Source organism: Pseudomonas sp. MAG002Y (assembly GCF_019400845.1).
Classification (GTDB): Bacteria; Pseudomonadota; Gammaproteobacteria; order Pseudomonadales; family Pseudomonadaceae; genus Chryseomonas; species Chryseomonas luteola.
Genome location: NZ_WOEJ01000028.1, coordinates 1 through 40,881 on the forward strand (window position 1 = coordinate 1; position 40,881 = coordinate 40,881).

The window sequence follows — 40,881 nt, forward strand, 5'->3', positions numbered from 1 at the left end:
TTAATCCCTACGCAGCGCTAGACTCCACGACGATTCTCGCCGCCTGCTCTGCATCCATGCCCATGCTCCATGCCTGCCGCAACCTGAACAGCTGAGCCTCTACGATGGCTGAAGCATCCGAATGGCTTGCATCCAGTGCAGTTGCGACCTGCTCAACAACAGCTTCTTCCCACTCAAAATATTCACTCACGCTGATGTCCTCGTGGCATATGGAAGGATTGGCAGGACTCGCTCGGATCATTCACCGCCGCCACCACCGCCACCGTCTCCACAGGAACTACCTGAATCACTGATGCCCCCGGTACAGGTAGGCCCCGTATCGGTATTGGTCAGTATCGCCAGCGTAGCGAGGGTCGTGAGATCGGCACCGCTGCTGTTTGAGGAGCTACCTGATTGAGAGGCATAGCTGCTGGCGCGGGAGGCGCTCCTGTGCTGACGCGTTGCAGGGCGAGCTGAGACCTTTTGAGTCGCAGGCTCCTTTTCCGTGATCAGCTGTGTGACGAGCCAACCCAGCGCCAGCAACAGGCTGACCATCAGAAGAACAATCATCGGATTGATGGAGGCGTATAGGCCCAGCATGTGGCCCAGACACCAGGTCACGCTTAGGGCGGCGATGTAGAGGATGACGAGCTGCTTCGTATTCATGGGGGAGATCCTGAAAGTGGAAGACACTTTTACTCTCTCACGGGAATCCGGTTATGCAAGGGCGCGAAGCGCAGCAGAAAGAGCACTAGAGCACATGGGACAGGTAGAGGCGCCTGTTACAATTAGCAGGATGAGTCAGAGACTTATTCTGACGCTTGATAAGGATGAGAGGTTATTGAGGCATCATGGCCGCAAGACCTTGAAGATGGTTGATTAAGGATGAGTACGTAATATGTGTAGTTCTAAAACTCTGCTCAAGGGCCTGTCTCTGACAGTCGTGTTCGCGTTCATGGCAGGCTGTAAGGACCATGACTACTCCAAGTACGTAGGTACATGGAAAACAGTTAATGACGATGTGGCAAAAACACTAGTCTTGAGAGAGGAAGGCGACAAGCTACGTGCTATAGAACATCTGGATGCATATGCCCCAGGTCAGGGCTGGGATGTGGACATATACCTGTCTGGGAGTGTCAGATTTTTTGTGTGCGGACCGGTAGCGGCCTGCTGTCAGGCAGGCCCTGATTTTCACCATGTTGGCCTAATGAACCGATCTCCGTACAGAATCGCAAACTGATTCATCGCGCTTTTCCAATCATGGGCCGGTTTTCCCCAGTTGGCTGTTATGTTGCGCAGTCCCAGCCATATCAGTTTGGTCGCTGCGTCATCGTTCGGGAAATGCCCGCGAGTCTTGATGACCTTGCGTAGCTGGGCATTGATGCTCTCGATGGCGTTGGTGGTGTAGATCACCTTCCGAATGGCGGGCGGGAAAACAAAGAATGGAATTACGCGATCCCAAGCCCGCCTCCAAGCCGCCACCACGGTTGGATATTTCTCACCCCAGGGCCCGTTCTCGAACTCATCGAGTGCCTGCTCAGCCGCTTCGGCGTTGATGGCCTGGTAGATCGGCTTGAGCTCCTTGGCCAGTGCCCGCCGCTTGTCCCAGGCCGCGAAGTCCAGGCTGTTGCGGATCAGATGCACGATGCACGTCTGCAGCGTCGTCTCTGGAAACACCGCACTGAGAGCCTCTGGCATACCTTTGAGGCCATCGGTCACGGCAATCAGCACGTCTTCGACACCTCGCGTCTTGAGGTCGTTGAACACCTTCATCCAGAACTTCGCACCCTCGGTGTTCTCAATCCAGATGCCCAAGATATCGCGGGTCCCGTCGGGTAGAACGCCCAGCGCCAGGTAAATGGCCTTGTTGCGCACCAAGCCTTCTTCGCGGATTTTCACCCGCAGCGCATCAAAGAAAATGACCGGGTACATCGGCTCCAAGGGCCGCTGTTGCCACGCGCCAATTTCGTCCATGACCTCGTCGGTGACAGAGCTGATGAAGTCGGGTGAGACCTCTGTTCCATATTGCTCGGACAGAAAAGCCCGGATTTCTCTGACCGTCATTCCACGGGCGTACATGGCGATGATCTTGTCATCGAAACCGGTGTACCGCCGCTCATGCTTGGGGATCAGAATGGGCGCAAAACTGCCGTCTCGATCACGGGGAATGTCCAGCCGTAGCGGGCCATCACCGGTCAAAACCGTCTTGCCACTCTTGCCGTTACGCTGGTTGGACTCATCCTCTGGGCGCTGCGCGCCCGGCGGATAGCCCAGGTGGTGGCCAAGCTCGGCATGCAGAGCACGCTCGATCAAGGCCTTTTTAAATGCCGCAGAGGCATCCTCGATAGCTTCTGCAGTCATCAGGCCCTCACCGAACTGCTCCAGCAGCTCTTTGGGGATCTTGGGCAGGTCACGCAGGGGTTTCTTCTTGGTTGGCATACATGCACCTCTTACTCATGTTATGCCCGAACACAAAATTTCTGACACCCTCACCTGTCTGCCCAGACCGATGACGTGCTGGTCGAAACCAGCGACGGAGAGATAATTCCCAAGCTGGAAATGCAGAAGGACGGCACATTGCTAAGTCACTTTAGGTCATTTGACGCCATCTTTAAGAAAGTAGACTGACTTCAGTGCAGTCGCCGCTATCACGAAGGGCCTTTTCTATTGGCCCTTCTGATCAGGACATCTGCATGGCAGGGCTCGTCCAGGCGACACCAACAGGCCAGAACCTTGCCACGCAGCTCCGTTATATCAAGTGCCCCAATGGCCAGCTGCTGATCCAGATACGCTGAAAACAGCGCTATGGCCTGTTCACGACCATGCTCGGCAACACTAAAGAGGTTTCCCCACTTGCCCGGTCTGGCAACACTTACAGCACCCTCCGGCAAGCGCCAGCCCTTGGTACGGTGTAACTGAATGCGCGCAGGCAAGTCATTCATGATTACTTTCCAGTAGCTCCAATTGAACGCCAGTACCCAGCGCATAATGCTCGGCGCAGTAGTGGAGGTTATCGCCGACTTCCTGAGCACAATAGTCGCACAGCGGCCGATCACAGGTTTTAGTACGCGTGCCAACCACGTAATCGCACAGGTTTGTCCCGACGTCTCCACATTCAGCGCAGTGTGGGCCGAGCTTTCCGCAGATATGCCCAACAGGTTTACGCTGCTTGTCGTATAGCGTGTAGCATGGCATAGCTAGTTTTCCCTGATAGCATTGGCTTCTAGTAGCACTGCCACTTGAGGTGTCAGACTGTGGCCTCAGAGATTCTGTCGATGTCGCTCTGTCCGATAACAGCCAACGTAGTCCAAAGTAGCTGGAAAGGGTCACTGGTGATCCTGGTAGCCGAACATTAGCTTGGGCAATGTTTTCAACTGAGAACGCCGTCTGCCCCTGACATTGCGACGCTAAGCGCCCTCAAATTGACCCCATCCAAGGTCGTCAGAACAATGCACGGCGCATACAAGATTAAGAGGTCACTTTGAACAAGCTTAAACGACTCGCAACCCTGTTCGGCGTCTGGCTGCTGCTGTTGGTGCCGGTCCAGATAATTTTGGATCCGTTGGGCCTTGGGGCGCCATATCCGCTGACGTATGCCAAAGCCTATAGCCCGCTAGTCTTCGTCGCGTCCAAGCTTGGCTATGCCTTGGGCTCTCCAGTCACGTGGCTTATCGCAGCGATTCTATCTGCTGCCATCGTTCAAAAAATGGCCGACCGGTCGGTCGCTCAAAAGAACGAGCCTTCTAACTAGCGTTAGGATCGTAGAGCCATGACTCGTCTCCTCGATTATCAAACTTCACCTACAAAACAAGGATACCCAGCGTGGGTTTCATATAGATTTTTCGGCAATTAGCGCAACACAAGTATTGCTACAAAATCCGTTGATTCCTATCGAACCTAACATCCAAATCCTGTGATGCAAGTGGCTACCCACGCGGCAACGGCACTAACGTTTCGGTGTCTATCCTGTATACAGACACATCCGCATCTCTACGTCGTAAGGAAACACCATGCACAAGGACAGGGAAACGTTAATCGCCATGCTCGACGCCCAGGTACAGCATGAAACCCGCTGGCTCCGACGCATTCCCCTCATGATTGGAATACTGGCCGCTGCAGTAGCCTGCTTTGGCTACTTCATGTCGTATTGGACGATCATGGTTGTGGCGCTTTTCATCCTTACCATCGGCGTAACTGCACAGGCTGTACTCTGGTTTGGACTGTGGGATTTGAAGAAGCGTCAATAAATTCGGATGTACACTTTATACATTCTCAATCCGCGAAAATAGCTGCTTGTTCGTAGCCATATTTCTTGGCCTGAGTGGACTTGCATCAGCGGATTTGTAGGGCAAGGTGGAGTTATCGGACACGGCCAGGAGCCCACGATGACCGCCTTCCAACCTACACAAGACGCCTTTGCCTTCCCTCAAAGTGAGGTAGCAATCCAGCTGCCCGAGCGCTCACTGGAGCAGAAGATCGAAGGGGCTGTGCAGGCCATCACCGTGTTGATCGAGCAAGGCTGGCATCCAGTCGTGGCATGGAGTGGCGGCAAGGACTCCAGCGTCACGCTGAACCTTACCCTGACCGCGTTGATCCGGCTCAAGGAGGCTGGCGCCACCCTCCCGACCCTGCACGTCTGCCACAGCGACACGCTGGTCGAGAACCCCGTGATCAAGGCCTTCAACCGCTCACAAGTCTCGCAGATCCGCGCCTACGCCAAGGCCCAGGGCATCGCCGTCAAGGTCTGGCTGGCCACGCCCAGTCTGAGCAACGACTATCTGGTCTCCGTAATTGGCGGCCGCACCATCCTGTCCGTCGGCAACAACACAAAGTGCCAACAAATGTTGACTGCTCCCCGCCCTGAAGGACGGGGATTCCCAATTCACTGCGAACAGGACACAGGTACTTGACCTGTGCCGCTTACATTCGCTCCAAGGGCTAACACGGCCAGCCCGGCCGCTTTGATATTAAGGGCGGCATTCACGTCGCGGTCATGCTCTGCCTTGCATTGAGGGCAAACCCAAGAGCGGACACTAAGCGGCATCGAGTCCATCACAAACCCACAGCCAGAACAACGCTTTGAGCTGGGAAACCAGCGGTCTATGGCGACCACTTGCCTGCCTGCCCAGGCGCTCTTGTATTGCAGCTGACGGACCAGTTCACCCCAACCCGCGTCGGCGATGGCTTTGCTCAGCCTGGGGTTTCTCATCATGTTTTTTACCGCAAGATTTTCGACACAGACCACTTGGTTTTCGTTGATTAGTCTGCGTGACAGCTTGTGTAAGCCGTCGAGTCGGCAATCAGTGATCCTGGCGTGAATCCTCGCAACCTTCTGGCGTGCCTTGGCTCGATTGGCAGAGCCAAGCTTTTTACGACTCAGCCGGCGTTGTGCCAATGCCAGCCGGGAGGCGTATTTGGCTGTATGGCGAGCATTTCTAGTGTGCACGCCGTCGGAGGTGACAAACAAGTCCTTAAGGCCCATATCGATGCCGACCATTTTCGGCGTGACGGGCAAGGCGTGTGGCTCAAATTCACACAGGCACGAGACGAAGTATCGCCCGGTGGCATCTCTGGAAACCGTCACGGTAGAAGGAGCAGACGGCAGGGCACGACTCCAGCGGATATTCAGAGGCTCGCTGCTTTTCGCCAGAAACAGCTCGCCGTCCCGGTACTTGAACGCCGAGGCCGTAAACTCTGCCGATTGATGGATTCGCTTTTTCCTGAAGGTGGGGTACCTGGCCCGTCCTTCAAAAAAGTTCTTGAGCGCCACCTGTTGATGCCTTAGACACTGCTGCAACGGGACGCATGAAACCTCATTTAGGAAGGCTAACTCAGGTTGTTTTTTAAGTGCGCTCAATTGCGCGCTAGCCGCACAGTAACCGATCCTCCGCTGTTTTTTCTGAAACTCTTCAGTGCGCCAGTTGAGCAAGCTGTTATAGACAAAACGCACACACCCAAAGGTTCGAGCAAGCAGTTCAGCTTGTTCAGTCGTTGGGTAGAAACGGTATTTGTAGGCGCGTTTTGCCATGATCAATTTAATACTTTCGATATACCAAAAGAGCGATGCCTGTCTGAATACACGCTGAGGTTAAATAAGCTTCGGGGGGCTTTTTCTGCCCAAGCGTCCATAGGGGTAGGGATAACGTGGGAGAAAGCTGAGCGCGCATAATTAGGCCTTTTAAAGAGTACTTAGACCTTTAGGCTCTCATGGGTCCTGCAGGATGCAAGTCAGCTGATCGGATAATTATTGAGCTTTTTCATGACTGCAAAACGCAGTACATTTGCAGTGCAATCATATGGACTGCCTCATGAAGCGCCCAAAGGATGAAACCCTATCTATTCGTACCTCGTCGGACATCAAGCAGCTGTTGCGGATGGCTGCCGAAAAAGAACACCGCTCTATCGCCTCAATGGTGGAGGTGCTGATCCTGAACTACGCGCAGAAGCATGGCTTCACGGCCGATGCGCAGCCAACGGACGGAGTGAAGAAGGGAAGCGATGGAACTCATTGATAATATCAGCCGCCTCCTTGGCGACGACCTAAAGCAGACACTCAGGCCGGGAGCGAGACTGAAGATCGCTGCATCCTGCTTTTCGATGTACGCCTTCGAGGCCCTGAAGGCGGAACTGGAAAAGATTGAGGAACTGAATTTCATCTTCACCTCACCTACTTTCGTTGCCAACGAAGTCACCGACAATATCCGCAAGGAGCGTCGGGAGTTCCACATTCCAAAGGTGGATCGTGAGCGTAGCCTGTACGGTAGCGAGTTTGAAATCCAGCTGCGCAACAAGCTGAACCAGCGCGCAATCGCCAAGGAGTGTGCAGATTGGATGCGGCGCAAGACCCGCTTCAAAAGCAACCGGACACAGGCGCCCATGCAGCAGTTTGCCTGCGTGCAGTCCTGCGCTGGCGACACGGGCGAGACCGCTTACATGCCGTTGCATGGCTTCACGGCAGTTGACCTGGGTTACCAGCAAGGCAATGCCGTGTCGAACCTTGTCAACAAGATGAATGAGCCGACCTTTGCAGCCACCTACCTCAGCTTGTTCGACCAGATCTGGAGCGACTCAGAAAAGCTGGAAGACGTGACGCAGCAAATCTGCGAGCACATCGCCTCGGTCTACCAAGAAAATTCCCCTGAAAGTATCTACTTTCTGATGCTCTACAACATCTTCAGCGAGTTCCTAGACGACATTGACGAGGACGTGCTCCCCAATGATCGGATTGGCTACCAAGATACGCTGGTCTGGCAGAAGCTCTTTAACTACCAGAAGGATGCCGCCACCGGCATCATCAACAAGCTGGAGACCTACAGCGGCTGCATCCTGGCTGACAGCGTTGGCTTGGGCAAGACCTTCACTGCGTTGGCAGTGATCAAGTATTATGAGCTGCGAAACAAGTCGGTACTGGTGCTGTGCCCTAAGAAGCTAGCCGGCAACTGGTTAACCTATAACAGCCCGCTCAAAACCAATATTTTCGCGGCAGATCGCCTCAGTTACCGTGTCCTGTGCCATACAGACTTGGGGCGCACCCGAGGTGAGTCGTTCGGCCTACCTTTGAACAATATAAATTGGGGCGGTTTCGACCTCATAGTCATCGACGAATCGCACAACTTCCGCAACAACGATGCCTACAAGGACAAGGAAACGCGTTACCAGAAGCTGATGAACAAGGTCATCAGGGAGGGCGTGAAGACCAAAGTACTGATGCTCTCGGCCACCCCGGTCAACAACCGCTTTGCCGACTTGCGCAATCAGCTGGCTTTGGCCTACGAAGGTGATTCGCAAAATCTCAGCAAGAAGCTCAAGATCAGCAAGAGCGTGGAAGAAATTTTTCGGAGCGCACAGGCAGCCTTCACCGTATGGTCGAAGCTGCGGCCGGAGGAGCGCACCGCTCGCGCCATTCTGGATTCGCTGGATTTTGACTTCTTCGAGCTGCTAGACAGTGTGACCATTGCTCGCTCCCGTAAGCATATCCAGACGTTCTACGACACGAAGGATATTGGCCAATTCCCGGAACGTCGCAAGCCGCTTTCCTTCCATTGTCCATTGACCCAGCGCTCCGACGTATTAGACTTCAACGAGATTTTCGAGCAACTGTCCCTGCTCAAGTTGTGCGTGTACACCCCGGCCGGCTACATCCTTCAAAGCCGGGTCAAGAAGTACATCGACCTGTTCAACGCGCAATCGGGTGATAAGAAGGAAAACCTCAGCCTATACGGGCGCGAGAAGGGCTTGCAGGCGCTTATGACCACAAACCTGCTCAAGCGCCTGGAAAGCTCCATCGAATCGTTCCGGCTGACATTGCAGTCCCTGCGTGAGAACCACGCCAACACGCTGGCAACCATTCGACACTTCAATGAAGTCGGCGGTATCGTCGCTAGTTCTTCCGAGGTGGCTGACCTCACCGACGTATTGGAAAACCTAGACGCAGAAGACGACGATCTGTCGATGCTGAACGGTGGCGAGATTGGCGGTAAGGTCAAGATCAGTCTGGCCGACATGGACTTGCCTTCCTGGGAGCATGACCTGAGCGTTGATCTGGAGATCATTGATGCCCTACTGGCCTCAATGAACAAGATCACTCCCGAGGACGACGCCAAACTGCAGCACCTCAAAGCACATGTGCTAGAAAAGATCGCCAATCCGATCAACCCCGGCAACAAAAAAATCATCATTTTCACGGCCTTCGCCGATACCGCTGATTACCTCTACGCCAACCTTGCGCCGAAGTTGCTGGCTCAACTGCAACTCCACAGCGCCAAGGTAACGGGAACAGGCTCGCCCAGATCTACGCTTAAGAAAAGCTACGACTTTCAGGAGCTGCTCACGCTGTTTTCGCCGCGTTCCAAGTCGAAGGCTCAGGTGCTCCCACAAGAGCCTGCTGAGATCGACCTATTGATTGGCACAGATTGCATCTCCGAAGGCCAGAACCTTCAGGATTGTGATTACCTGATTAACTATGACATCCATTGGAACCCGGTCCGCATCATCCAGCGTTTCGGGCGTGTTGACCGTATTGGCTCGTCCAACGCCAGTATCCAGCTGGTAAACTATTGGCCCGACATCTCGCTTGACGAGTACATCAACCTGAAAGAGCGAGTTGAGAGCCGGATGATGATTGCCGACGTGACAGCCACCGGCGACGACAACGTGCTTTCCGCGCAGGCTAACGACGTCACCTACCGCAAGGAACAGCTGCGCCGCCTACAGGAAGAGGTGATCGAGCTGGAAGACCTGAAAACCGGCGTGTCGATCACCGACCTGGGGCTCAACGACTTCCGAATGGACCTGCTCAACTATGTGAAGGCACATGGCGAGCCGAGCCATGTGCCTAACGGTATGCATGCCGTGGTCCCAGCCAATCCCGACTTGGGCCTAGAGCCGGGTGTGATCTTCACGTTGCGCAACCGTAACCCCGAGGTGAACGTCAACCAGCACAACCGACTACACCCATACTACCTCGTCTACATCGGGCGCAACGGTGAGGTAATCAACGATCACACCGAGGTCAAGCGCCTGCTGGATATTGTGCGCAGCGGATGCAAGGGCCAAGCTAAACCCATTTCCATGGCCTGCCAATCGTTTAACGCGGAGACAAACGACGGCAGGAACATGCAGCTGTACTCCGAGCTGCTGAGCAAGACCATTCGCTCCATGATTGAGGTGAAAGAAGAAAAGGACCTGGACAGTTTGTTCAGTGGGGGCAAGACCACAGCACTGACTAACACTATCAGCGGCCTGGATGATTTCGAACTCATCACCTTTCTTGTGATTCAGGAGGCTGGATGAGCGCATTTCCAGTCCGGCATCCGGCGTTTATCAACTACCCTAAGCAGGCCTCGTTCGGGCGTGTGCTGCCCAAGAATAAAGTTTACGAACACAGTGGGGCCAGCACCCGTCTGAAAAATCTGTTCGTGGAACAGGTCGAGCAGATCGTCTGGCAGTACAAGCTCGCACCGGAAACCATCAACCTGCCTGCGAGGGCGGCTGTCCCGGAGGTGCAGGTTTTCCGCATCGTTCTGAAAACTCAGGACCTGTCCGTCGATGTCTTGAAATGCATCGACGGCGTTGTGCAGTTTCCTGTCATCTTCGAGCTGGAGTACGAGGGAAAAACCAAAATCATAGCTGCTCACAAGCGCCCCAACGAGGCGGATGCCAGCAAATGGGTCTTCAGTAACTATTTTTCGACCCTTTGGATGCCCTCCGACAGCGAGCGCGACCATATGCCGGTAGCGCTGGATATGGCTGGACTATACGAAGCCTTACTGCAGCGGCTAATTCCACTGGCACCCCGTGCGGAGGAACGCTTCACAGCCTTAGTCGAGCGCTTAGAAAACGTAAAAGCCAAGCAGCGCGAAATCGAGAAGGTACGTGCCAAGCTGGCTAAGGAAAAGCAATTTAACCGCAAAGTAGAAATCAACGGCACTTTGCGTCAGCTGAATAACGAACTTGAGGAACTGAGCCACTGAAATCCGTGGTTCGAGAAAAGAGTATGGACAAACTGAAAATGCATTCTCCCGATCTGACGCAGGACAACATTGCTCGTATTCGTGACCTGTTTCCCGGCTGCGTGACCGAAGCCAAAGGAGAAGATGGTAGCGTAAAGCTGGCAGTGGACTTTGACCAGCTGCGCCAAGAGCTATCGGAATCAATCATAGAAGGGCCGCAGGAGCGCTATCACCTGAATTGGCCGGGTAAGCGCGAAGCACTACTGACGGCCAATGCGCCGATTGCTAAGACGCTACGTCCTTGCCGGGACGAAAGTGTGAGCTTTGACACCACAAAGAATCTATTTATAGAGGGCGACAACCTCGATGCGTTGAAGTTGCTGCAGGAAACTTACCTTGGCCAGGTTAAGTTGATTTATCTCGATCCGCCCTACAACCGAAAAAAAGGAAATAACCTTATCTATCGAGATGATTTCGTGGGAAACACTTACGAGTATCTTACGCAAAGCAATCAATCCGATGAACAGGGAAACCGCTTAATTGCTAACACAGAGGCGAACGGACGATTCCATTCTGATTGGCTTAGCATGATGTATCAGCGGCTACGTGTCGCACGAAACCTGCTATCACCAGCTGGAGTCGTTGCTATCTCCATTGATGACGCTGAAACAGCAAATGTGCTTCATCTTTGTTATGAAATATTTGGCGAATCGAACTTTCTTGGCACTCTGATCTGGAAGAACGCCACTGATAACAATCCAAGCAATATCGCCATTGAGCATGAAAGCATTCACGTTTTTGCTCGAAGTAAGAGCGACCTTGAAGGTATTTGGAAGAGCTCTGTTTCAGATATCAAAGAAGTACTAATTAAAATTGGTGATGACCTCATATCCAAATATTCGAACATTGATGACCTTCAAGCTGCTTACACTGAATGGTTTCGTCAAAACAAAGCTCAATTAGGACCTCTAGATCGCTACAAATACATTGATCTAGGCGGCGTATACACGGGCAGCCAGAGTGTGCATAACCCTGGCAAAGAAGGCTACAGATATGACGTGCTACATCCTATAACTGGTAAGCCGTGCAAAGAGCCTCTTATGGGATACCGGTTTCCCAAGGAAACAATGAATCGACTTCTGGCCGAAAAAAGAATTTTATTTGGAGAAAATGAATCCAAAATAATTGAGTTGAAGGTTTACGTATCTGAGTTCGAAGACAAACTTTCTAGCGTCTTTGAACTCGACGGAAGGACTGGTCCATACGACCTAAAGTCTCTGTTCCCAGAAGGAAAGAAAGTATTTTCCAACCCCAAACCTGTTCTGTTGATGGAGCGTCTTGTTTCTTTCATGACGGGCCCGAAGGACATTTCTCTTGATTTGTTCGCAGGATCATCCACTCTTGCGCATGCGACAATGGAAATCAACCGACGCGAGGGAAGCAATCGTCGCTTTATCTGTGTGCAACTCCCCGAGACTATTGGCCAAGAAAGTAAAGATGCGAAAGAGGCGCTCCAATTTTGTACTCAGATCGCTCTTAAACCATTCATTTCAGAGATATCAAAGGAGCGTATTCGTCGCGCAGGAGTAGCCATTCACCAGAAGAATGGTGCCGCAGGGTGGAATCAGGACATCGGATTCCGCGTCCTGAAAGTTGATACCTCCAATATGGTCGACGTGTATTACGCTCCCGATTCGCTGAATAGGAACAACCTCGATCTGTTTGTTGACAACATTAAACCGGACCGAACCCCTGAAGATCTTTTGTTCCAAGTGATGCTTGACTGGGGCGTTGATCTCGCTCTACCCCTCTCCAAAGGAGCCATACAGGGCAAAGAAGTCTTCTTCGTCGATGGCAATGCATTAGTAGCTTGCTTCGATGCCGATGGCGGCATTGATAAAGACTTCGTGAAGGAGCTAGCTAAGCACGAGCCCTTGCGAGTAGTGTTCCGTGATGCAGGTTTCAAAGACAGTGCCGTCAAGATCAACGTTGAACAGATTTTTAAGTCGCTCTCGCCTTCCACCGAAGTGAAATGCATCTAAGGAGTAGGCGATGAAACTTAAATTCAAGATACAGCCCTACCAAACCGCTGCCGTTCAGGCAGTGGTGGATTGCTTCAAAGAGCAAGCGCCACAGCATGGCGGGGTTCGCTATCGTTTGGATACTGGCGTAAAGAAAGCGGCTCCTCCCAGTCTCCAACCTGCCCTCGATCTGGAGGTGGATGCGCTCGCAGACCACGAGGCTGCCTTCCGCAATGCCTATGTGACCTTGTCCGAATCTGCTCTGCTAGACAATATCCAGCAAGTGCAGCGCTTGCAGAACCTGCCGGTATCTACCGAGCTGGTCAAGACCAAGGTCAGCAAGCTTAATCTCGACATCGAGATGGAAACCGGCACGGGCAAGACCTACTGCTACATCAAGACGATCTTTGAGCTGAACAAGCAGTACGGCTGGAGCAAGTTCATCATCGTGGTGCCCAGCATCGCCATCCGTGAAGGTGTCGCTAAATCGCTGGAGATTACGGCTGATCATTTTCTGGAGACGTACCAGAAGAAGGCGCGCTTCTTTATCTATAACTCCAAGGCGCTGCACCATCTGGAAAGCTTCTCGTCTGACGCAGGCATCAACGTGATGGTGATTAATGTTCAGGCTTTCAATGCGACAGGCAAAGATGCCCGCCGTATTTATGAAGAACTGGACGACTTTCAGTCGCGAAGGCCTATTGATGTTATCAGCGCCAATCGGCCCATCCTCATTCTGGACGAACCCCAGAAGATGGAAGGCGGCAAGACACTAGATTCGCTGGTTAATTTCAAGCCATTGATGGTGTTGCGCTATTCCGCCACCCACAAGACCACGCACAATAAGATTCACCGCCTGGACGCGCTGGACGCCTACAACCAGAAGCTGGTCAAGAAGATCGCCGTGCGCGGTATTTCGGTTAAAGGCTTGGCTGGTACTAATGCTTATCTCTACCTGCAAGGCATTGATGTATCTACCAAAAAACCGCCTGAGGCCCGTATAGAGTTTGAGCAGAAACTTGCCAGCGGCCAGATCAAACGCGTGGTACGTAAGCTGTCCAAGGGAGACAATCTCTTTGTGTTGTCAAACGAGCTGGACCAGTACCGTGGCTATGTCGTGTCCGACATCAACGCCATCACGGACACCCTGAGCTTTACCAATGGCGTCGAGTTGCTGGTAGGCGAAGCAGACGGCGACGTGAATGAAACTGCGCTGCGCCGCATCCAGATTCGGGAAGCAATCAAGGCTCACTTCGATAAGGAACAAGCCCTGTTCCAACAGGGTATCAAAGTACTGACTCTGTTTTTTATCGACGAAGTTGCCAAATATCGCGACTACAGCTCAGCTGATGAAAAGGGCGAGTATGCCCGTGTGTTCGAAGAGGAATACCAGCTCTACCTGAACGAAGTCTTGGATTTGGACGAAACTCCCTACATTAAGCATATCAAAGGCATTGCCGTTGAGAAGACCCACAGCGGCTACTTCTCAATCGACAAGAAGACTAAAAAACTAGTGGACCCAGTGATGGGTAAGAAGGCGACCGAGACAGACGATGTAGACGCCTATGACCTAATCCTCAAGGATAAGGAGCGTCTGTTGTCTCTGAACGAACCGGTACGCTTCATCTTCTCGCATTCGGCCTTGCGTGAAGGGTGGGACAACCCGAACGTATTTGTTATTTGCGCTCTCAAACACAGTGACAATACGATCTCTCGTCGTCAGGAAGTGGGGCGCGGCCTGCGTCTGTCAGTGAACCAACATGGCGACCGGATAGACCATCCGTCTATCGTTCACGACGTCAACGTACTGACTGTGGTGGCGAGCGAAAGCTACAAAAACTTTGTGGCCGCTTTGCAGAAAGACATCAGCGAATCCCTGTCGGCCCGTCCACGTATTGCGGACAAGGCTTATTTCACTGGCAAGGTACTTAATACTGATGGAGGCGCGGTCACAGTTTCCGACGATCAAGCCACTGACATTGAGTTTTATCTGATTCAGAACGGATACGTTGATAAGAAGCGCAACATCACTGAGAAATACCATCAGGCCAAGAAGGCCGAAACACTGGCAGACTTGCCGGACGAACTCCTGCCATATAAAGATCAAGTGTTCCAGCTGATTGACAGCGTATTCAGCGAAAGCCAGATCATGCTGCCAGAGGATGGCCGCAAGGCGAAAAAACTCGAGCCCAACGCCAACTTCGAAAAGCAGGAATTCAAGGACCTTTGGGCAAGGATCAACCGCAAGGCTGCGTACACCGTAGACTTTGACTCTGAGGAGCTTGTCAGCAATGCTGTAAAAGCTCTCGATGAGCAGCTGCGCGTAACGCCACTGCAGTACACCATTCAGCGCGGTGAGCAATCTGCACAGGTGACTTACGATGGTATGAAGAGTGGCGATTCTTTTGTATTAAAGGCTACTAATATAGACAAAAATGTCCATTCAATTCATTCAGCCGTGAAATACGATCTGATTGGTAAACTGGCTGAAGGCACGCAGCTTACGCGGCGAACCGTGGCGGATATCTTGCGCGGTATCAACGTAGCCGTGTTTGCCCAATTCAAGACCAACCCTGAGAACTTCATCGCCGAAGCGGTTCGGTTGATCAACGAGCAGAAGGCGGCGGTTATTATTGAGCATCTTGCCTATGATCCTGTGGCCGATCAGTTTGATTTGAACATCTTTACCACCGGACAGACCAAGCAGGACTTCAGCAAGGCCGGCGATAAGCTCCAGCGCCACATCTACGATTACGTCCTGACTGACTCCAACATCGAGCGGGAATTTGTTAAGGAATTGGATACCTGCACCGATGTGGTCGTCTACGCCAAGCTACCGCGTGGCTTCTTGATCCCAACCCCCGTGGGTGATTACAACCCGGACTGGGCCATTTCCTTCAAGGAAGGAGCCGTCAAGCACGTCTACTTCGTTGCAGAAACCAAAGGTTCTATGTCTTCGATGCATCTTACTCCGATTGAGCTGACCAAGATTGACTGTGCTCGCAAGTTCTTCGACGAGATAAATAGAAAATATGCGCCTGAGAACGTTAAGTACGACGTGGTTAACAGCTTCGGCAAGCTGATGGAGTTGGTGAAGTAGCTTGTACTGAATGAAATAATCATAAGGGGCGGGATCTGGGTAAACGGCTGCTGACCTTGTGAGCTAACCACATGGCGGGATCAACCAAAGTTTTTTGAATGCATATCGACTTGATCAGCCTTTGGAAAGCTCCGTGGCGACTACTCAAGGCAACACCATTAAGTAGGCCTGAGCCAAAATTGCTCAACTGTCCAAATATTGCACCTTCCTCAACGCAAAGGCGATCCAAGCGTTTTGGAAGGTTGCGGGTTAGTCTGTCTTCGGGGGCCAACACTTTGGATCTGTATAAGCGATAATCTGCCCTCGTACATGAAGGCCCGGCACTTTGATCCCTCTGCCCGTTGCTGGCTGAGCCGGCAGGTAGACGAGCGTACCGGCCGCATCAAGATCAGTCCCAATGCCTACAGCCCTGCGTATACGCTTGAGCTCCTGCGCCTGATCCTTACCATTCAGATTCAGGAAGAGGAAAGCGCGCGCCAGCTGGGTATCAAACCACGCTTCACAGTTCTTTCCATGCGCCAGATCGTAGCCATCGACATGTTGTGGGGCCGCTATGGCTATCACAAGCCGTTTATGGCGTTGCGGACCTATCTGGAGATCTACGAGCAGGACGCGCGCTATCCGATACCCGATATCTCGAACCTGCCCACATGGACCGAGAAGGATGTCGCTTTTCGCGCCGAGGCCGTCCTGTGCGACGAATTTTACGGCTCTCTTTTCGACGGGCTGCGTAGTCTTGATCATGCGGTGGCTGGCGCTGAATCGCTCACCGTGACGCGCCAGGGTGAGCTTGTGACTGATGTCGTGACTACCGACGAGTTCGCCATCGACGAGGAAGGCCTTGAGCTGTTCCTGTCCCTTGAGCTTGACCACGCCCTGAACCGCGTCTCGCTCGACGCTGCGCCCTCGTCAGCCGTTCACTATCTGTTAGGACTCGGCACCGTATCGTTAAGCAAGGGCGGCCATGCTGAATGGTCGCGCATGCTTCGGCTCAGCAACCAGATCTGGCGATTCGACCTGATAGCGGTCCTGCACGACCCGCTGGCGCTGATCGAGCGGCTTAATCTGTTGAGCCAGAAAAAAGGGGACGTACCGATGGCGGCTAAATGCGCTGACAAACATGGCCAGCTGGATCTGTTTACGTGTTGAGGGCATGAGGAAGGTGTGCGGGCCGTGGCGAAATTGCGACAGGAGGCAGACACAAAGCCCGCAAATGATGGCCTATTACCATTGTTTGTTTGCGGGCACTTGCATAATGGAAAAGTCGTGGGAAAAAAGAAGGTGCGCCAATCAGAGATGCGCATCCTATACATCCTCGACATCAAGGATGTTAAGACCTAAAGGAGTCCACATGAGCGCCTCGAAATATCCGTTTGACGTCATATCGATCCCCGTTATCGACATACATCATCTCGACGAAGCTACCGCTGTCCGTTTGGAAAGCGAAGGCGACGACAATCCATGGTGCCGTTGTGCACTGTGCAAGGACGGGATTATTCTGGAGCTGGGTGACATGGAGCTGGATGACGAGAGCATCCCGCAATGTCTGCTGGATCTCAGGCGCTGGAGCCAGGACAAGCAGATCTCCATGTGGGTGATGCTTGAAGCATTGGGCGAACCACTGGACGATCTGCCCGTGTACAGTTGGTAAATCCATTAACTTGGGAGCGAGTACCCACATGGCCAGCCGTGAATTGCTGGAGCTTCGCGCCAAGTGGGCGGCTGATGCTGCTACAGCTGAGGAGGTGGCTCGCTGTCTTGAGCTTGAACGTCGGGCCGAGGTTGCAGGCAATATCCGTTTCGTACTCTGCTTTGCGGCTGTGCTTGCTACAGCACTCGGCCTTATCGGCCTGGTGGTCTCCAATGTCTATCCTGTTGAAGGCTCTTTGGTGACCTGGCAGAACGCCGGGTTTACTGGCGGCCTGCTGGGTCTGATTGCAGGGACATATGTCGTGATCAAGGGTGCGCAGTCGTGACGGCGCTTCCCTCACCCCTCCAAGCGTGCGGATACAAAAAAGCCGACAGCGTTAAGGCGGTCGGCTCTACGTCAGCTAATAGGGGCTTACTAGCTGGCACCTTTGGCTGACGGGGAAGAAAGCGCCCCTGTAGCCTTTGGATCCTTGCCCCCCTCCTCGTCCTGCATCTGCAGACGACGCATCACTGACAGGAAGGCTTCCATGGGCTGTGCCCCACCCAACAGGATGCGCTGGCCAGTCTTGTTATCCACGACAAAGGTGGCCGGCGTGCCATTGGCGCCGTTGCTCTTGGCCAGTGCCACGGACTGCTGGAGCTTGCCCATGTGTCGGCGCTCGGTCATGCACTGCTTGAAGGCACCTGAATTAGCGCCCAGACGACTCGCCAGGCCATTGAGATCCACCTCCTGCCCGGGCTGCTTGTAGAGCTGATCCAGCATCACCCAGAACGCCTGATTGCCCTTTACCTCGGAGACACACTCCAGGGCATGGGCCTGCACCTGTGAGGTGGACGAAAGGATGGGCATGTTCTTGTATTCCCAGTTCACGGTACCGCCTGATGAGTCCACGATCTGCTTGGGCGTTTCATGAAAGCGCTTGCAATACCCGCACTGGGTATCAGCGAATTCCACCAGCGTAAAGCGAGCCTTGGTGCTGCCATAGATGTGCTGGCCTGCCTTGCGACCCTCAAGGCTGTCAGACGCCGCCTGATAGCCCTCAAACATCTGCTGGCGGGCCTGATCGGCTTCACGGGTACGGATATCCGCCAGTGTGGTTTCGATCGATGCCTGCAAGCGCTCGGGCGAGGTGGCTGACTGTACGGTTTGCGCCAGTTCATCCATTCTCTTTTGCGTCTGGTGAGACTGATAAAACATACCGCCCACAACTGTTGCGCACGTTACAGCAAGCGCAATGACTACAAGTTTGTTCGAATTCTTGTCACTCATTTTAAAACTCCCGCTTTAATATATAGTGGCGCTTTGATGTAACTTTGCTACATATTAATAATTATAATGGCACTTTGAGCTTCAATTGCCTTTAAGATCTAGCCTAACCATATTCTTACAATATGTAACAAAACGTGTCCTTTAATTAATGTTTGAGAAACGTATCGCAAATAGTGGGCAGTATGTCAGCGAGCAGAATTAAATAAAGTGCCATTGCATAACCGGCCACTCCCGTCCCTAAAGCGCCTGATATGGAAGTTGCAACGGCTTTTGTACAGCAGACCGGTAATGGCTCTCCAAAAAACCTTCCCTGAAAGAAGCCCCACCCCTCCATAACAATTGCGTTACTCAATAAACAGACAATGAATAATCTGCCCAGTGACTGATTAACGCCAAGACAATAAACCGTACCACAGGCAAATGCCGTTGAGGTAAACATTAGCAAGGTTATGGATAATCTATTGGGATATCGCATGGCTATCTCCCTTGAAAGAACTGCCAGAAGAGTCTGGAAAAGAAACAATATTGGTTTTGAATCCCTTGCGGACAGGAATAGCAACCAACCAGCCATTTGGCATGAGTTCGATCAGAGATTGGAAAACTGCCCCATCCAGATAGTCCACTGGATGGCCGGTCATGTCGGATAGAGGACGAGTCAATACATGCCTTGGCTTGAGTTCGATGATGTCAGGGCAACAGCTGGCTAGATGGGATTGAACAAATGAGAACGGGGGAAACTTGTTTGAAAGATGCCCTGAGTAGACACACAGAAGTGCAATTCGGGCAGTATCATCTGCACCATACTTGTCATGACCGTTAAAGTAGGAAACCAACTCTCTTAACTCGTCAATCGACATTGAAAGCAATAGCTGGTTTATGACCGATCTTTTACGAGTAGGTAATGCTTCAAGTAACTGAATGGCTGAGATGTGCATACGAAATCACCTATGAAAGAAAACCTACTTTCATAGTACAGGGAAATTTCAGGATGCAAGCCCAGCGATCAGGCTGGAAAAATAACTGGCATAAAGCTGGACTAATCCGCTGTTAGTCCTATTTCAGAAAGAAACGGTTTCAAATATTGATCTGCATTCTGGCCAGGCGACCCTCGGTCATACTGTCCAACTCCCAAAAGTCGAGACCGAAATCCGTATCTATTGCTTCGCCAATATAACGAAAGTCTGTTTCGCGGTTTTTGGCAAAAACGCCATGCGGAACCTCTTCATCCTCAAATAACCACTTGCGTAGATTAAAATCGATTACCAGTTGATCATTGGTGTGCTGAAGATAAGCACAGGCGTCAGGCGAGAGTTCTATCCAGTAATGCGGAACAATAATATGACCTGTGCTAACTCTGATGCACTGCCCTCGCATGAGTCTATAAGACACACTGGCACGCTTAAATAAATAAGCTGTACAGGCAGAAAATCCATCGCAGTCAAGATCTTTGATGTACTCAAGGTCGCACAGTTGTAATTCCAGTAGTTGAGCCTGATTGCTGTACATAGTATTCACCGAAAACAAAGCTACTCGTTATTTGAATAGGCATCCGTAATATTCTTGAATCGTGAGAGCCTGCTCCTTATTTCAGTAATGAGCGACTGTCTCTGTCTGAACTTTGCATAATCATTCTCGGTATCTTCCACATTTTCCTTCTCCCAGGGGTAGGCATTAGAAAGCGCAGCATTGCTGTATCGAAATTTATGCCGTGGCTTGGAAATATGTTTGGCGGTAAATACTCGCTTTCCTCCCGCCTTGGGTTTGAGCAGATAAGTACTGTGGTACCAGACAATTGCAAGCGTGTTCTTGATAAGCCGAACTCTACTACCAAGGCGCGGATACTGTTTGTTCTCTTCCTGCCCTTCTCTTGCTTTCTCCCAGAAATACTCACAGGTCTCCTTTGCTTGAAGCGCATTCAAGTAGGTCAAACGCTCCACATGGCGCTCCAGCACCGCAAGGGTCTGCTCAGTCAACTCAAGAAGCGTTGCAGCATCCATCCCTGAGGTGGCCAGAGACTCCTTGGCTTCAAGGAGCTGGCTCAGTTTCTCGTTTGTAATCTGATCTGTCATGTTTCTGGTCTCCAGCATCCACCCTTTCATGCTTGTAGAGGGCTAACCGATAAGGTCAATCCTGCGGCTAGAAAATCAGCACGCTCGTGTAATCGTATATCGCCTACTAACCAACGCCGCAAGTGAGAAAAAAAGCATAAGCATTTAACATGGTTTATTCATTTGGTAATTCAACGTCTAAAAATGAGGATTTCTATCCTTGGCACGATTTTCAGTTGTGCGTTGAATTACCAATACTATAAGGATGAATTGAGTAGTTTTACCAGTTCATCCGCGCTACAGATGTAAATTACCAATATGATATTGGCAATGGTCAGTCCATCTACAAAAATGCCAAACACGCAATAGAGAACAGGGGTTTTACCAATGCTATGGGTAGTTTATGGAGTGGTTACCATGTCTACTCCCGGTCTTGACCATGAGGAAAACACCAGCTTTTGGCGACAGGTAGTGACCAGGTTGATCGAACACGCCGAGCAATCTGAAGGGCGCAAATGGTGATGTGCGATTTGAAGCCCAGGAAAGGTTGTCCGAGAGGGGCTTTAAGCGCCTGCAGATGCCACAGGAGGGCTTTTCGGATGCAACCCGCTACCTACCTAGCGGAAATGGTGTGAGCAGGTCAAACGGCAAAAAAAGGGGAGCTATCAAGGCTCCCCCTCATTTGCAAGGTAATCAGAACCTAGAAAGAGGCCTGCCCTGCCTCATGTTGCGAATAGATTGATCTCTTCATGCCTGACCATATAGGTGTTCGCTCATCCATGACGTTTCCATGCATCCCGACAAGGCTGATCGCGTTAGGGCAGCCACCGATAGTACCTTTGTAGAATTCGGCATGAGGTGTACCGCAACGTGAGCAAATCTCAAGAGAGATCTCTCGGCGCTGATAAGCTGATGCCAGCGAATATACCTCACTGATCGTGAGCGGCTTTATAGTTCTTTCATTAAATCTATTTTGCTGTTTAAGGTCCGCAAGGAAAATATAATAGGCCTGAATCAGCAGATCGATATCAACCACTCCATGTTCCTTACCACACATGACTACATATATATGTAAAAACAAGGAAGCTATCTTTCTTTGTGTTGTATTCTTGACAATCGTCGGAACACTACGGCCCAGGCGATCACGCCGCTCTTCTTTTTGCAATGTCATTTCTTTGCGTAGCTTACGCAATGTCTTGACACTTATTTGTGTCTCTAGCTCTATCACCTGAGTATTGAAGTTGTGGCGTAGCATCTTCCTGGCAGTCTCAAGTCGATAACTAGCCTCAACACTCTGATAGATCACAACTACCTTTTTTCCCTTGTCTTTGTCGGTCATGTTAGAGTTCCACGGCTGAGTTTAAGCACTGAAGTTGAATTCGGCTCAACGCCTCAATAAAATAATCCGTAACACCAATCCCATTTACAATTTGTGGGTCGAACCTCAGTAATAACTTTCCTGAGGAGGTGTTGCGCACTAAATATCTCAGCTGGGTTTCAGAGATATTTATTAGGAATTCGATCTCCTGAGTTGACAGACCATAACGTAATCGTGCAACACCAGCTCCGTATTTGTGTGTACAGAGTTTAGCCTGCATAAAGTATCGATACGCGAATTCCTGAATTTGCGTTAGCTCACCATTGCCTTTAGTTGTCATTGACTTGAGACAAGATCGGGCTTCATTTTGATTGATAGTTCCGCGGAAATGCAGAACTATGGAATCAGAAAGATTCATGATCGTTTGAAACGAAAGCTCGCTTAAACGAGAAATCTCACGACTATGGAATTTAAAGGCCCTTAGATTCTCTAGGCTGCCAGATGTAGCACTCTGATGTATATAAGACCAGATTTGCTGATTCAAATCCGCAACGTCTTTACAGCTTCCATCTCTGATGCTCAATTCGTTGGTATTGAAAGCGCTCATTCTTCGCAAACCCCACCTATAACGTATGAGATGTTCTTGCATATAGCCAGAACCCTTGCTCCGTAGTTTCTGGCTAATGCTTCTTCCTTAATATTGTGATATCGGCCAATACCTAGTTCCAGATCCCCAGGCGCAGACTTTATCCGCTCACTCAATATAGACGCACCCATTCTCAGTCCGTTTTCAGGACTTAATAATGATTTTGGATCTTTAATACGGTCGGAATTCCAGTACAAATTAACCTGCATTATTCCAACATCAACTGACCGCGCACTTCTCAAAAGCTCAGTCAGAATGTTCTCCGCCTCAGCCAACGTTTTGGCGTAATAGGCCTTGGTTGCAGTGCGCAAGGTATAAGGCCATGGGCTTATACCTTTATCAGATGAATAAGCTGACTCTGCAAGTGCAACTGAATAAAGTAGGTTTACCGGCAACCCATGTTCTCTTGCTATTTCACCAAACAGCGAATTATCAAGGTCAGCATGGGCTTTATTTACGGATAGCGCTCCGAGGGCGAAAGCCAGTAATGCAATCTTTTTCATGTTTCCCCGCCTGCTAAGTCTTAGCTTGGTCTGAACTACCTATCCATTTTCCACAAAAATTCCATTATGCAAGTGTCACATTCAGAATGACGCTAAAATCTTTCGCAGCGGAGAATTACCGGCTTCGTGTCCGAATATTGCGCAGATTGGTTTCTTGTAATCAATACCTTTGGACAAACGGCCAAAAGCTGACTTGAGCAAGAAAAAGAAGAACATGAGATATGCCCTTGAGCAACTCGATATAGCGGAGAGTTGAGCCAGGCAATCACAAGAATAGAAGGCAAACAGTCGTTAGAACATTTGCTTGAATCAAAAGCTGGTAGAGACTACGAGCTGAGTGTTGCTATAAATGTGTTTCTAAAGGGCTGCTTCTTTAAAGAGGCCAGCTACCTCGGAAATGAAATGTAGTCTATGTTTTGGGGTAAGGGCAACCGCCTTTGCATTTTTTTTCACAGGATCTTTCAACCACTGGATTTCGGTTCTTAACAGGTACCCACTATGGCCACATCACCTAGCGCTACACTTACCCCAAAGACGCCACGAGTGTTTAGGGGCGTCCTGTATGCAAACCTGGTGTATCTGTTGATACTTGCAGGAGCCCTTGCCCTACAAAGCGCAGTAGGTAAACCTGTAATAGCTGCTGGTCTGCTTCTCGCCATATTCCTGATTTTTTTGCCAGCGAGCATCATGATAGGAGCCGGCGTTAGAGCGGCTTATGCCACCAGGTCGGGAAAGATCCTTTTTCTTACCATCACCGTGCTTCTGAGCGTTTTGCTTGCACAGGACATGATTCCTGATGAGGCGCTCCGGATGATAGCGTGGTGCTGGATTGGGGTTGGCCAGCCTGTGATGCTGCTTAGTCTTATCGCGCGGGTAATCTCCCGAAGCAAGGCTCCAAGAAAGGCAAGGGGTAGTTCAGGTTGTAGGGTGAGACCTACTAGCGATCTAAGCTATGAGCGGAACCCGGCAGATGACTACTCAAAAAAAATGCTTATGGATATGAGGTATGCGTATTATCTCCATGAACGGGCGGTTCACGATACGCGCCTTTCCGATCCTGCTACCCCTCCGCCAGTATTGCCCTATTAAATAAAAGCCCGCATATGCGGGCTTTTTCTACTTCTGTTATTCCTTACCAACTATATCCTTGCCGTTGATCACAGCGCCTATACGACTTCCATATTGAAGTTCACTGCGCTCGAGCTCAGGGTTTCGAGCGGCGAACTCAATATGCTCATACGCTTTTTCCATTCCCATACGCTTGCTCTGTTGTTCCTCTGCAGGCATGTCGGCAAAGCTCTTGTATCCTAGTCGGTGAGCGGTTTTTTCAAGGTCCTGATTGATAAGCGCTTGCCGAGAATCATCGATATGTACGGCGTCAGCTACATCAACGGCTAGTCCAGTAAAGAACGAGATTCCATTTGCTGGTATATCTGCAACCTGCTTGGCTACGGTTCGAACTTGGTTTTCTGCCGTGAATTGCGATCCATAAAACTCAGCCATCGCTTCGGTGTGACCGAGACGTAACGCCTCTTCCCGCTTACGTTCAGCCATCTGTTCTCCAGAGCGTGCAAGACCCTCTTGGGATACTCTTTCGCTCTTGCCCTGCATTGCTGCAGACATTTGTCCAAAATATACCGCCGAGGCCTGCTCATTGGTCATGTTTTCAGTCACCTCATCGCCCAGGAAACCTCCCACTACAGCTCCCATGACAGATCTGAGCGCACCAGAGACAGGCCCATCGCTTACTTCGAATCTTGAAAGATCCTCACCTCGCTCGCTGGCCGCTTTGAATTCGGCCAGTTTCTCGTCATCCCAGCCAGAAATCTTCCTCGTAAACTCGGCTGCTTTCTCGTATCCCCAGCTTTGGGCTCCAGCGACCGAAGCGCCTACACTCGTTGAAAGCAACGCGCCTTCAGCGGTCTGACCCAGCCCAGCATTGCTATACGCACTAGATCCCTTGGGCGCATTTATGACGGAATCAAAGACGCTGTTGATCTGATCGGTCTGGACTTTCGTGCCCCAGGCAGAAGCTTGCACTTCTGTTTTTTGACTTGCGCGCTCAAAAGCTTCACCTACTGGGCCATTACTCGACATGTTCTGCATAACAGGGGGAACATGTGCGGATGTCGAAGATCCACGCTGAACGTCATCTCTATTGACCGCACGAGGTGCTTGGATGTTTTCCGCATCGTCCCTGACGCCTTGAGCGATATTCGCAGACTTGTCTTCTAGATCGGAATTACGGCTGTATGACGCTTCTGGAGAACTCTGCATATTTCTTCCCAGCGCCTTACCAATCACATCTCCTACTACACCAACAGAGTCGTAGTACTTGCCTTCATCCTTGAAGTTGTTTCTCTCCCCCATTACTGCAATGGCTGCGGCTACGAAAGCCTTTTTCTCATCCATACGATACGGGTTGTCCATATCGGTATAGCTGTTCTTGAGCTCATTGATGTGGCGCTTAACGTCTCTGTCCGCGTAGTCACGAACAAAACTATGCAGGGATCCGAAGGCATCCTTGTTGTTCGCAACCGTATTGGAAATATCGTTAAGCGTGAGGCCTGTTGTTGAGGCAAAACTCTGTGAAAGAGAGGACGTCTTCGCGTAATCCCGACTGGCATCTATTGACTCCGACGCTAAGCTTTGTAGCTGACTGGCCCGCTCCTCGCCCAGGATATTGGAAAGCGTTTTGGTGTTCATGCTCTTGATATCATGAGCAAGGGAGTCGCTTAGGGTTGCGCCTTGTGTTTGCGTATAACCTGCATTTTGCAGGTACTTCATACCTTCAGCCTCGTTATACTTGACCGAGTTAGACTCAGAGCTAGTCTGACTCCCCTGAATAGTAACTCCGCCTCCAACTCCTCCGCTTCCATCAGCCTTTGTATCATTCTCCTGAGACTTACCAGCTTGTTTGCCGCCCTTTGGCAAACTTAGATCGAGCCTAGCCTGCCCTCCCATAGTCGCAACCATAGCGCCAGCCACAGCATTCACATGCTCTGCACCTAACCCATGATCACGGACATAGCTAGTGGCAGCGCTCATCACAGCCTGTGATGACTGATCTTCGCGATTACTGATTTGCCGGCCGAACTGCTCGGCTAACGCGTAGGTTTGCTGTTGCGATACGTTGTCCGTTAGCGAGTTTGAAAGTGTCCGAGAGAACTGCTCACGCTTGCCCTCTGCAAAGCGTTCAGACGATGAAGCGGCACTTCCGAGTATTGAATTGAAGCTGAAGTTCGGAAGCAGGCTGTCGGCGCCGGTTCCTGCCGTCCCACCTACGTTCGTGTTGCTGTTCATGGCCAGGTTATTCAGGGCCGGGCCATTACTGATTGCATCGGGCGTCGCAATCTTCTCATTGATATGGTCTGCACCATTCATGCGCTGCGCCAGTGATGCCCAGGCATAGGTCGACCCTGTAACCAGCATCAATGTCAGCACAGGTGTGGCTGCGGCCAGCATCCCTCCGGTGGCCAGCCAGTTGGCCAGGATCTCATCTGACCGGTAGAGCCCATAAAAGGAATCAAGGGCAACTGCAACACCACTTGTAGCCCCTGCATCGGCGGCCAGCTCCGCACTTGCTGCCATATAGAGATACAGATTGATTATCGCCAACACCGGCATCCACAGCTGTATCCAGATCAGCATCTGAATATATTTGCCTACCAGCTTGATGCCAAACGCACCCATGACGATCAAAAAGCCCATCAATGGGGTAACGGCGTAAACAAACCCTTCTATCAGCGCCAGCATGGGTCTGACTGTACTCAGGAACATCGTCTGCTCTGAGGCCCACTGGGTGTTTCGCTGCTGTATGGCCTGGCTGACCATGGCCGCACTGGAGAAGTCTCGCATATCCGTATAGCGACCTTGCGCGGCTTCGGCATACACCGTATCCAGCACAGAGGCCATCACATACTTCTGGGCCTCTACGGCCGCCGCACCAGCCGTAGAAAGTGCACTGACGCCCGTATTCAGACGGGTATAGAGATCATCATCCTCAAAGAGCTTTATGCCCGCGGACTCGGCAATGGCATTCTTGACAGTAGGCGTCGAAAAGGCCTCGTTGGTCCGCGCCACCAGCAGCGTATAGGCATCCGAACAGGTCATATTGGTCCCATATGGATTGCTGGTGTCCATATAGAGCAGAGTACGGTGAATGGATGAACGAAACTGCAGGGCTTCGATCATCGAGTGATTCATCATCGTATCGAGTGATACCCGATGCAGGTCGATGTTCTTGAGGCTGCATTCCTTTATGTAGTTGTACCAGGAGCGACGGAAATCGATCGATCCCCCCGCTGTACCGTTTTGCAGGTTGCTCATCGATCCATCGCCCAGGGCCACATTGATGGCCTGAAACACCTTGGGCTCGCCCGCGCGCCGGCGAACATCATTGAGGATCTTCAGCGCATCGGCGAACTGGGTTTCAGTGATGCCGGGTACCACCGGTGCATAGCCCTGCTCAAACAGCCGTGTCAGCCCGTAGCCTACGCTCGATAGCATCGACCCCACCGCCGCAACACCAACAGGTACGTTATCCACGGGCCTGACGGCGCCGGTATAGGCATCCTCAATAACGACGGTCGCGCGGGGTACAAACATGCACATGTAAAGGATGAGACACACAACAATCTGCGAGATATCGACGCCCCCCTTGCCGCCTCCGGTCAGGAGCTGCCACGCCGTCAGTAACACGCCCAGTAACATGCCAATGGCTACTGCATCCCGAAAGCTGTCCTCACCGGTAATCATGGCAACGGCATTAAGCACCTGCTCCAGAAAGGCACTTTCCCCAATCGAATAGATATCGAATTCCATTACTTCATCCCCCCGCCAGTCTTGGTGAGCTGCGCTTCAAGCATGTAGCGATTCTTTTCCACGACTTCCTGATTGGCTGTTGCCTTGGCCACTATGTCGCTCAGGTTGCCGTACTGGCCGCGCAGGGACTGTGCCTCTGAGTCAAGTGTCCTGAGCGATTCGCTCAGCCGCTGGTGCGCAAGGTTGGCGTAGGAATTCTGGCTCGTCGCCAGGGCTGCCTGAGAGGCCGTGATCATCTGCCGGGCCGTTCTTTCCAGCATGCCAAGTGCCATGGCCCCGGATACATCACTCACAAAGCTGCGCGCAGCTTCAGGGCTGCTGACCGCCATGCGGTTGATCAGGCCGCCAGTAATGCCAATGCTGGCCGACACTGCCTGCTCCTGCGTCGTAGCCGTTACCCCTTCACCGCCCAGGCCATATTTCTGGATCAAGCCGATAGAGGTTGAGTCATTACCCAGGAAAGCCTCATTGATCTTGGTTCTCAGTCCGGTCAGCGTTACCGTCTTGGTAGGGCTGTTACCATCCATGGCGCAATTATCGACGTCCGAGCCGCAGTCATAGACCTTGACGGTCCCACCTTCGATAAGGTCTTGCAGGGTGACCAGATTACCGGGCAGGGTCTTGGCAATATTGGAGTCGTCATCGCTTCCCTCCCCTACGATTACGGTGCCGGTCATGGACATGAAAGCTTCAAGCAGCGCCTGATCAAGCGATCCGCCACTCCCGCCACTGCCACTTGAGGCCGTGGAAAACCAGAGGTCGACCCGATTGTTCTTGAGTTCCTTCCAGACGATGTTGCCCATCTTTTTACGGTACTCGTCCGGATTGGCTTGCTTGAGCGAGGCGCGTGCACTGGTGCCATCAGATTCACTAAGCGAAGCAAAGAAATCCGTCATTGTTCCTGTAATGGTGGCGCTGGTACGGACATCGTTATCCATCTTGTAGCCCATGGCCCCAACCGAGTCGTTGACCACGCCTTGTGCCAGCTGGCACGAGTTACCCATCATCTGGTTCAGGCTTTGTATGCGGGCCTGCAACTCTGACAGGAGTTCTGCACCGTCAGGGAACACATTTGAGAGCGCAAGCTGGAAGGCGTAACCGGTGGCATTGGCCGCAACGCTGCGCAAGAGCTGCACGAACTGATCAGCATTGATGAAGGAGAATGACCCACCAAACAGATCAACCCCACCACACCCTGCCTTCCAGCTCGGAATCTCAAGGTTGGCAAAGTTGACGTTCATCGTGGGGTTCTTGGAGATAAACCGCCCTCCTGCAATCGCACCCCGATTTTGCGTTTCAAACACGCCAGGATCCGTGGCATTGCTCATCGAATTGAAGAGGTTGTCCATCTGGTCCTGCAGCCCGCCAGCTTGAGCTGCGCATGGCAGGAGAGAGGCAAGCGAGATCGACAGGGCCAGCGCTGCTGGTGAGAACCATTTATTCATGGGAGTTCTCCTTCGCCCGCATGGGCGCTACCGAGGGATTGATCAATGTGCTGAAGCAATTCAGCCGGTGGGATAAAGCCGTTCTCATCACCCTCGACGAGGCCCGCCGGAAGCAGCTCACTGAGGTTGTCATCAAGGTTGCGCAAGGGCCGAGTGCGGTTAAGAGCGCGCTGGTCGATCCATCCCTTACTCGCCGCTGCCAGCGTGATACGTTGCTCGATCTCGCCAAGTGCGAGCGCTCCTTGAGCAATGGGGGCAAACTGGCCGTTTGGGTGGGCCAGATAGATGGCAGGCAGACGCTGCACCCCTAGCAACTTGGCATGCCCCTTGTCTGGCTTGAAGGTTGGGAAGGGACTGCCAGGCAGATCCTTGCCATCCACAGAGATAGGCGTAACCGTGAATCGGCTTTCCAGCATGCGCACCACAGGGACCTGCGCCTGGCACAGGTCGCAGTCAGAGGCATAGAAGTAGAAGACGCCCACACTTTTTGCCAGCTCGCCGAGGACCTGCGCCTTGGCTTCTCCAGCCTGCTTGTCCAGTGCCTGAGCCGCGTAGGTCGCATTGGGACGGCGGGCGTTTTCGTCCAGCAGTGGATCGCCCTGTACGGCCAGCTGGGTGACGTCCGCGAACTGCGAACTCCGGTCCATGGCGTAGCGCTGGAGCATCATGAAGGCTCGTACATTCTCAACCGTCGGGTTATCCCAGGCGGCGTCCTTGTATTTGGGCAGATTCTTTCTGAACCACTCAGCACTAAAGGCTTGTGGAGGTGCCGGGGTAGCCTGTGCTGGCGCCTCGGTTATGGTCTGTACCGTCTGGGATTGGGGTTCAGGAGGCGGAGGTGGCGGTGCTTCTTCAGGAGGCTCTGGCGGGTCTTCATAAAAGAACCAGCCACGCTGCTTTTGTGACCAAAAAGAGTGAGGGTCGGTGGTGTCGGCCGGAGCGTTGGAAGCAATCACACTGGCCAGCAAAAGAACAGGGACAAAGGCGTGTCGTTTCATGGCGTGCGCATCGTAGTGGCGGTATGTCGATACTACGATGCAAGAGCACTACCCAATCGGCGTACTGCCTACCCGCGCGGGTAGGGAGTAGCAAGATTGGGTATAAATAATTGGGTTGACGGCGCCAAAATGCTCCTCTTTTACAAGCTGCGCTGTTATCAGTTATGCGCGAAAAACCCCGTACTTCTAGTGCGGGGATGAATAGCGCGGAAGGCGTAGCCTTCCTATAAGGGTCTCGTCTGCTGCTCAATGTATGCCTTTACTACCGAGAGCGGCGCACCTCCAACACTGCCTGCAAAATAGCTAGGACTCCACAAGGCATTATGCTAATAGGCAGGGGCCGCCAGCTCAGGGTATATCTGTTTCATGCGCCTACTAGAAGCTCCCTTCAAGCTATTAACCAGCCTAGAAAGCGCGATCTTAAGTGGGTACTTTACTAGCAAATGAACATGGCCAGCCTCTCCATTGAATTCTACAAGGCCTGCTTTAAAGTCGTGCCACACCTTGCAAAGTAACCTTTCTAGTGTCTTCAGGTGTGTGCATCTGAAAAAACACGCCCTCTATACTTAGTTACAAAGACCAAGTGTGCATGAATCTCAAAGACGCAGTGTCTCCCAATTCTAATGTCTGTATTTTTGCTCATAGACCAAATATATTTCTTTTCATGAAACAGATCAGGACCCTCAAGGTTCGAGTTCGAGACAAGCACGCTCCTTTGCTTCGGCAGATGGCGCGTAGTGTTAATTTTGTCTGGAACTACCTAAACGAACTTAGCGCTCGCTCTATCCGTGAGCGCGGGGGACTCTTATCGGCCTATGACCTTCACCCTTACACAAAAGGGGCTGCAAAAGAGCTAGGTTTGCATAGCCAGACCTTGCAGTGCATTGCCGCTGAATACGTCACGCGCCGCCAACAGTTTAAAAAGGTCCGTCTCAACTGGCGCAAGTCGGCTGGCGTCCGGCGCTCGCTTGGCTGGATTCCCATAAATACCGGCGCTGCAAGCTGGAAAAATGGGCAGGTCTATCATAACGGCCACTATTTCAAAGTATGGGATAGCTACGGCCTGGCAGGGCATAAATTCCGCTCAGGCAGCTTTAGTGAAGACGCGCGCGGGCGCTGGTACTTCAATATCGTGGTTGATGTTGAAGGGTCGGTATCAATGGGCCAGGGCGCGGTGGGTATTGACCTCGGCCTGAAAGACCTGGCGACATGCAGTGACGGCAGAACCCTGGAAAATGGCAGGTTCTATCGTGATCTGGAGGCTAAATTAGCCATAGCCCAGCGCAGTCGAAACAAGGCCAGAACACGTGCTATTCATGCCAAGATTGCTAATCGGCGCAAGGATGCTCTACACAAGTTTAGCCGCCGGCTGGTGAACAGCTACGGCACGATCATTGTAGGCGACGTAAGCTCTTCAAAGCTCGCCAAAACCAGGATGGCCAAATCAGTACTGGATGCTGGCTGGTCTATGCTGAAAACAATGCTGGAATACAAGTGCGATCACGCAGGCATTGTTTTTAAGGAAGTGCGAGAAGCGTACACCACCCGCGCCTGTTCGGCTTGCGGCGCCCTGACGGGGCCAAGAGGCGTCAATGGGTTGCGTATAAGAGAATGGGCCTGCTGTGAGTGCGGTGTCGCTCACGACCGTGATATCAACGCGGCCAGAAACATTCTCGCGCTCGGGCATGAGCGTCCATCTGTGGGAATCCCCGTCCTTTAGGGCGGGGAGGATGTCAAGTTCTCCTAGGCGCTCAGTGATTTTGAATGGTACAGGTCTGTCAGGCGAAGCCCCGTCTTGACCAGTTTGACCAGATTCAAAAGTGTAGGCGTGATCACCAGCAGCTTCTTGGCCCGCGTCAGCGCCACGTATTGCAGGTTCACCTCCCCTAGCATCTCCTGCATGGGAATCTCATCGTCAGTGAGGTCAGGAAAGTCGTCGCAGAGATAGACCTGATCCCACTCCAACCCCTTGCTCTTGTGAGCCGTGGTTATGACCATCTGCGCCTGCTGGCTACCCTTCACGAGCTGGCTCTTGAGAATGGCAAGGTTGTCAGGAAGATTGGGGTAACTGTCCACGACCTTCACCGCTCGCAGCATCTCAACGTCACGGGCCTCCTGCGCTACGATCTGGTAGGCAATGTAATCTGGATAGTCTTCAAGCAGGCGCTTGTTCTGGATGTTTTGCGGTTCGTCCTTTGAAAGCCAGTACACATCCAGGATGCCCTTGAAATCGTAGGCATCGTACCCGCCAACTAACTCAATGCTCATGCCACGAGAAGAGAAGAACAGGGCGGCTTCAATCACGCCCATCACCGTGCGCGCAATAAAGGCAAAGGGCGGCTTTGAATCGCTTAGCTTGAACTCGGACGAGACCACAATGCGATCCTCCCCTCCCAGCCCCACAAGCGGTACATTCTCACCTTTATAACGTAAGAGTACGTTTGCCATGGCCGCAACATTGGGACCAAAGCGAAAGCTGTTGGTTAGCCGCAGCTGCTCGGCGTCGTGCAGCTGGGGATGGCTCAGGGCATCAATAGCGCCCCGGAACTGGTAGATCTGCTGGTGTTCGTCGCCTACGGTAATGACACGCGCCTTGGTCTGGCTGAACACGATATCGGTGGTCAGCTCGTTGCTGTCCTGCCCTTCGTCAAAGAGAATCACGCTGTACTGGGAGGAAAGGTCTGGACGGGAGAGCTGGTACTGCTTCAGATACACATCGTGCACCGCAATTTGCTTGCTGTACGGGTCCTGCATGGCTTCCCACAACGCTTCGGCCACCTTGATTGCAGCGCTGGCCAGCCGCGGATCGTCCTTTTTCTTGGACTTATTCGACTTCATCTCTTGTGCACGCCGGTAGTGCGCCTGCGTAATGAATTGATCAGCGCTGTTCATGAAACAGGAAACGGTAGCAATGGCGGCGGCAGCGACCTGATAGTTACACTCAAAATCTCGGGCCACCTCGACGGGCCGCAGATTCCCCTTGAGCTTGTGCTGGAGTGCTTTTCCATATCCGGTAAAGGCCATCTGGTGCGTGGTTTTGCATGTGACGTTACGGGGAAACTTCTTGGTGGCTTCATCACGAATGGCCCTGTTATAGGCCAGATAAAGCATCTGCTCACTGGGATTGGCCCTGGCAAAGGCTACCAGTGTCGACGTCTTGCCTGTACCAGCATAGGCACGGACCACCAATTTTTTGGCCTTCGAGGCAATGATGGGTTCCTGCTCGGAGGTGGGCGTGAAGGCCATGAGATGTCCTTGAATGTCGATGCCAGATACAACCAGCATCTCACAGGACTTCCGGGATGCAAGTCCGGAAGTCCTAACTACATTCATTGCGGGACAGGCGCAGTTCTGCAAACAAAGAGGCCATGCTTCTTTAGCAAAGAGTGGCCTGCCTCAGCACTTTTAATGTTACCTGTGCTCCAACTGCAGGACATCTGTTAAAGCTTGATAGTAATGACTAAGAAACCAAAACTCCCAATTACGCCCATGGAAGTCATTGCTTGGTTCATCGCCGCTGGATTCATTTACATGTACTACCTGGTTTACACCGGTCAGTACTAATACAATCAATCAAGGTAACCATCGGCATGGTAGTAAGGCCGATTATAAGAGTCATCGCTGACAAGGACTTTCTTTGAAGCCTGGGCTCTACAGGTTTCATGTGTTGTGTTTAAACCGCTATCCGAGCCTTGTTCTTGCAACGTCGAAAGTACTTTTCCAGGACTGACCCATTATCTAATCACCCTTGAGCTCATGGTCTTCAGGTGGGCTTGCGTCAACGTCAATGATGCCTTCTCTGACAAGCAGCAACGAAATACCTATCAAACCGAGCCCCTCAACCTGCAGCATGGAATCAGTTGGATCAAAAGCAATACAGCCACCACCAATCAAACAGAACATTGCGCCCAGATAAAACAACACGTTTGAAATCCTTGCTGACGGAGCAGCTGTACACCTGACGGATTTAAATTCGACGTTCAGAGCAATTGATAGAGGCGACGTCGAGCAATGATATCGTAATGATATCATCAATATAAATTAGAAACCTTTAACGGCAAAACTAACCGCTCTGGTGTGAGCACTGCTTGACAGTACAGTGCAGCTTGTAGATTTACGCAGTTCTATCCCTAATTGTGCCTCTCGAACTGAGCGAGTTGATCACGTCCATTGTGCTTCGCCTGATATAGGGCTTGATCGCTGCACTTAAGCCATAGCTGGGCATCTGTCATAGTCTGATCATATGGGGCGACACCAATGCTTAGCGTAACGACAGGAAGATGGTTCTGCTCTTCCAAAACCTTTTGCAAACACTGCTGTAACCGAGCCAACGCCAGTCTGGCCTGGACGCAGTCAGCTGCCTTGAAAAGAACAGCAAACTCATCTCCTCCAACTCTTCCTGCAATATCAGAAGCACGGCAGTTTGCTTTTAGCACGTCACTAAACACGCGAATGACTTCGTCGCCGATCAGGTGCCCTTGGGTATCATTGATGGACTTGAAGCGGTCGATATCAATCAATGCAAGTACTGCGCTTCTGTTTCCCTGCTGTAAGGCAACAAACTCCGCTTCGAGTGATTCTTTCCAGGCGCCATGATTAAGAACACCGGTAAGACTATCAAGACGACCAGCATCTCTTAGGGCGCGCTTATGCCGTGCAAGCTTACCTGCCAGGCGATAGGCAGCCCCACCAACAGCCATGGGGTAGATAGCTAGCATTGGAAGGCACGCATAGACCTGCAGATGACTCGTCTCAGGAAAAAACTTCAATCCCAAGGTTGCCCAGCCAATGATCAAGCCAGTGAACTGTGCGAGAAGGCCTCTCCATAGGAACCTCGGCCCTCCTACGGCAATAGAGTTCATACAGTACATCGATATCATCATGGTGGTTGGTAAGGCGTTAAGTCCCATCGCCGCAACCCAAAATCCACCCAGGCAAGCCTCGATCAACAGGTTGCGTCGTTCAACAACGTAGGGCACATCAACGCGGCTCGCCAAAAGAAATGCAAGGTGCGGCCAGATGTAAGCATTGAAGACTAAAAGTGCCCATACCCATGCCGGTACTGATAAAGGTGTCAAAGCCGGAGCTATCGCCCAAAAACCGACGCCTGATCCAATCAGTCGCGGCAGGTACATCCGCTTGGCAAACGACCCTTTTTTTGGCGAATTGAACATTAAAAATGTCTTTGGAGGAGTGGAAAGTAAACGGCAAAGCTTACTGTTACTGTGCTAATAATCAGCTTTTGTGGGACAGGCGGCTTTTGAAGCTTACTGAGCTGTAGCAGCATATAAGGTGTACATCCTTTAGCATATTTACAGGCCCACCACAGATCGAGTTGGCCAACCTTTGGCGTTCATCCATCTCTTATGTAGAACCCCTTCGGCGCAAGCAGGAGCGGGTCTTGGTACGTCTCAAAAAGCATGGAGCGACCCCTGAGTCTGCCCTTCTAAAGACGGATTGGGTTTGCGTCTCGATCAATAGCCGCACCGGAGAGATCAGGGGAAAGATCCTTCAGGGCTAATTCAAGGGCGCGCCACTCGAACAGTTAAGTATTCAACAGCTTCAAAACCTTATCGATCATGCACCCGGAGAAGAGACACAAAGCCTTCTTGAAGCCTACCTTTCCTTTCGCACTGCGCAAACTAGCGCCAACCAGGAGTCACAGCATGTCGATTAAGGACACTATTGCAAAAATGGACGAAAAGCTTGTAGCTGAGCTGATGGAAGCTGCCCAGCTAGCGCTTAACGATGATGAGACCTGCAAGCGGGTTGCCGAGGATATGCAGGTACCGTTCTGGCGCATACAGGCATTGGCCTATGTAGCAATCGAGGTATCAGGAAGCTCAGGGAATGATTTAGAAGTCATGAGGCAGCGCCAATTAGCTAGATTCGCTCAACAACTTTCGCCTTAAAGATATATATGCCCATTTATAAAAGGTATTATAGCTCATCAGTGTTTGGCTCTCTCTAGGTTCCAATTGAGCAATCAAATTAGGCAAAGGTATGCAGATTTAGCCGACTCGATTTTTCAGCAAATTGAGCCTACTCTTCAAAAGCTATCCAACCAAGTGATCGAGCTTGGTGGAATTGATGAGGAAGTTCTTTCAATCGTAGATGGTTGGCAGAATCGCAAAGCCCTGTGGAATTGGAGGGCAGTGCTTAAGGCTGAGAAAAAGAAGCCAAAGCGTATAGAGGTTTCGTTCCACGTGAACGGTACACTTTGTGGGCTTATGCTCGCTCGCTTCTCCAAAAGGCGCATAAGTATTAATGTTCGTTTCATTGAGGCTAGTCCTGATCCAAGCCATCCTCTCAGACAAAAATTTCTTCCTGCTTCGCTTCTATTTGCTGAACTGTTTGCTGCTGCGATAGGGGCAACCTATGTACACGTATCCAAGCCTGTTGAGGCGCTTGTTCCTAAGTATCGTAAATTGGGATACGACTTAGACTCTGCGGACAAGGCGAGAGAGAGAAAGGGTTTTAAGCCCAGATGCCTGTTGCTTACCAAGCGTCTGCCTTCACTTTGACGTAAATGAACAACTGGCGTAGGCTGTCTGTAAGCCTATGGCTCCTTAGGAGTAACGTATGAAAAAGGCCGGAAACAAAAATGCTAAAGTAGCTGCAGCGCAATCTATCACAGCTATCAAAGTTGGCGCTGATGCCCGAGTAGCCAGGCTGGTATCGGTCAAGGGCGCAGAATACGCAAAGTGGTTTTCTGACAATGATGGGTTTGTATACACAGGACCATTGGCAGGCTCGAAAAAGCGTAAATCAGTCTAGCTTTAAAAAAGCGCCAGTAGATGGCGCTTTTTTTTGCCTGAACCAAAGCTCACCCGTATCCAGTGCTTGCCCCTGGGCTTGAACCATAACGCGCAGGGCGGATGAAGCGTGACAGGCTTGTAGTGGATCGGTAAGGCGCTGTTGGCCAGGCGTTGGATCTTGTCAGTCACGTAGGTGAGTTAGCCAGGAGACTGCGTTGATTCCCATCCTCCTATTACATCAATGAAACATATTTAATGTCCTGACAGATTGCTACAGCCTCCGCTTTATTTTACTTATGCTTAGATGGAGGCATCTAGACATCAAACCTACAATGCTTTCTTTAAAAATGACTGCGTTAACATATCAAGTGTACTAGTTTCTTTCGAGCTTAACGTCAAGTGTATTCTACCTAAAACTATTCAGATAACACCGATAAGGTGGAAAGCTATGTCTAAGTATGATAACCACCTGAAAAACCCAAACAGAAGCCACAATGAAAAGGCGTATAACTTTACAAACAGCTAACCTAGTTAAATTTACATATCAAAAGCTAGTACCTTAGATCAATCACTACTTTCGGTTTTCAACATATAGCTCTTGATACGCTGTTATTGCGATAGTGAGCATCCCTAGAACAGCCAGATAAGTAACTGGACGCCCCGGGTAGACGATTTCGTCCGCCAGTAGGTATAGAAATTGGTCAAACTCTTCCATTATTCTGCGCCTATGCTTAGTTAATGAATCCTTAAGCCCCAAACAGGACAATAATGTTGCCTGGGGCTCTACATTGAGAAAAAGTAGAATATCAATCTAATGTTAAGCTTTTAATTCTTGAAGGGGTCTGCTCGGCGACTCAGTACCCTTGGTTACCTGATGCGTAGTTGACTCTCGCCATCTAGAATATAAATTTGAAACCGAGGAATAGACATTGCGATTTTGCGATGCAGTAGTAGCACTTGCTTTAATTGCCGAAATTCATGCAACAGACAAGGCCGTAAGCGAGGCCGCTAGGCTTTTTTCCAAGAAGGTGCCCAGGCGTTTTCGTCAGGTGCTTTTCGACATTGTTAACAGCCCATCTCCGCTGCGCCATTTCAAATTGACAATTTTGAGACTACCTGATCAGTTACTTGATATTGATTTCGAGAGTGGGCGCATCTGATCTAATAGCTTTCAGCCCAACTACTGGGAGGCATTTACCAAACAGTCTCTAAAGTACACGCCTAGCTCAGGAGATGGCACTCCTTCTCAAAACTGCTCTGTGCTAATGATGCTGACGCTAATCCTAGCTAGGGACAGGATTTGTAGGCGCTCCCTGTCTAGGATTATGAAGGCAGATTGTTTGCCGCTGCGCAAGGTCCTTGCAAAGAACAAGCATGTAATACCCAGAAGCCTATTGACCGGATCTGACTCTGGACCGGTTAGTGCTCGATGCGGCTGTAATTAAAAGCATTGTGAATGAAGAACCCTTGGGCAAGCATCTCACTGAGCCAACATCCAGCTATTTGGCATTTGAAGCTAGTCAACTTCCATGCTCAGTCACTCATCTCTAATGCCCAACCAACATCTATATTCGCCTGGCAAAACCATGAAAAGCGAAGCAAGTTAATCTTTGCGAGTAGACATGTGCAAAGCGAGAACTTTACGAAAGTTAAAGAAAACCCCGCCTAAGCGGGGTTTTCTTTTATTAACGCTTACAGTAGAGAAAGCGTATAGTTGAGGATGATACGGTTTTCATCCTGATCACGTGTAGTGGGCACACCAGCTGTAGTACCGACCGGTAGCTCGCTGCGGAAGGATGCATTCTTCCAGGAAACGCTCAGACCTTTGAGCGGAGCCTGCTGGAAGGCATAGGTAAGAGTGAAATCACGCTCCCACTCGCTGTAATCACCGCGAGCAGTTTTGATGTTGTCACCGTGCTGATATACCACACCAGCATTCAAACCAGGAACGCCCAGTGCAGCGAAGTCATAGGAATAGCGGACCTGCCAGGTATCCTCGCCTGCATGGATAAACTTTTGAATCTGAGCATCAGTGTTGATATAGGCAGCGGCGCCTTCCCCTGTATTGATAAAGGGGAAATCGCTATCACCGCTAGTACCCTGATAGCCAGCTGCGATGGTATGTCCACCAATAACGTAAGTGAACAACGCGCTATACAACTGGTTATCCACTTTACCGCGCAGAGGCGCTGTGCCGCCATAGTAGCCAGTAGTATCGTAGAAGGCATCGCTACCGTTAGCACCATCATCCTTGCTGTTAAAATAGCGCAGATCCGTTTTGAAGGTACCCTCGCCAAGCTTGACGCTGTGGCCTAGGCCAAGGAAGTGCTGCTTGTAAAAGTCTTGCAGATTGCCGTAGTAATACTGAAGCGTCAGGTCCTTGGTCAGCTTGTAATCTGCACCGCCGTACCAGAACTTGTTGGTGTCAGCGCCACGCCCGCTGGCGCCAGCAATGGACAGGTTATCGCTGCTGCTGGAACCACGGACCTTAGTCTTAGACAGTTGGCCTGCAGTAAAGGTAAGGTTCTGAATCTCTTTAGACTGGATTTGGCCGCCCTGGAAAGTTTGAGGCAGCAGACGACCGTCGTTTATTGTCACAACTGGCAATTTTGGAGACAAAGTGCCGTAACGCAATTCAGTCTGGGAAATCTTCGCTTTAGCTGTCAGCCCCAGGCTGCTGAACTCGTCAACATAGCTGCCGTCAGTCTCACGCGGAAAACTGCCACTGGCGCTCGGCTGACGCTCAGCAGTGGATTTACCCTGGCGGCTACCACCATCCAGGCGTACACCAAGCATGCCAACCGCATCGATACCAAAGCCTACTGTGCCCTGAGTGAAACCAGAAGCATAGTTAAGCATGAAGCCTTGGCCCCACTCCTCATTCTTGGAAGGATTGGCTGTACCATCGCGGTTGTCGGTATTGATGTAAAAGTTACGCAGGCCCAGCGTAAGGGTTTGATCTTCAATGAAACCATGCTGGCTAGATTCAGCTGCATGAGCCACAGTCGCTAAAGACAAAGAGATTGCAGAAACCGCTATGGCCAAGCGGCCAGCTTGAAACTTCATTGAGTGCTCCTAGACATCACTTTTTAATCCTACTCATCCGAGTAGCGATACTTCTAATTTGGTCTGATTTCTCTTTGGGAGCGGAACAAGACCATCCGTTAAATTTTTATTGCAATTTAGCTGCCAAATATGAATTTCTTGTTACATTATTTTTAAAAGCCAAAAAAAAGGGCGCTTCGAAAAGCGCCCTCCACAAAGGCAGTTGGAGCTACCTTTGATTTTGGAGCACCTACAGCATGGGTATACTGCGGCACAAGATATATTTAACCTTGGTGCGGCATCGTCCTACAAGAGATTATTTGAATCTTTTTAATTGAGCTTGCGTCCCTGACTACGTGCCACTTTCTTTTTTTATGAACTCTATTTAGAGAGGCACCCCATGATGACAATTTAGAATTGCCCCGCATGCGGCACCTATGAGCTTGCATGTATGTATACCCTTGGCCTTCTGCATTGTCCCGACTGCAACCTCTCGTTTACCTGGAGCACTCATAACTGATCCAGCTAAAGCTGGCCTTATTTCCCATCTGGGCACAAGTGTAGTGAAGGCAGCTGAGCTTTAAGGGATAACGAGTGAAGCATGGCTGCCCGCATAGCATCGATCAAATGCCATTGAACCCAGACAGCTCGCTTTCTGCTAATGACGGTACAAGTCATAAATAGCGTTAACAGCTTTATATCATTTCCAGTCTGGGCAATATTCTGCTGGAAGAGGTTTCAACGATTGAAGCGCTCTGCCAGATCACGCAGATAGACTGCCATCTGCTCAAGCTCACCACTGAGCACAGCACCTTGCTGTGACTG

Annotated in this window: 37 protein-coding genes and 2 pseudogenes; 16 read left to right on the forward strand and 23 right to left on the reverse strand. The window is 51.2% G+C overall.

Annotated features, from left to right (window positions below):
• Positions 1–7: 7 nt before the first annotated feature.
• The 5 genes from GM154_RS24490 to GM154_RS24510 form a co-directional block, all read right to left on the reverse strand.
• Positions 8–190 (reverse strand): hypothetical protein, encoded by a 183-nt coding sequence (locus GM154_RS24490; protein WP_219653912.1) that lies wholly within the window; start codon positions 188–190, stop codon positions 8–10.
• A gap of 47 nt (positions 191–237) precedes the next feature.
• Positions 238–645 carry a hypothetical protein gene (locus tag GM154_RS24495; RefSeq protein ID WP_219653915.1) on the reverse strand — a complete coding sequence of 136 codons (408 nt, stop codon included), beginning with the start codon at positions 643–645 and terminating at the stop codon, positions 238–240.
• A gap of 525 nt (positions 646–1,170) precedes the next feature.
• Entirely contained in the window at positions 1,171–2,418 is a 1,248-nt protein-coding gene (locus GM154_RS24500; RefSeq protein ID WP_019366207.1) for an IS256 family transposase, read from the reverse strand.
• A 209-nt stretch (positions 2,419–2,627) separates the two neighbouring features.
• Positions 2,628–2,921 (reverse strand): DUF4326 domain-containing protein, encoded by a 294-nt coding sequence (locus GM154_RS24505; protein WP_219653918.1) that lies wholly within the window; start codon positions 2,919–2,921, stop codon positions 2,628–2,630.
• A complete protein-coding gene (locus GM154_RS24510) occupies positions 2,914–3,174 on the reverse strand; it encodes a hypothetical protein (protein WP_208825473.1) in 261 nt (86 codons plus the stop codon). Before GM154_RS24510 ends, GM154_RS24505 begins: the two co-directional genes overlap by 8 nt.
• 286 nt (positions 3,175–3,460) lie before the next feature.
• Between GM154_RS24510 and GM154_RS24515 the strand changes: the two genes are divergently transcribed.
• The 3 genes from GM154_RS24515 (at position 3,461) to GM154_RS24525 (ending at position 4,889) form a co-directional block, all read left to right on the forward strand.
• Positions 3,461–3,730: a hypothetical protein gene (locus GM154_RS24515; protein ID WP_219653920.1), complete on the forward strand. Its 270-nt coding sequence runs from the start codon at positions 3,461–3,463 to the stop codon at positions 3,728–3,730.
• 259 nt (positions 3,731–3,989) lie between these two features.
• Complete coding sequence (locus GM154_RS24520) at positions 3,990–4,226, forward strand: hypothetical protein (RefSeq protein WP_219653937.1); 237 nt, start codon at positions 3,990–3,992, stop codon at positions 4,224–4,226.
• A gap of 138 nt (positions 4,227–4,364) precedes the next feature.
• Positions 4,365–4,889, forward strand: coding sequence for a hypothetical protein (locus GM154_RS24525; protein WP_219653940.1), 525 nt, complete (start codon positions 4,365–4,367; stop codon positions 4,887–4,889).
• On the opposite strand, the gene GM154_RS24530 is transcribed toward GM154_RS24525, so the two are convergent.
• The gene (locus tag GM154_RS24530; RefSeq protein ID WP_219653943.1) at positions 4,862–6,007 is read right to left on the reverse strand and encodes an RNA-guided endonuclease TnpB family protein; all 1,146 of its coding nucleotides are present in this window, start codon (positions 6,005–6,007) and stop codon (positions 4,862–4,864) included. The genes GM154_RS24525 and GM154_RS24530 overlap by 28 nt on opposite strands.
• A gap of 280 nt (positions 6,008–6,287) precedes the next feature.
• Here GM154_RS24530 and GM154_RS24535 point away from each other — a divergent pair, with 280 nt between their 5' ends.
• From GM154_RS24535 to GM154_RS24570, 8 genes are all read left to right on the forward strand, one after another.
• A complete protein-coding gene (locus GM154_RS24535) occupies positions 6,288–6,491 on the forward strand; it encodes a hypothetical protein (protein ID WP_125913126.1) in 204 nt (67 codons plus the stop codon).
• Positions 6,478–9,771, forward strand: coding sequence for a helicase-related protein (locus GM154_RS24540; protein ID WP_125913125.1), 3,294 nt, complete (start codon positions 6,478–6,480; stop codon positions 9,769–9,771). The genes GM154_RS24535 and GM154_RS24540 overlap by 14 nt, the downstream gene beginning before the upstream one ends.
• Positions 9,768–10,451 carry a DUF4391 domain-containing protein gene (locus tag GM154_RS24545; protein WP_125913124.1) on the forward strand — a complete coding sequence of 228 codons (684 nt, stop codon included), beginning with the start codon at positions 9,768–9,770 and terminating at the stop codon, positions 10,449–10,451. The genes GM154_RS24540 and GM154_RS24545 overlap by 4 nt, the downstream gene beginning before the upstream one ends.
• A gap of 23 nt (positions 10,452–10,474) precedes the next feature.
• The gene (locus GM154_RS24550; RefSeq protein WP_125913123.1) at positions 10,475–12,472 is read left to right on the forward strand and encodes a site-specific DNA-methyltransferase; all 1,998 of its coding nucleotides are present in this window, start codon (positions 10,475–10,477) and stop codon (positions 12,470–12,472) included.
• Positions 12,473–12,482: 10 nt separating this feature from the next.
• Positions 12,483–15,551: a type III restriction-modification system endonuclease gene (locus tag GM154_RS24555; protein WP_125913122.1), complete on the forward strand. Its 3,069-nt coding sequence runs from the start codon at positions 12,483–12,485 to the stop codon at positions 15,549–15,551.
• A gap of 309 nt (positions 15,552–15,860) precedes the next feature.
• Entirely contained in the window at positions 15,861–16,700 is an 840-nt protein-coding gene (locus GM154_RS24560; RefSeq protein ID WP_125913121.1) for a hypothetical protein, read from the forward strand.
• Between the two features lie 202 nt (positions 16,701–16,902).
• Positions 16,903–17,202 carry a hypothetical protein gene (locus tag GM154_RS24565; protein WP_073450601.1) on the forward strand — a complete coding sequence of 100 codons (300 nt, stop codon included), beginning with the start codon at positions 16,903–16,905 and terminating at the stop codon, positions 17,200–17,202.
• A 28-nt stretch (positions 17,203–17,230) separates the two neighbouring features.
• Complete coding sequence (locus GM154_RS24570) at positions 17,231–17,527, forward strand: hypothetical protein (RefSeq protein ID WP_219653946.1); 297 nt, start codon at positions 17,231–17,233, stop codon at positions 17,525–17,527.
• A gap of 89 nt (positions 17,528–17,616) precedes the next feature.
• On the opposite strand, the gene GM154_RS24575 is transcribed toward GM154_RS24570, so the two are convergent.
• The 7 genes from GM154_RS24575 to GM154_RS24605 form a co-directional block, all read right to left on the reverse strand.
• Positions 17,617–18,471, reverse strand: a complete 855-nt coding sequence (locus GM154_RS24575; RefSeq protein ID WP_219653949.1) for a DsbA family protein — start codon at positions 18,469–18,471, stop codon at positions 17,617–17,619.
• Between the two features lie 458 nt (positions 18,472–18,929).
• Positions 18,930–19,406: a hypothetical protein gene (locus GM154_RS24580; protein ID WP_125913119.1), complete on the reverse strand. Its 477-nt coding sequence runs from the start codon at positions 19,404–19,406 to the stop codon at positions 18,930–18,932.
• Between the two features lie 139 nt (positions 19,407–19,545).
• Entirely contained in the window at positions 19,546–19,977 is a 432-nt protein-coding gene (locus GM154_RS24585; protein WP_219653951.1) for a hypothetical protein, read from the reverse strand.
• Positions 19,978–19,997: 20 nt separating this feature from the next.
• A complete protein-coding gene (gene mobI / locus GM154_RS24590) occupies positions 19,998–20,540 on the reverse strand; it encodes a conjugative transfer protein MobI(A/C) (protein ID WP_073450636.1) in 543 nt (180 codons plus the stop codon).
• A 679-nt stretch (positions 20,541–21,219) separates the two neighbouring features.
• Positions 21,220–21,858, reverse strand: a complete 639-nt coding sequence (locus GM154_RS24595; RefSeq protein WP_219653954.1) for a FlhC family transcriptional regulator — start codon at positions 21,856–21,858, stop codon at positions 21,220–21,222.
• Position 21,859: 1 nt separating this feature from the next.
• Positions 21,860–22,444 carry a hypothetical protein gene (locus GM154_RS24600; RefSeq protein ID WP_073450606.1) on the reverse strand — a complete coding sequence of 195 codons (585 nt, stop codon included), beginning with the start codon at positions 22,442–22,444 and terminating at the stop codon, positions 21,860–21,862.
• A complete protein-coding gene (locus tag GM154_RS24605) occupies positions 22,441–22,986 on the reverse strand; it encodes a transglycosylase SLT domain-containing protein (RefSeq protein ID WP_073450607.1) in 546 nt (181 codons plus the stop codon). The genes GM154_RS24600 and GM154_RS24605 overlap by 4 nt, the downstream gene beginning before the upstream one ends.
• Before the next feature lie 498 nt (positions 22,987–23,484).
• Here GM154_RS24605 and GM154_RS24610 point away from each other — a divergent pair, with 498 nt between their 5' ends.
• Positions 23,485–24,075, forward strand: a complete 591-nt coding sequence (locus GM154_RS24610) for a hypothetical protein (protein WP_219653958.1) — start codon at positions 23,485–23,487, stop codon at positions 24,073–24,075.
• A gap of 36 nt (positions 24,076–24,111) precedes the next feature.
• Here GM154_RS24610 and GM154_RS24615 read toward each other — a convergent pair whose 3' ends face one another.
• The 4 genes and pseudogenes from GM154_RS24615 to tnpA all read right to left on the reverse strand — a co-directional run bounded on the left by GM154_RS24615 (position 24,112) and on the right by tnpA (position 30,896).
• Positions 24,112–27,810 carry a conjugal transfer protein TraG N-terminal domain-containing protein gene (locus GM154_RS24615; RefSeq protein ID WP_219653960.1) on the reverse strand — a complete coding sequence of 1,233 codons (3,699 nt, stop codon included), beginning with the start codon at positions 27,808–27,810 and terminating at the stop codon, positions 24,112–24,114.
• The gene (locus tag GM154_RS24620) at positions 27,810–29,255 is read right to left on the reverse strand and encodes a conjugal transfer protein TraH (protein WP_073450610.1); all 1,446 of its coding nucleotides are present in this window, start codon (positions 29,253–29,255) and stop codon (positions 27,810–27,812) included. The genes GM154_RS24615 and GM154_RS24620 overlap by 1 nt, the downstream gene beginning before the upstream one ends.
• A complete protein-coding gene (gene traF, locus GM154_RS24625; RefSeq protein WP_219653976.1) occupies positions 29,252–30,253 on the reverse strand; it encodes a conjugal transfer protein TraF in 1,002 nt (333 codons plus the stop codon). Before traF ends, GM154_RS24620 begins: the two co-directional genes overlap by 4 nt.
• 224 nt (positions 30,254–30,477) lie before the next feature.
• Positions 30,478–30,896: pseudogene (tnpA, locus tag GM154_RS24630) on the reverse strand (IS200/IS605 family transposase).
• Between tnpA and GM154_RS24635 the strand changes: the two are divergent.
• A complete protein-coding gene (locus GM154_RS24635; protein ID WP_258020040.1) occupies positions 30,843–31,973 on the forward strand; it encodes a transposase in 1,131 nt (376 codons plus the stop codon). The pseudogene tnpA and the gene GM154_RS24635 sit on opposite strands and share 54 nt — an antisense overlap.
• A 23-nt stretch (positions 31,974–31,996) precedes the next feature.
• Here GM154_RS24635 and GM154_RS24640 read toward each other — a convergent pair whose 3' ends face one another.
• The 4 genes and pseudogenes from GM154_RS24640 to GM154_RS25785 all read right to left on the reverse strand — a co-directional run.
• Positions 31,997–33,499 (reverse strand): 3'-5' exonuclease, encoded by a 1,503-nt coding sequence (locus tag GM154_RS24640; RefSeq protein ID WP_219653979.1) that lies wholly within the window; start codon positions 33,497–33,499, stop codon positions 31,997–31,999.
• Between the two features lie 492 nt (positions 33,500–33,991).
• Positions 33,992–34,177, reverse strand: coding sequence for a hypothetical protein (locus GM154_RS24645; RefSeq protein WP_219653982.1), 186 nt, complete (start codon positions 34,175–34,177; stop codon positions 33,992–33,994).
• Positions 34,178–34,383: 206 nt separating this feature from the next.
• The gene (locus GM154_RS25780) at positions 34,384–35,049 is read right to left on the reverse strand and encodes a GGDEF domain-containing protein (RefSeq protein ID WP_258020042.1); all 666 of its coding nucleotides are present in this window, start codon (positions 35,047–35,049) and stop codon (positions 34,384–34,386) included.
• Between the two features lie 90 nt (positions 35,050–35,139).
• Positions 35,140–35,427, reverse strand: a pseudogene (locus GM154_RS25785) (MASE2 domain-containing protein); the annotation flags it as partial.
• 492 nt (positions 35,428–35,919) lie between these two features.
• Here GM154_RS25785 and GM154_RS24655 point away from each other — a divergent pair.
• The 3 genes from GM154_RS24655 to GM154_RS24665 all read left to right on the forward strand — a co-directional run bounded on the left by GM154_RS24655 (position 35,920) and on the right by GM154_RS24665 (position 37,030).
• On the forward strand, positions 35,920–36,165 hold the full coding sequence (locus GM154_RS24655) for a hypothetical protein (RefSeq protein WP_219653990.1): 246 nt from the start codon (positions 35,920–35,922) through the stop codon (positions 36,163–36,165).
• A gap of 66 nt (positions 36,166–36,231) precedes the next feature.
• A complete protein-coding gene (locus GM154_RS24660; RefSeq protein WP_219653993.1) occupies positions 36,232–36,777 on the forward strand; it encodes a hypothetical protein in 546 nt (181 codons plus the stop codon).
• 58 nt (positions 36,778–36,835) lie between these two features.
• Positions 36,836–37,030, forward strand: a complete 195-nt coding sequence (locus GM154_RS24665; RefSeq protein WP_219653997.1) for a hypothetical protein — start codon at positions 36,836–36,838, stop codon at positions 37,028–37,030.
• 2 nt (positions 37,031–37,032) lie between these two features.
• On the opposite strand, the gene GM154_RS24670 is transcribed toward GM154_RS24665, so the two are convergent.
• Together GM154_RS24670 and GM154_RS24675 are read right to left on the reverse strand one after the other, a co-directional pair.
• On the reverse strand, positions 37,033–37,200 hold the full coding sequence (locus tag GM154_RS24670) for a hypothetical protein (protein WP_219654001.1): 168 nt from the start codon (positions 37,198–37,200) through the stop codon (positions 37,033–37,035).
• A gap of 1,503 nt (positions 37,201–38,703) precedes the next feature.
• On the reverse strand, positions 38,704–40,077 hold the full coding sequence (locus tag GM154_RS24675) for an OprD family porin (RefSeq protein ID WP_219654003.1): 1,374 nt from the start codon (positions 40,075–40,077) through the stop codon (positions 38,704–38,706).
• Between the last annotated feature and the right edge of the window lie 804 nt (positions 40,078–40,881).

Bases quoted from the DNA above. Each gene is read 5' to 3' on its own strand.
- GM154_RS24585 (WP_219653951.1), bottom strand. From the start codon at position 19,977: ATGTACAGCAATCAGGCTCAACTACTGGAATTACAACTGTGCGACCTT.
- GM154_RS24510 (WP_208825473.1), bottom strand. From the start codon at position 3,174: ATGCCATGCTACACGCTATACGACAAGCAGCGTAAACCTGTTGGGCAT.
- GM154_RS24535 (WP_125913126.1), top strand. From the start codon at position 6,288: ATGAAGCGCCCAAAGGATGAAACCCTATCTATTCGTACCTCGTCGGAC.
- GM154_RS24610 (WP_219653958.1), top strand. From the start codon at position 23,485: ATGGCCACATCACCTAGCGCTACACTTACCCCAAAGACGCCACGAGTG.
- traF (WP_219653976.1), bottom strand. From the start codon at position 30,253: ATGAAACGACACGCCTTTGTCCCTGTTCTTTTGCTGGCCAGTGTGATT.
- GM154_RS24505 (WP_219653918.1), bottom strand. From the start codon at position 2,921: ATGAATGACTTGCCTGCGCGCATTCAGTTACACCGTACCAAGGGCTGG.
- GM154_RS24495 (WP_219653915.1), bottom strand. From the start codon at position 645: ATGAATACGAAGCAGCTCGTCATCCTCTACATCGCCGCCCTAAGCGTG.
- GM154_RS24580 (WP_125913119.1), bottom strand. From the start codon at position 19,406: ATGCACATCTCAGCCATTCAGTTACTTGAAGCATTACCTACTCGTAAA.
- mobI (WP_073450636.1), bottom strand. From the start codon at position 20,540: ATGACAGATCAGATTACAAACGAGAAACTGAGCCAGCTCCTTGAAGCC.
- GM154_RS24555 (WP_125913122.1), top strand. From the start codon at position 12,483: ATGAAACTTAAATTCAAGATACAGCCCTACCAAACCGCTGCCGTTCAG.
- GM154_RS24665 (WP_219653997.1), top strand. From the start codon at position 36,836: ATGAAAAAGGCCGGAAACAAAAATGCTAAAGTAGCTGCAGCGCAATCT.
- GM154_RS24575 (WP_219653949.1), bottom strand. From the start codon at position 18,471: ATGAGTGACAAGAATTCGAACAAACTTGTAGTCATTGCGCTTGCTGTA.
- GM154_RS24540 (WP_125913125.1), top strand. From the start codon at position 6,478: ATGGAACTCATTGATAATATCAGCCGCCTCCTTGGCGACGACCTAAAG.
- GM154_RS24595 (WP_219653954.1), bottom strand. From the start codon at position 21,858: ATGACCGACAAAGACAAGGGAAAAAAGGTAGTTGTGATCTATCAGAGT.
- GM154_RS24545 (WP_125913124.1), top strand. From the start codon at position 9,768: ATGAGCGCATTTCCAGTCCGGCATCCGGCGTTTATCAACTACCCTAAG.
- GM154_RS24570 (WP_219653946.1), top strand. From the start codon at position 17,231: ATGGCCAGCCGTGAATTGCTGGAGCTTCGCGCCAAGTGGGCGGCTGAT.
- GM154_RS24530 (WP_219653943.1), bottom strand. From the start codon at position 6,007: ATGGCAAAACGCGCCTACAAATACCGTTTCTACCCAACGACTGAACAA.
- GM154_RS24520 (WP_219653937.1), top strand. From the start codon at position 3,990: ATGCACAAGGACAGGGAAACGTTAATCGCCATGCTCGACGCCCAGGTA.
- GM154_RS24550 (WP_125913123.1), top strand. From the start codon at position 10,475: ATGGACAAACTGAAAATGCATTCTCCCGATCTGACGCAGGACAACATT.
- GM154_RS24635 (WP_258020040.1), top strand. From the start codon at position 30,843: ATGAATCTCAAAGACGCAGTGTCTCCCAATTCTAATGTCTGTATTTTT.
- GM154_RS24655 (WP_219653990.1), top strand. From the start codon at position 35,920: ATGTCGATTAAGGACACTATTGCAAAAATGGACGAAAAGCTTGTAGCT.
- GM154_RS24615 (WP_219653960.1), bottom strand. From the start codon at position 27,810: ATGGAATTCGATATCTATTCGATTGGGGAAAGTGCCTTTCTGGAGCAG.
- GM154_RS24675 (WP_219654003.1), bottom strand. From the start codon at position 40,077: ATGAAGTTTCAAGCTGGCCGCTTGGCCATAGCGGTTTCTGCAATCTCT.
- GM154_RS24560 (WP_125913121.1), top strand. From the start codon at position 15,861: ATGAAGGCCCGGCACTTTGATCCCTCTGCCCGTTGCTGGCTGAGCCGG.
- GM154_RS24525 (WP_219653940.1), top strand. From the start codon at position 4,365: ATGACCGCCTTCCAACCTACACAAGACGCCTTTGCCTTCCCTCAAAGT.
- GM154_RS24500 (WP_019366207.1), bottom strand. From the start codon at position 2,418: ATGCCAACCAAGAAGAAACCCCTGCGTGACCTGCCCAAGATCCCCAAA.
- GM154_RS24620 (WP_073450610.1), bottom strand. From the start codon at position 29,255: ATGAATAAATGGTTCTCACCAGCAGCGCTGGCCCTGTCGATCTCGCTT.
- GM154_RS24605 (WP_073450607.1), bottom strand. From the start codon at position 22,986: ATGAAAAAGATTGCATTACTGGCTTTCGCCCTCGGAGCGCTATCCGTA.
- GM154_RS24600 (WP_073450606.1), bottom strand. From the start codon at position 22,444: ATGAGCGCTTTCAATACCAACGAATTGAGCATCAGAGATGGAAGCTGT.
- GM154_RS24640 (WP_219653979.1), bottom strand. From the start codon at position 33,499: ATGGCCTTCACGCCCACCTCCGAGCAGGAACCCATCATTGCCTCGAAG.
- GM154_RS24565 (WP_073450601.1), top strand. From the start codon at position 16,903: ATGAGCGCCTCGAAATATCCGTTTGACGTCATATCGATCCCCGTTATC.